The organism is Oceanobacillus polygoni (genome assembly GCF_008304605.1).
GTDB lineage: Bacteria > Bacillota > Bacilli > Bacillales > Amphibacillaceae > Oceanobacillus > Oceanobacillus polygoni.
In genome coordinates this window covers 174,511-232,181 of sequence record NZ_PIJY01000045.1, presented here as the reverse complement: position 1 = coordinate 232,181, position 57,671 = coordinate 174,511, and the positions used below count along the sequence as shown (strand labels likewise).

Here is a 57,671-nt window from a genome sequence, read left to right as displayed (position 1 = left end):
TCAAAGTTACGGTTACCAGATAAAACAGATGAAGCAATGAGATCACTATCTACAATCGCTTTTTCAATTTCTTCACGTAATGGACCTGAGTTACCGATACATGTCGTACAACCATAACCAACAAGGTTAAAGCCTAGTTGATCAAGATATGTTTGTAAGCCGGCATCTTCCAAGTAGCGTGTAACAACTTTAGATCCTGGAGCCAATGATGTTTTCACATATTCTGGCACCTTTAGCCCTTTTTCTACAGCTTTTTTCGCTACAAGTCCAGCACCAAGCATTACATATGGGTTAGATGTATTCGTACAAGATGTAATCGCTGCGATAGCAAGCGCACCAGTTTTCATGGTAGAAGTAGCTCCATTTGAATGCTGTACAATCACTTCTTTATCAAACTCGGATTTGTCTAGGCCAAACCCTTGGTTTCCTTCAGGAGCAGTGATTGCTTTATTAAATTCCTTTTTCATATTGGATAAAGAAATTAAATCCTGTGGACGTTTTGGTCCAGATAGATTCGGCTCTAAGTCAGAAAGATTAATCTCAATCACCTTCGTATATTCTGGATCTGCTTGATCTGGAGTATACCAAAGATTATTTTCTTTACAATATGTTTCTACTAAGCTAATTTGCTCTTCACTACGTCCTGTTAAACGAAGATAGTTTAAAGCTTCTTCATCAACTGGGAAGAATCCACAAGTAGCACCATACTCCGGTGCCATATTAGAGATTGTAGCACGGTCAGCAAGTGGCATATCTTGTAGCCCAGGACCGAAATATTCAACAAATTTACCTACTACACTTTGTTCACGAAGAACCTGTGTTACTTTTAATGCTAAATCAGTTGCAGTAGTTCCATTTGGAAAGCTTCCCGTAAATTTAACACCAATTACTTCAGGTGCTGGGAAATAAGATGGCTGCCCAAGCATTCCAGCCTCAGCTTCAATACCACCAACACCCCATCCAAGAACACCTAAACCGTTAATCATCGTGGTGTGAGAGTCTGTTCCAACAAGTGTGTCCGGATAAGCATCGTATTCACCAGCATCATTTTCTATACCATGAACCACATTCGCAATATACTCTAAGTTAACTTGGTGAACGATACCAGTTGCTGGAGGAACAGCACGATAGTTATCAAATGCTTTCTGTGCCCAGTTCAAAAACTCATAACGTTCTGCATTTCGTTCAAATTCCAAGTCCATATTTGCTTGAAGCGCATTAGCTGTACCATACTGATCGACCTGTACAGAGTGGTCAATAACTAAATCAACTGGAACTTCTGGATTGATTTTATCCGGTTCCCCACCAAGGTCGACCATTGCTTTTCGAAGTGAAGCAAGGTCAACAACTGCGGGTACCCCAGTAAAATCCTGTAAAATAACTCGAGATGGCTTAAAAGGAACATCGACTCCTTCTCCATCTTTTGTACCCCACTTTGCAAGTGCTTCAACATGTTCATTTTTGATTTGATGTCCGTCATGCTGACGTAATAGGGATTCTAATAGTACACGGATTGAAAAAGGTAAACGCCCCACTTTACCGATTCCAGCTTCTTCCAAGCTTTTTAGACGATAATAATTATACGTCTTGCCTTTCGATTCAAATTGCTTTTTAGCGTTAAATACATTTTGATTCGTCATTTTGTTACCCCTTTCATTCACTACTTTTGTCCCCCACCTTGAATTTATTCCAAGGTGTGACAAAATTCTTTCGTTTCAAAAAACGCATAAATTCAATATTAAAATAGGTCTTACATACTTATAATATAGGAATCTACCAGATAAAACAAATAATTGTTCTAATTAAGGCTATACCAATAAATTATGTAAATTGATAACTTTTACTTATACAAACAGAAGTGAACTTCTCGTTGTAAGTTATCAATTAATATTCATTCCTCTTTTGAATCCGTGAAAACAAGCTGGAATGTACTTCCTTTTGTCGGTTTTTGTTTTATTTGCAAACTGGCATGATGCGCTTTAAGGATTTGCTTTGTTATTAATAACCCTAATCCGGTCCCACTTTGCTTCGTTGTAAAAAACGGCTCCCCAAGCTTATGAAGAATATCCGTTTCGATACCACGACCTTCGTCTGATACTGAAATAATAATGTTATCATCCACTTGCTCCGTTGAAAGTACAATCTTTCCCGGGGTATCCATTGCCTCAATCGCATTCTTCACTAAGTTAATTAAAACCTGTTTAATTTGCGAACGATCACAGAAAATCTTTTCATGTACTGGACGTTCAATTAAAATCTCGATATTATTTAACGTCGCTTGCGGCAGTAATAATGTCACTATGTCTTCAATCATGTTAATAACAGGTTCGATTTTCTTATTATCTGTTAAAGGCTTAGATATGTATAAAAGTTCTGAAGTAATAGATTCAATTTTTTCAATTTTTTCAATTTCATCAATCATAATTGTAAAGTATTCCTCTTTTCGATTAACCCCTGCCTGCAGCAGCTGTAGGAACCCTTTTAAAGATGTTAATGGATTTCGGATTTCATGAGCTATTCCTGCAGCCAATTGACCCGCAACTGACATTTTTTCAGAACGAACCATCATTTCCTCTGTTTCCTTTTTATGCGTAATATCTTTTAAATAAACGAGATAATGCATTGGCCTTGTACCGCCATCCGTCCACTCTTCAACAATACAATCTAATAGCACATGATTTCTATCGTTATTAAGAACGTTCAGAACGAAATTCTTCCTACTACTTTTCTGACCTTTCACTTGTTTTCGAATATAAAATACATCTTTTTCAGGAAGTTTTTCATGCCAGTAGATTCCAAGGAGATCTTGCACTTTATAGCTTAAAGTGGACTCGACTGCTTTTGTTGCGTATACAATTTTCCCATTTTCATCAATTAATAAAAAGACATCACTACTATTTTCTTCAATCCAACTTAGTACGGATAGGGGTAATGCAGCAACTCTATTGGTCGTATTTGTTTTACTAAAAAACGCTGATATATCCTCGCCATTATTATTATTAATTTCCATAACTGCTCCCCTTTCTATTAAAACACATCTTTATAATATAGATATGATTATAACTTATAGAGTATGATACTTGTTTATCTTTTTTACTCCCATTATAATAGATAGAAATAGATACCATTTGAATGATTAATCAATGTCATTTTACTACAATTATAACAAAAAATAAATTAATTATTACAATTGTAGCTAATATTCGTAACTATTGCGTTTCATACATTAAAAAGAGCTAGGTGAATAACATGTCTGTAATTATTGTTTTGTGGGGGTTCTTCTTAATTAGTTTGATGGCAATTGGTGGATTTTTCATGTTCCGGAAGTTCTTGAAACGTTTGCCAAAAGATGATGGGAAATCAGTCATGGATTGGGAAGAGTACTATATGGAAAAAACTCGTCATATGTGGAAGGACGAAGAAAAGCAATTACTAGAAGAATTAGTATCACCTGTACCTGAGCTTTTCAGGGATGTGGCAAGGCATAAAATTGCTAGTAAAATTGGAGAAATCTCCTTAAAAAAAGAACAACATTCGATTACACAATCTACATTAATCGAAGGCTACATTATTGCGACACCCAAAAGAGATCACAAATTTTTAATAAAAAAATTAAATCAAAAAGAAATCGATATTACTCCATATGAACACCTTTTTGAAGTCTCTAAAGATAATTATGCTAGCGACTGGAAAGAAAAATATAAGTAAGTTACATTCCCTACAAAAATAAATGCGCTTACCCATTGGGTAGCGCATTTTTCTTTAATTGCATGAATTGATAGAGCATCGATGCTCTCCACGTCACAATCATACCGAACGCGAGAATAAAGAACATCCCACTTGTTTCTCCATAAGAAATCGTACTTCCTATAATTATTTTAATAACGATTCTTACAATTAAAAGACCAAATAAGATAAATGGAAATGCCTTAGAAGGCACAAGAAAAATTTCTTGATCTCGAATTTCAAATTTTGAAGACTTAATAAGCAATATTGAAAAAATCATTCCAACGAAGAAAGCTTCCATTACTTGAATCCATGGAATATGGAAAACCGGGAAAATAAACATTAGTGCCCCGGTACTCATAAATAACGGTGGCAAGATAATTTTCTTTATGGAAGCAGGCTTCTTTGCTGCATTTAATCGTACAAATATCATTCCAATAGCCATACCTGCTGCTACAATCGTACTTGCAACCGCCCAAAACATGTCAATCACTCTCTCATAAGAATGAATCCATTCCAGATTCATTGATTCACTTTAATTCGTAGTTTAATAACCACCTGCAAAAGCAACACACCTTAGCAAATGGTTATTAAAGAGCTACCGTTTTTTTCTCATTCAATACAATAGTAATATAACCGGTCGTAAAAATCCATTAAAATCCGGAAAAACCAAACCACCCTGCTAAAAAGCCCGTAAGTTTAGTCATCCAATCAAAGAACAGTGCGATTCCCATTAATATCATTACCCACCCACCGATAGTAACTAAACGGCTGCTGTGCTTTTTAATCCATTTTATTTTGCCAATAAACAGGGATAGCAATATAAATGGAATCGAAAATCCGAGAATGTAACTGATCATCATAACCATTCCTATTTCCGGATTCGTTGCCGCTAACGACAAAACAATGAGCAAAATAGGTCCAACACAAGGTGTCCATCCAAGTGAAAAAGCCATTCCAATTATAATAGACCCGAAAAATCCTGCTGGACGATTTTTAAAATGGATTTTCCTATCCTTCATAAGAAATTCAAAGTTAAGAACACCTACGAGTACAAGACCAAAGAATATAATGACAATTGCTCCAATTTGTCTGATCAAATCTTGGTACGTCATCAGAAACTCTGAAATAAATGTAGTTGAAAACCCAATCATAACAAATATACTGGAAAATCCAATCAAAAAACAAATCGTATGTATCAATGCTTTCTTATTCAGTTTTTTATTTTCATCATTTATTTCACTTACACTCATACCAGTAATATAAGATAAAAAAACTGGATAAAGCGGTAACACACATGGTGAAATAAAAGATAGAAAGCCCGCCCCAAATGCGAGGAAAATATTTATTTCTGACATCATAATCCCCCTATCATTTCCAGTTTCTATTCTAACAGAAAACGTTACAAAGAAAAGCAAATGATTTTGACAAATAGCGTACATCTCATTTATCACTTTTATTTATAGCTTTTTATAGCTGTGGATGGCGTTTATCTTGTACTCTTTGTCTATAGAAATAGTATATTGTATTTTTCTTCTTTCTAGAATCTCAGCTTAGATAAGAAGTATGATCAAAACTAAAAAACCACTTCGCTGTTTACCGTTGTAACAGAAAAGTGGTTTTGCAAAAAACGAATCAAAAATTTATAAGATCAGCGAGGGAAATTAATCAACATCAATTATTAAAAAGATCCCTTCTACCTTATAGCCCCATATGTATCAAAGTGTTACTTTTCACCTTGATTATTCATTGCACGCATCATTTGATTAATTTTCTTCTGCGACGGTTTTTGACCCATTTGCATCATTAATGTCCGAAGCATCTGCTCATTAATAGGTGGATTCTTTTTTAAATAGCTCATCATATATTTTCTCGCAATAAAAAATCCAAGAGCAACACCAGCAATTAACGCTGCTATAGCAATTAGTACGACCCAAATTGTGCTCATTTCTAGTTTTTCCTCCTTCGTGTTGTCTCTAGTACAGTATATTAAATTAACGGTGAGAATACAATACTTGTCTCATCCTAACACTGTTTTTTAGTGTGATTGGAGAAATCCAGCCATAATTGGGTACATTTTTCCCTTGGACAAATACAAAGGGATAACAATTACGTAACATAGGAAATAATACCATAGCTGCTTCCTGTAAATCTTTACACTGGAAATGCAAACGCCCATTTTCAGCGTGGAGACGAATCGTAAGATCATTTTTATTTAAGTATAACATTTGTCCATCCGTTTGAATGGATATTTGCTCAAGTGCTTGATTATTTAACTGTGCTGCAATTGCCTGAAAAGGAATATGATGAGTAATATATATGTATTGGGCCTTCAAATCTTCTCTAGTAGGATTGGCCTCATATTCTTTAAGAAATCGGTAAAGTATATCACCTTTGTGAAAATAAGATCTTGCGATATCCTCTTTGATCCAATAAATAGCATACTCCATCATCTCTAGTCTCCTCCCTTTTAACTCTATTATAGAGAAGACATGCAGAGAAGAATGTCATATTAACATGCAAATACCAACTATTTTTGTCGAATTAACAAAACAAAGAGTAAATGATACATTTTTTGTGATACGACTCCTTTTAATCAAACTACCATACAGACTCTGGCGAAACTATTTTCTATACTAAAACGTCCTTATTGCATAAAAACAAGATGGTCCCAAAGGAACCATCTTGTTTAGGCTTTATTTCAATACTTTTTCAACATGCTCGATAACATTTTCAACCGTAAAGCCATATTCTGCGATTACTTTTTCACCTTTTGCAGAAGCTCCGAATCGGTCAATTCCAATAATTGCACCTTGGTCGCCAACGTAACGATCCCAACCGAATGATGAAGCCATTTCAATTCCAACACGAGCTTTTACATGTGGCGGAATTACTTCATTACGGTATGCTTCATCTTGCTCCTGGAAACGATCCCAAGAAGGCATACTTACTACACTTACATCGATATCTTTTTCTAGTAATTCTTTCTGTGCTGCTACCGCTAATTGAACTTCAGATCCTGTTGCAAGTAATAGCGCATCTGGAGTTTCTTTCTTGGACTTACTAATGACATAAGCACCTTTTTTAACACCTTCATAGGCATTTTCTTTCGTGCCTTCTAGCGTTGGCAAGTCTTGTCTCGTTAAGACAAGTGCAGTTGGTTGATCTTTTGATTCTACTGCTAGTCTCCATGCCGCTTGTGTTTCATTTGCATCAGCAGGGCGAATCAAAGATAATCCAGGAATTGCACGTAAAGCTGCTAGATGCTCTACTGGCTCATGGGTTGGACCATCTTCACCAACAGCAATTGAATCATGTGTAAATACATACGTAACCGGAGTATTCATAATAGAAGATAAACGAACCGCCGGACGTAGATAATCACTGAATACGAAGAATGTACCTGCATACACATTCAAACCACCATGTAATGCCATACCATTCAACGCAGCACCCATTGCATGCTCGCGAACACCAAACCAGATATTTCTACCTGCATAGTTTTCACGAGTGAAATCATCATCGTCATTCATTGTTGTTTTGTTAGATCCTGCTAAGTCAGCACTTCCACCGAAGAAATTAGGCACTGCTTTTGCAATTGCATTCAGAACCTTTCCGGAAGAAGCTCTTGTTGCCAACGTATCTTCCCCAGGCTGGAATACTGGAAGTTCTTTTTCCCAACCAGCAGGAAGTTCACCTTTAATTGCAAGCTCAAGCTCCCCAGCTGCTTCTGGATACTTCTCTTTATACGCAGCAAACAGTTCATTCCATTGTGATTCCTTCTCTGCACCATCTTGAACGATTTTTTCATTGAAGTCTGCATATACTTCATCTGGTACGTGGAAATCATCATGTGTCCATTTGTAATATTCTTTTGTTAATACTACTTCATCCGATCCTAAAGGCGCACCGTGTGAAGATGCAGACGCTGATTTATTCGGTGATCCGTAACCGATAATTGTTTTAATCTCGATTAATGTTGGCTGTGTTGTATTGCTTTGTGCTTCTTTAATTGCATTACGAATTGCATTTAAATCGTTTCCATCTTCTACACGAATTACCTGCCATCCATAAGCTTTAAAGCGTTGCTCTGTATTGTCAGAGAACGAACGGTTTAGGTCGCCATCAAGAGAAATATCGTTTGAATCATATAACGCGATCAACTTCCCTAAACCTAAATGTCCAGCAAGTGATGCTGCTTCATGTGAAATACCTTCCATTAAATCGCCATCACTAACAAGTGCGTACGTATAATGGTCAACAACAGATAAATCTTCTTTGTTAAACTTAGCTGCTAAATGCGCTTCAGCCATTGCCATACCAACGGACATTGCAATCCCTTGTCCAAGTGGACCAGTTGTTGCTTCTACACCATCTGTATGATTTACTTCTGGATGACCTGGTGTTTTAGAATCCCATTGGCGGAAATTTTTCAAATCATCAATGGTAACATCATAGCCAGATAAATGAAGTAAGCTGTATAAAAGCATGGATCCATGTCCAGCAGAAAGTACGAACCTATCTCGGTTAAACCATTTCGAATTCTTTGGGTTATGATTCATAAAGTCCGTCCATAGCGTATACGCCATTGGCGCAGCTCCCATCGGTAAACCTGGGTGACCGGAATTTGCATGTTCGATTGCATCAATCGACAATGTACGAATCGAATTTACTGATAACTTTTCAATCTCATGTGACATAGTTTACTTGCACCTCTCGTTTCTAAAGTTAATGGAGTATTCTACTTCATTCTATAATGAAACCGGTTTTGTAACAAGTAATTCCACCTATTTTGTTTGTTCTCCAAACAAAATAGGAGTCAAATAACTTAATCTTTCATAATAGAAGCTATTAAAAAAACTAGTAACTATCCAATGATGAAGTATATTTTGAAATTTAATGGACCTACAAAGCTTTAAAATATTTCATTTAATATAAATAAAGAACAGCTGATCACTTATTCAGTAGATCTAGCTGTTCTTTTAAAAGTGAACATTAATGCATTTTATTTCTTTTTTGTAAATCTCGAACCTTTTGTGGTGTAACATCGTTTCCGGCAGGGTCAATTACTGTCATTGTTTTAAATTGGTTTTTAAAAGAACTTCGTACATTATTCAAATATTCTTCTCTTAATTGCTTCTGTTCCTTTTTTTCCTTATCGGATAACCCTTCTTCTTTCGCTTTTTTCGCCAATATATTAATACGTTCTAGTTTTTCTTTCGTTAGCATAGAACGGACCTCCTACTATAATAAAATAACATTAGAAAACTTGGCATTCGTCAAGATTTCAGGCGAATGTCTTAGTTGCACTTATGCAAATAGCAAAGTATTATGCTTTTCTTTCCTATTTGCAAAATAAAAGACAAGAATAAAATTTCAATTCCTGTCTTTACATCGTACTCTACACGTTAGCGATATTCAAGTATTTTGAAATTCCTTATATCTCCGATGAACCGTTGCTTTAGAAACATTATATCCTAGTCCATTTAATGTTCTCGTAATTTCATCAAAGGTGAGGTTGTTTTGACGTAGGCGAACAACCTCTTCAATGGGAAAGGTAATACGATCTCTTCCTGGAGCGTGATTTGTATTTGATAGGTTTTCACTTGGATTATATCCTTCACGAATAGCCTTTTTCATCCCACGTTTTATTTTCATGTTGTGAATTTTCCGCTGATATTCCTCTACAATCCCTACAATTTGCAAAACCATCGAATCTGATTCAGTTAACTCTAATTCCCCATCGTTCATCACTGTATAGATAGGGATGTTCAGTTTATTTAGTTGGTGAAATAGGGCAATTTTCGTGTTGCCTCTACCAAGTCTTGTCTCATCTTGAATCAATAAACAATCGGCTTTGTTTGCAGAAAAATAATCAAGCATTTTAAATATACCTTCTCGCTCAATTTCATAACCACTTTCTTGTTCCTCAATACAATCAATAACTGTAAAATTATGTTTAGCTGCAAGCTTAAAAAGTTCTTGCTTTTGCCGAGCCAATGAAGTCTCTTGTGTCTTTTTATCTGTGCTAACACGGCAGTAAATTAGTGCATTCAAAACATCGTGCTCCTTCATCCCTATAGTTTACCCACTAATAATGATAGAAAAGTATAAGAATCCTAATGTTAACGCAAAAGCTACTAAATAAAAAGCATCCGTTTTTGAAATTTTTTCAAACATGGTATAGCCCCCTCTTTTTAAGAACTACTGTTCGGTTAATGGAAGTATACTACCGAACATATGGTCCTGTCAACTGTTTTTCAGAACGAACGTTTGCTTAAGTATACGTAAAATGGTAAACTATCATTAATAAATCCTATGTAAGAGGTGAAAAAGAGATGACAAAACTTTCAAAAAGACAACAAATGATTCTTGAGTTCATTAAAGATGAAGTAAGTAAAAAAGGATATCCACCGTCTGTACGTGAAATAGCTGCTGCTGTTGGTCTTGCTTCTAGTTCTACCGTTCATGGACATCTTGAGAGAATTGAATCGAAAGGTTATATTCGTCGGGATGCTACGAAACCAAGGGCGATTGAAATTATTGATCTATCTGAAGATAGTCATATTCCTAAAGAAGAAGTTCGCTATGCTCCTGTGATTGGTAAGGTTACTGCCGGCATTCCAATTACTGCCGTTGAAAACATCGAAGAATTTATTCCGCTTCCTAGCACAACCGCAAGTCCGGATGATAATTTATTTATTCTTGAAATTGATGGAGAAAGTATGATAGAGGCCGGGATTCTTGATGGTGATATGGTTATTGTGAAACAACAGAACACTGCAGAGAATAGCGATATTGTTGTAGCAATGACCGAGGATGATGAAGCAACAGTAAAACGATTTTTCAAGGAAAAGGGTCATATTCGTCTACAACCGGAAAACGCCACTATGGAGCCATTAATTTACCAAAATGTATCCATTTTAGGAAAAGTAATCGGCTTATACCGAAATATTCATTAATATATTGGCCATGTAGCTACGAGCAAACAGCTAAAATAGATTTTCCGTTAGGATTCACGAGAAATAGCCCTTTCACAATACGTGTTGGGCTATTTCTCGTGAATGGACATCACAACAACTCACATATACTCGCGTAGTCACCTTTAGAAGACAATAAAAAATACCGCTCACACCTACATGTATGAACGGTATTTAGAAATCGTAATATGAAAATTAATAGCGATAAATCTGTGATTATTTCGTGGGTACATGCCAAATATTAAGCATTGAGCTCCACTAAATATTTAACCGCACTCACCAAATAAACACACCTAATAGTTCGATAAATACTGCTCTCTCTCCCATGGGTGAACAGTTGTTCTGAACATATCCCATTCAATTTCCTTCGCTTCAATAAAGTGTTCAAATAAATGCTCCCCTAAAGCTTCCACAAGCACTTCATCTTTCTTAAATTCAACTAGTGCATCCATTAACGTAGCAGGCAAATCTTTAATACCATTTGCTTCACGTTCTGCTTTATCCATTACATAAATATTACGGTCAATTGAAACAGGTGGCTCCATTTTACTTTTCACACCATCAAGACCGGCAGCTAACAATACAGCAAGAGCCATATATGGATTTGCAGCTGGATCAACACTACGAACTTCAATACGAGTACTTAAACCTCTTGATGTTGGAATACGAATTAACGGACTTCGATTTGAGCCAGACCATGCAACATAACAAGGTGCTTCGTAGCCAGGTACTAATCGTTTGTATGAATTTACAGTTGGATTTGTTACAGCTGTAAAATTCGTCGCATGTTCTAATATACCAGCAAGGAAATGAAATGCTGTTTTACTTAATTCCATATTACCTTTTTTATCATAGAAGGAATTCTCATTACCAGAAAACAACGACATATTAACATGCATTCCAGAACCATTCACCCCGAATAGTGGTTTTGGCATAAATGTGGCATGCAGGTTATGCTTTCTTGCAATTGTTTTAACAACTAATTTAAACGTTTGGATATCATCCGCATGTTTTACTGCATCTGAATATTTAAAGTCAATTTCATGTTGACCAGGTGCTACTTCATGGTGAGAAGCTTCAATTTCAAAGCCCATTTCTTCAAGCTCTAAAACGATATCTCTCCGGCAGTTTTCTCCCAAATCTGTTGGCGCTAAGTCAAAATATCCACCATGATCGTTTAATTCAAGTGTTGGCTCACCATTTTCATCAAGTTTGAATAAAAAGAATTCGGGTTCAGTCCCAATGTTAAACGCGGTGAATCCTAACTCTTCCATTTTCTTTAGGTTACGTTTCAAGTTGTATCTTGGGCATCCAGAAAACGGTGTACCATCCGGATTATAAATATCACAAATAAAACGTGCTACCTTTCCTTTTTCTGAAGTCCATGGGAACACTACAAACGTATCCAAATCTGGATGTAACTGCATATCCGATTCTTCAATACGGACAAAACCTTCAATCGAAGAACCGTCAAACATCATCTTATTATCCAAAGCTTTATCTAGTTGACTTAGCGGGATTTCGACGTTTTTAATTGTTCCAAGCATATCCGTAAATTGTAAACGAATAAACCTTACGTTTTCTTCTTTAATTCGCTTCTTGATTGCATCTCTCGTAAACCTGTCACCCATTATTGTATCTCCTCCTAAAATATATTGTAAGTATGCATGTCGGGAAGCTCTTGATGAAATATATCGTTAAATTGACATTGCTTCCCTCGCATACCTAACACCTTTTTCGTAAGAAGCTGGTTATTCATTCCACGGAATCTTATGAAAGACTTTATTGCTTTCATAGAAATCCTTTTACTTTGTAGTGCAAGCTTCTGAATGAATAGCTTACTTGCACCAATTCAGTTAGGATCATTTTATACCCCTAGCTGCGAAAAAATCTTGATAGCTCACCTTGTCGTAAACTTGTTCTTCCTAGTCTACCAGCTTCACTTAACTCATGTTTTAAGATTTTTCTAAGTTCTTTATCAGATATATCCGATTTCTGCTCAACCTTTTCTTCAACAATTACTTCACCCTTAAGCACAAGCTTTATCCCAGCTAAGTTCAAGCCTTTATCTAGAAGGTCTTTAATTTCCAGAAGTTTGTCAACATCATTGAAGGAAAACAAACGTTGATTACCAGAGGTTCGTTCTGGAGCGATTAATTCATTCTCTTCATAATATCTGATTTGTCTCGCTGTTAGTTCAGTTAGTTTCATAACTATACCAATTGAGAACAAGGGCATCGAACGACGATCTTGATCATTCAAAAGATAACCCCCTAAGCTTTTATAAGAATAGTATAAATTATGTAAGGTATCATGTCAATTAAATGTTAGGTATTCTAACATCTTCTTTTTGTAACACCTCTCATAGTCATTTTCTTCCCTTTTCATCCGATAAAAAACCTTTTTCCAGTAATGTTTTTACAGATTCTTTTAAAGCAATCTTCACATGAGAATAGGTGAGCCCGCCTTGAACAAATGCTGTAAACGGCTCTCTAATTGGACCATCTGCTGATAGTTCAATGCTCGCACCTTGAATAAATGTACCAGCGGCCATAATGACCTCATCCTCGTATCCCGGCATTTCACTAGGGTACGGCGTAACAAAGGAATTTACAGGAGAATGTTGCTGAATTGCCTGACAAAAAGCTATCATTTGATCTGCTTCATTAAAGGTTACCGATTGAATTAAGTCGGTTCGTTTCTCCTTATAGCCTGGGGATGTTTGGAATCCAACCAACTCTAGAAAACGTGCGGTTAGCACTGCTCCCTTTAACGCTTCCCCAACAATATGCGGAGCAAGGAAGAAGCCTTGATACATTTCTTGAAGCATGTTCATTGTCGCGCCGGTCTCTTTACCAAGTCCAGGAGCTGTTAAGCGATTCGCGCATTGATGAATTAAGTCTGCTCTACCAACAATATATCCACCGGCTCGTACAATTCCACCGCCCGGATTTTTAATTAAAGAACCAGCCATAATGTCCGCTCCAACCTGAAGTGGTTCCTTATCTTCCACAAATTCACCATAGCAATTATCAACAAAAATAATAAGGTCTTGATTAATTTCCTTTATAAAACGTACCATTTCACCAATTTGGTCCACTGTAAAAGATGGCCTTTCGTCATATCCTTTTGACCGTTGAATCCCAATAACCCTTGTATTTTCACTGATTGCTTGCTTTACATTCATATAGTCGATTGACCCGTCTGTAGTTAGTGAAACTTCATTATATTGTATTTGAAAATCCATTAAGGAGCCGGAATTATTCCCCCGTTTACCGATTACTTCTTCTAACGTATCATACGGTTTTCCAGTTATATAGACTAATTCATCATTCGGTCGTAACAATCCAAATAGAGCTGTTGAAATCGCATGTGTCCCCGAAACAATTTGCGGGCGAACGAGTGCATCTTCTCCGCCAAAAACATCCGCATAAACTGCTTCTAGCCCTTCTCGACCTAAATCATCATATCCATAACCACTTGTCGAATTAAAGTGACTATCGCTAATTCGATTTTTAATAAATGCATCAAGTACCTTCTTTTGGTTGATTTCTACAACTTTATTAATTTCTTTAAATTGTTCTTCACAATTTTCTTCTGCTTGTGTTATCCATTTTTCTATCATCTGTTTTGTTTCTCCTCTTCTAGCTGTTCATGCTTTCAAAAAACATTGTAAATACAAGTGATTATATATACCATTATCTATTATCAATGGAATAAGTAATGATTCAACGCATGATCTTTTCTTATATACCCTCGAATTAAATAGTTGTTTTTGTTCTCATCATACTGTTTGTGGGCTATGATTGTTTCTAACGTAAGTTTATTGATTAAGCTTCCTTGATCGGGATTTAACTCAATCGAATAACTTTGCCACGTCTCTTTGAGCGTTTCTTCTACTTTTTGTAACACGAGGTCATTATCCTGCTTATCATAAGCACTTATAAATAGATACGGATGATTTTCTGGTATAAAATCCTCGGTCACAATATCTTTCTTATTGTACAGTGTAAGCACTGGTAAATGGTCTGCCCCAAGTTCCTCCAGTAAACGATTGACAGTATCCTGTTGTTGCACTTGATCCGGATGGGATGCATCTACAACATGTAATAGAAAATCAGATTCAACAACCTCTTCTAACGTTGACCTGAAGGATGCAATTAATGCTGTTGGAAGCTCCTGAAGGAAACCAACCGTATCTGTCATCAGTAGTTCAAATCCAGAAGGTAAACGCACTTTCCTCGTTAATGGATCTAGTGTTGCGAATAGAAGGTCTTCCTCAATGGAATTACTCATCGTTAATCGGTTAAATAATGTTGATTTCCCTGCATTCGTATAGCCTACAATTGCTATTTGGAAGATAGCATTATTTTTTCTTCTTTTTCTGTATTGCGTTCGTTGATTAACAACTAGCTTCAACCTTCGTTTAATATCATCGATTCGCCTATTGATATGCCTTCGGTCTGTTTCCAGTTTCGTTTCCCCTGGACCTCTTGTCCCAATTCCACCACCAAGTCTTGACATAGCGACACCTTGACCATGCAGTCTTGGCAGCATATATTCCAACTGAGCAAGCTCAACTTGTAGTTTTCCTTCCTTCGTCCTTGCTCGCATTGCGAAAATATCGAGAATTAACTGACTGCGATCAATTATTCGTACACCGAGAAGGTCTGTCAAGTTTCTCAATTGTCCTGCCGAAAGCTCATCATTCGACAGGACGAGATCAATTTCCATTTCATCCATTAATGCAATCATTTCATGGATTTTACCCTCACCAATATATGTAGCAGGGTGAATACGGTTTCTATTTTGAGTCATTACCTTTTCTACCGTTCCACCTGCAGTTTTACTTAGTGAAATCAATTCTTCCAACGAGGAAGAAAAAAGTTGGTCGCTTTGCATCTTTTGTTTTACTGCAATAATTAGTATTTTTTCTTTAGACATTAGTAACCTCTTTCTTTGATGTCTATATCAATATGACATATCTAGCTTCATACTTCCATCATAACAAAGAACATGCTGGATACAAAATCGCTATTTATCTGGCTCTAATTGCAAATCATTTCCAGTAAGTTGAATTAAATCTTTAGTCGTGTAAGTACTCTGTTGCAAAACACGAACTGCATGTAATCGAATCGCCTGCTCAATCACATTCCGGACATACCTTGCGTTAGAAAAGTTTCTATTCTTCTCATATAGCTTTTTATAAAGATGATTTCGCAGTTCTCTCTCCGCTTCCTTTGTTAGGTTATATTCCCTAATCGATGCCATCTGCTTCGCAATCTCCATCAATTGATTAACCTCATAATTAGCAAATTCGAGGATGAAGGGAAACCTGGACTCCAAACCAGGGTTAAATGTTAAAAAACGATCCATTTCATACGGATATCCAGCTAAAATAAGCACAAAGTCATCATGACTGTCCTCCATATGTTTTACCAATGTATCAATCGCTTCCTTGCCAAAATCCTTCTCTCCACCCCGTGCTAGGGAGTAAGCTTCATCAATAAATAGTATGCCGCCCATCGCTTTTTGAATGATAGCTCGCGTTTTTTGTGCCGTTTGCCCAATATACTCCCCTACAAGATCAGCTCTTTCAGCCTCTATAAAATGCCCTTTGGAAAGTATGTTCATATCATAATACATTTTAGCCAGTTTCCTAGCTACTGTTGTTTTTCCTGTGCCAGGGTTGCCTTTGAAAAGCATATGCAAAACTTGTTTCGAACTTTTTAAGCCCATTTCTTTTCGCTTTTCATTCATTAAGATTGTTGCATAAATTTCTTTAATCGTCTGCTTTAAGTTATTCATTCCAACAAAGGAAGAGAAAGCAGCATCAACCTTGTTGAACGGACTGTTTTCAATGGATAATGGTTTTGAGTTAAGTTCAGTATCTTTTCGTTCCTGCAAAATTATATTAATTTTTCCATTTTTATACCCTTGCATCTGTGTCACTGTGAAATCACCCCTTATTCAATCTCAGTATACGCAAACAGGGAGATTTGCGTGACAATAGCCCAACATAATGAGTACCAAATGAAAAATTATCCACTGGCAGATGACGTGAAATAGCTACAGAAATCATTCTATCAGCCGCGAATAAATAGTCTAACTTGATCCTAGAGGTAACAATAAGACAATTACTTCCCCTAGTTATGTCGCCATTTAAATCTTTTATGTACCACTTACCCTTTTAAAATAAATATGATCTTGAATCAATTGGTTCATCTTTCTAACCAGGAAAAACGGACGCTAAAGTTAGCGTCCGTTCGAATAACTATTCTTTATCCAGAGTTACATTTTTAACTGGAGCAAAGGTTGAGATAGCATGTTTAAAAATAAGCTGCTGTTTCCCATCCGTTTCTAATAAAACTGTAAAATTGTCAAACGCTTTAACAATACCCCTCAATTGAAAGCCATTTGTTAAAAATACAGTAACCGAGATATGGTTTTTTCTCAATTGGTTTAAGTACTGATCCTGAATATTGACTGATTGCGCCATCGAACTTCCTCCTCTTTTCTATCTGTATGTAATTAATTCTATCATTTTTTCAAAATTCCTGCTAATCCCTTGAAAATTAATGTAAAATCTTCATTAATTGTAGCAGGAGTAACAGAATACCAGGATACATCCATTTTGTTTTTAAACCATGTATATTGCCTTTTCGCATATCTTCTAGAATTTCGTTTCAATAATTCAATGGATTGTTCCAAACTTTGCTCACCTTTAAAATAGCTAGTCCATTCTTTATAGCCAATCGCTTTCATCGATTGACAGCAAGCGTAGCCTTTATCATATAAAGTTTTCACTTCTGTAATCAAACCTTCTGTAATCATTTGATCTACTCGAGCGTTGATGCGTTCATACAATAACTCTCTCGGCATTTCTAGGCCAATTAATATCGGATTATAAGGAGATTCCATAACTTGATTGTTCTCATATTCGCTCATCGTCATTCCAGTTGTTTCATAGATTTCTAACGCCCGAATGACTCGGCGATGGTTATTTGGGTGAATTTTCTTAGCTTGCTCCGGATCGATTTGCTCCAGGCGATGATATAGTGGCATAATCCCTTGTGATTCCACCATTTCCTCCATCTTCTTCGAGAGTAAAGGATCCCTCTTACGTTCTGAAAAATTATAATCATAAAGTGCGGCCTGAATGTACAGCCCACTTCCACCGACAATAATTGGCAACTTTCCACGCGCTGTAATTTCAGCTATGTATTGCTGTACATGCTCTTTGAAGTCAGCAGCAGAGAATTCCTCATTTGGGTCTTTTATATCAAGCATATGATGCGGAATGCCTTGCATTTCCTCTTGTTTAATTTTTGCTGTCCCGATGTCTAGCCCCTTATACACTTGCATGGAATCTCCGCTGATAATCTCACCATTGAATCGCTTAGCAAGCTCAATGCTTAATTTCGTTTTACCAACAGCGGTCGGTCCCATAATTGCAACTACATTTTTTTTCATAGTATTCCCCTAGATTACATTTTTATTCATAAGCTGTATATGCTTTAAACATCCAGATATCTTTCTCCAGCTGTCCTTGAAGCGTGATTAACAAGTCAGATGTTGGTTCATCATTTGATTCTTCAGCAAGCGGGATGCCTGCTTGTTTAATTTCTGAAATAATTTGAGTGAAATCCTGGATTAATTGCTGGATGATCTCCGCCTCTTTATCATCTGCATTCGCTTCATTTAATGTCGTTTCTTTTAAATATTTACTCATTGTAGCAAGTGGCTTTCCCTCAATTGTTAAAATCCGTTCTGCGATGTCATCACTATCTGCCGCAAATCGAGTATATAATTCCTCCATCTTTTCATGCAGCTGAAAGAAATGTCTCCCCTGTACAAACCAATGGTAACGATGCAATTTAACGTACATAACAAAGTAGTTTGACAGTAATTGATTTAAAAAATTGACTAGTTTTTGATTATCCAATATACCCACACCTAAACCGTATTTGCATGTATGCATAGGATTAGCTTTGTCATGGTGTAGGCAATTTATACATTTTGGATTCATAAAAAGAGTCGAGCGTTTAATCCGAATGTTACTGGTCAGCTAGTAATATAGAATGCGAACTAACTTCTCTGCATTTTCTTCAAGTGTGTGCAATAATCGCCGTCCGGGATCGCTTCGGGCGGATGCTTTCCGTGGGCACGGCTTCAGCCTCTCCGGAAGAAGCCCCCTTCCTGCGAGTCTTCAGACACGTGCTGTTCCCACAGGACAAGGAATGCTTCGTCAGCTTTTACATCGCACGAAGAAAATTGGTTTTTATTTTCGAGGAGTCACCGCCCTACGCTCACACGGACTGGTTAGAGCAACGTTTCTGTTTTGCTAAACAATGTTAGTAATACGCAGTGAGCCAATACTAGCGATGGAAATACACGGAGACTCCTGCGGGATACATGACTAGAGTGAGACTCTTAAGAACGTCGGGTCACCCGCGAAAAGCGTACTGTGTTTCCATAGCGGGTATAAGCACAATCCGAAATTGCATATTAGTCCGCAGTTTCTTTCAATTACGGCCTAAGCAGGTTATCAAAAAGCCTAAATTTAGCGTTACTTCTGGACTATTCCGTACACCAATTATTCTTACACCACGAGAATTGCGATGGTTACATAACCCGCTTGAACATTTTTTCCAATTCATACGTTGAAAAGTGAACTATAATTGGTCTTCCGTGCGGACATGTGAATGGGTCGGTCGTTGTTCGTAAATCTTCCAAAAGTCGAAACATTTCTTCCTGTTTTAAATAATGATTTGCTTTGATTGACCGTTTACAGGACATTAAAATCGCTGCTTCCTCACGTATCGATTCTACATTTACCTTCTCTTCATTCATAATCTGTTCGACCATCTCTCGAATAACCTCTTCCTCGAACCCTTTTGGAAACCAATTCGGATGTGAGCGAATCACATAGGTTTGATTCCCGAAGGCTTCAAAAAACAATCCTACTTTCTCAAAGCTCTCTTTGTATTGCTCAATAAATATTGCTTCTCGTTTTGAGAACTCAAAGGTCATCGGTAAAAGTAATTCTTGAGATTCATTGAAAGGCTTGCCTAACTTCTCCCTGAAGAATTCATATTTGATTCTTTCCTGAGCCGCATGCTGATCAATCATATAAAGCCCGTTTTCATTTTGAGCTAGGATGTAAGTACCTTGGAGCTGACCAATTGGATACATGGTTGGTACACGTTGCCGATCAACTACTGTAGCTCGCTCTTCCACTGGTGTCTCTACTACATCAGGTATAGAAGAACCGTTCTGTTCGGCTTCTGCTTCGTCTTCATGCGTTGGTGTTGCAAACTTTTCATTGTATTCAACTGACGGAGCAGCGGATTCTCTAATTTCCTGAACTGGCGGATTATAATTTACTTTCTGTTTTTCTGACTGCCACCCTGTGCTTTCAGGCTTTTTCTCGACGATAGGATTATCAAAATTCATCGCATGCTGAATCGATTTCTCTTTCGGTTTTGCTTTTCTTTCCATTTCTGGTATCAACGTTATTTCACGAAACTTTTGTTTAATCGTTTCTTCAATCGCTGCATACAATTCCCGGTCTTTACTAAAGCGAACTTCAAGCTTTGTTGGATGGACGTTCACATCAACAAGAATGGGATCCATTTTTATCGATAAAACAACAATGGGGGAGCGCCCGATTGGCAAAAGCGTATGGTATGCACGAATAATCGCCTGTGTTAAAGCTATACTTCGTATATAGCGCCCATTAATAATGGTTGAAACATAGGCTCTTGAAGCTCTCGTTACCTCTGGCTTCGCGATATAACCTTCAATCGAAAAATCAAGTGTCTCATGCTTAAGGGGAAGCATTTTTTTAGCAATATTCATTCCATAAATTTGTGAAATAACTTGAAGGACATCACCAGTCCCTGCTGTTTTGAATAAACCTTTCCCATTATGGGTTGCCTCGAAGCGTATTTCCGGATGAGAAAGCGCCAATCGATTTAATAAATCTGTAATATGACCTAATTCAGTGTGTATACTTTTCATATACTTTAATCGAGCTGGCGTATTGAAGAAAAGATCCTCCACGGTAATTTCCGTTCCCTTACGTGCATCAGATTTCTTTTTTTCTAATACCTTTCCACCTTCTATTGATAGAAAGGTACTTGCCGCATCCCCTTGAGATGTTTTAACGGTTAGTCTACTAACAGAAGCAATACTAGCTAAAGCTTCCCCACGAAAACCGAGTGTTTTCACATGGAATAAATCTGTTTCGTTTTTTATTTTACTGGTAGCATGGCGGAGGAATGCTTTCGTTGCATCTTGTTCAGAAATCCCATCGCCATTATCCGTAATTTTAATTTGCTGCAACCCAGCTTCAACGATATCAACCTTAATCCATGTACTGTTTGCATCGATGCTATTTTCCACAAGCTCTTTTACTACAGACGCCGGGCGCTCAACAACCTCACCGGCAGCTATTTTATTCGCTAGGGCTTCTGACATTTGTATAATAGACATGCAAACAATCCTTTCTTTTCCTTTATTGCTTCACCATTTTTTGCAGTCTGTACAATTCGTTCATTGCTTCCAATGGTGTCAGTTCAAATAGATTCAAATCCTTTAATTCTGTCACAACTGTATGCTGTTTAGCCAACTTCGGTTGTTTGTCATTTTTCACCGGTACTTTGTCCTCTACAAAGAAACTTAATTGACCAGCTTCTATTTTTTCTGTGTTCGGTGTCGGTTTATCGTCACTTTCTAATTGTTGTAAAATTACCGATGCTCGTTCAATTAAAGCATCTGGCAGCTCTGCAAGCTTCGCAACATGAATACCGTAACTTTGATCTGCTGCACCTTCTTTAATCTGGTGAAGAAACACAACCGTTCCTTCATTTTCTTCTGCACGAACATGGATATTTTTAAGGTTAGACAATGAATCCTCCAACGCCGTCAGTTCATGGTAATGGGTTGAAAATAATGTTTTAGCATGGATATTATTATGAATATATTCGACGATTGCTTGTGCTAAAGCCATGCCATCATATGTGCTCGTCCCACGTCCAATTTCATCCAAAAGAATCAGGCTTCGATCAGTCGCATTTGCAATCGCATGTTTCGCTTCAAGCATTTCGACCATGAATGTACTTTGTCCCGAAACCAAATCATCTGCTGCTCCTATACGAGTAAAAATTTGATCAAATATAATTAAGTCGGCTTCCTCACAAGGTACAAAACAGCCAATTTGGCCCATAATAGCAGTCAATGCCAATTGACGCATATAGGTACTTTTTCCAGACATATTTGGACCAGTAATTAACAATATATGCTTATCCTCATCCAGTGAAATATCATTCGGTACAAATGAACCATCCTTCATGACTCGCTCCACAACCGGATGGCGGCCATTTTTTATCATTAAGCTGCTATTTCCAAATCTTGGACGCTTGTAATTATTTTCCTCACTAACTGTCGCAAACCCTTGTAGAACATCGATATTACTTACAACATCGGCAAGCTGCTGAAGTTCTGGAATATGCTTTTTTATTTTCTCTCTTATTTCGATAAACAACGTGTATTCTAAATCAACACTTTTTTCTTCCGCTTCTAAGATGAGAACTTCTTTCTCTTTCAACTCTGGTGTAATGTACCGTTCTGCATTTGTTAATGTTTGTTTTCGTTCGTATCTTCCTTCTGGCAATAGATGAATATTGGCTTTTGTTACTTCAATATAATAGCCAAAAACACGATTATAACCTATTTTCAAGGATTTTATGTTGGTTTCTTCTCTTTCCTTTTGTTCAAGTTCTGCAATCCATGTTTTCCCATTTTTAGATGCATCGCGGTAAGAATCCAATGTTTCATTATAGCCTGTCTTAATAATCGATCCTTCTTTAATCGACATTGGTGGATTTTCTACGAGACTAGCATCCAATAATCCCACAAGATACTCTGGGTATACAAGTTGTTCCGCGAGATTACTAAGTTCCTTCACTTGAAATTGCTCTAAAGTATTCTTCAACTCTGGGATCTTTTCTAACGATACTTTTAACTGGATTAAATCTCTAGCATTTACATTGCCGAATGCGATTCTTCCAGCTAATCGTTCGAGGTCATAGACGGATCTTAAAACCTCCCGCAGTGTGTCACGCTCCATAAACCCACGATAAAAACCTTCTACAGCTTCCAGACGTGCTTCAATTTGATTTCGATCAAGTAATGGTCGCTCTAGCCATTTTTTGAGCATCCGTGAGCCCATTGCGGTAGCAGTTTTATCTAATACCCAAAGCAGACTTCCGTGTTTTCCTTTTTTAATAATCGTTTCCGTCAATTCTAGATTTCGTTTGGAATACATATCAAGCGATAGATGGTCCTTTAACCTGATAACCTCTGCTGGTTGAAGATGGTCGAGAGATCGCTTTTGCGTATCTTGAATGTAATTCAATAGACGACTAAATGCTTTCATCAGACGTTCATCATTTAAGTTTTCGCTTAAGCTTCGATATTCCGCACTGAATGTTACTTCATCTTGGAAGGATAGTGTGATATTCAACCTTTCCTTAAGCTGATGCTGCATTTCTTCAGGTAAATTAGAAGAAATCACAATTTCCCTGATCGGCTGATTAAATAGTTCATGGATAACCGAATCCCATCCACCGGAAATTAATGCTAGGTAGTTTTCACCTGTAGACAAATCATTATAGGCGATGACATAGGAGCCATCCTTAAAGTGAGATAAACTTGCAATATAGTTGTTTTCGCCCTCTTTTAACATATTGCTTTCCATTACTGTTCCCGGAGTAATCAGCTGAACAACTTCCCTTTTCACTACGCCTTTTGCCGTTTTCGGGTCTTCTACTTGCTCGCAAATCGCTACTTTATAACCTTTTTCAATCAATGTTTTTATATAATTTTCAGCGGAATGATGAGGTACTCCACACATCGGAATTTCCGACTCGCCTTTTCCGCCGCCTCGTTTCGTTAATGTTATTTCTAACTCTCTTGCAGCATCGATTGCATCCTCATAAAACAGTTCATAAAAATCACCCAACCGATAAAATAGAAATGCATCTTTATATTCTGCTTTTATTTTCATGTATTGTTCCATCATTGGTGTAAGCTTCGCCATCATAAATCCTCCAACTGCCCAAAAATATTCTTCTGCAATTATAGCATAAATCAGACCCGATAGTAGAAACGAAAAATTGCATCAATCATTTTTAAAATTGTAGTGCCGTTCTCAAAAATAAATAAAAAAGCGAGAGTATTATCCCTCGCATTTTTTTAATCCTTCTTATGGAAAAAATCTGGCTTAACGTCCTTCGCTTCATCTTCAGTCATTTCGAAATCCCAGGCCTCATCATCGTCTTCATCCGCTTTCTCCCAATTTGGATTGACTCTGACATACACTTTCGTATCACCAATAATTTGGACAATAAATTCACGTTCAATTTCGATTGTGACTTTATTTCCTTTACTAGCGATCTTACATTCCAAACAATTTGGCTGTTGAATGACTTTAGCTATCACATCGTATTCGTTATTGATGGATTTTTCATCTTTAATGGATAACGGGATGATATCACTGTAAGTCACTCTTTCGGTAACCACTTCCGTTTTCGTGTTGTCATTGTAGGAATACCAAACATTTATATCGTAGCTACCGTTAATTTCAACCGTATCCTCTGATTTTTTCTTGGCATTATATAAATGATTGATAACCCAGCAACCTAGAATGCTTGAAGGTCTATGCGACGGCGAAATGGAATGGGAGTCCTGCGTGAACTTACGCCCTTTTCCACAGACTGCTTTTGTTATGATTTCTCTATATTCTTTATCAAGAAAAGTCATGATTACTTTTACCTCCTCTTTTTTCATAGTCATTTTATGCAAGACAAATACCTAAAGTGCATAGCATTTCATGAAAAGCAGGATTCGTAAGGGTTTTAAGTGCTTTATTTATTATTTTTTAGCGTTCTGTATCGTCTCAGTAGGTTATTCCGTTCATGAATGGTTTGTGATTTTACAATCCATATCAATTTAAAAAACCAGACAAACTTAGTTGCCTGGTTTTTATTAATGGCTGCAGCCAGATTTATCTTTTGTTTTGGATCCAGTTTCACCTGCTAGCACATCACCGCCGGTGGATTCAATGACGTTATTTGTTACCTCACGTGCGATTGTTTTTGAGACTAGCTGCAAAACGTCGTTTACAACAATTTGTGTCTCTTTAAATTCCTGCACAACTGGGATACTGTCAATCTCTTCTTGCAGTCGATCAATTTCAGCTTCGATTCTCTTTAGTGCTTCCCTTTTCTCATATGCTTGAAAATTAACAGCCTGCTTCTGCAACGTTTTAATTTTTTGAATCAGTTTTTGAACTTTTTGGTTTCCATTAAGTTTTGCTTCTACTTGTTTGAAACGATCAATTTCTTCGGTATTCGCAAGCATGGATGCTAGCTTTTTTGCTTCCTCTAATACTTCCTTACGATTATATTCAGCCATCTTAATTCACCTCAACTGTGTTTTCAACCATTACACCATCTAATGACCATGTTTTTGCTTCCGTTATTTCAACTTCTACAATTTTACCAATGGATGATCTTGGTCCTTTAAAGTTAACAAGCTTATTTTTTTCTGTGTAACCTGCGAGTATATCTGGGTCTTTCTTACTCTCGCCTTCTACAAGAACTTTAACCGTTTTCCCTTTGTACGTTTTCATAGACGCAGCGGATTGTTTATTAACAAGCTCATTTAACCGATAAAGACGTTGCTTTTTCACCGATTCTGGCACGTCATCTTTCTTCCTTGCTGCTGGCGTACCTTCACGTGGAGAGTAAATATAGGTGTAAGCAGCTTCAAAGCCAACCTCCTCCATCAACGTCATTGTTTCTTCAAATTGTTCTTCCGTTTCATTTGGGAATCCAACAATAATATCAGTTGTTAATGTTGCGTTAGGAATAGCTTTACGAATTTTACGAACTAATTCCAAATAATCTTCTCTCGTATATTTACGATTCATTTTCTTAAGGATTTCACTGCTTCCAGATTGTACAGGAAGATGGATATGATCCAGTAAATTTCCACCTTTTGCTAATACTTCAATTAAGCGATCATCAAAGTCTCTCGGATGAGAAGTTGTAAAACGCACACGTGGAATATCAATCTTATGAATATCATTCATTAAATCCCCAAGACCGTATTCAATGTCCTCAAAATCTTTTCCATAAGCATTTACGTTTTGACCTAGTAACGTTACTTCTTGATAGCCTTGTGCGACTAAATGACGTACCTCTTGGATAATATCTTGTGGGAGACGGCTTCTTTCCTTACCACGTGTCATTGGGACAATGCAATAGGTACAGAACTTATCACAGCCATACATAATGTTTACCCACGCTTTGATCTTACCTTTACGAACCTTTGGAAGGTTTTCAATGACATCTCCCTCTTTGGACCACACTTCAACAATCATTTCTTTTCCAAAGAGCGCTTCTTTCACTAGCTGTGGTAAACGGTGGATATTATGAGTTCCGAAAATAAGGTCAATATGTTGATGTTTCTTTAAGATTCGATCTACTACAGATTCTTCCTGAGACATACAACCACAGACCCCTATGATGAGATCAGGTTTTTCTATTTTAAGCGGTTTTAAATGTCCGATTTCACCAAATACTTTATTCTCTGCATTTTCACGAATTGCACATGTGTTTAACAAAATAATATCAGCATCGTTTGTATCGGATGTAGCCTCATAACCCATTTCAGTTAAAATACCAGCCATTACTTCAGTATCATGTTCATTCATTTGACAACCATAGGTACGAATTAAAAACTTTTTTCCTTTTCCAATCGTAGCCATATCTTCTGGAATAGCGAAATCATAATGAATTTGAACGTCTTCATTCAGACGCTTTCTTGCCTTTTTAATATCAGGAGATTGGGCTTCATAACTTGTTTGGAAATATTTCGCAATCATGTCGTCACTTTTCGTATTTTTAATACGTTCTATGTTATTATCTACTTGATTAATCCCGGCTTGTTGTATTCGTTGTTCTTCGTTCATCAAGAAACTCCTTTCAGGTCGTAATTCACATTATGTATAGGTATACAATAGTAAAGTATAAAGCTTCTAACTAAATTTAACAATACTTCTAACTAGAGAGCAAATAAAAACCTTCCTACATAATAGGAAGGTTGCCAAATTCGTCACACTATCTTGGTTCAACAATTAACTTAATGGCCGTACGTTCTTCATTGTCAATTAAAATATCCGTAAATGCAGGGATACAAATTAAATCCACTCCGCTTGGTGCGACAAACCCTCTTGCAATGGCTACTGCTTTCACAGATTGATTAAGTGCTCCTGCACCTATCGCCTGAATTTCCGCTGTGCCACGCTCCCTTAAGACATTCGCAAGTGCGCCTGCTACTGAATTTGGATTTGATTTAGCTGAAACTTTTAATACTTCCATTACTAGTACCTCCTTCATGCGCTATTGTAGTTATATTGCTACTATATTCGTGGAGATGTTAGCTTATTCCCTATAATGCATCTAAGTTAGAAGAATTCTATGAATCAACCGAAGAATGGGTGATCGTCATTGATGATAATTCGTTCTATCTTAGTTGCTTTACCCGAATTATTATCAATTGTAACCACAATTCCATTTAATTGTGTTCTACCCGTTTTGGTAATTTCAAAACGTACTGGAAGAGATGTTAAAAAACGTTTCAAGACTGCTTCACGATCCACCCCTAAAATTCCATCATAAGGTCCCGTCATCCCGACATCTGATATATATGCAGTTCCACTTGGTAAAATACGTTCGTCCGCAGTTTGCGTATGGGTATGTGTACCAACAACAGCACTTACTCTTCCGTCTAAATACCAGCCCATTGCTTGTTTTTCACTTGTTGCTTCTCCATGAAAATCAACAAAAATAAGATTCGTTCTTTTCTTAGCTTCTTCAATTAATAGATCCGCTTTTTGAAATGGATCATCAATTGCCGATAGAAATGTTCTTCCTTGAAGATTGATAACAGCTACTTCTGTTCCATTTATATTAATATAAACAATTCCTTTTCCTGGATTATTTTCTGGAAAGTTAGCTGGACGAATCATGTATTTCGCTTCATCAATAAATTCAAAGATTTCCTTTTTATCCCAAGTATGGTTGCCCATCGTAATTACTTGAGCTCCCAATTCTAAAAATTGTTTATAAATCTTTTCCGTTATCCCTTTACCAGAAGCAGCATTTTCACCGTTAATAATTGTCATGTTCGGGCGATATTTTTCCTTCAATCGAGGTAAATATTCTCGCACCATATCACGCCCAGGTGAACCTACAACGTCACCTATAAATAGTATTTTCATCGTTCTATCATCCTATCGTTTATAATAGTATAAGTTTTTCACATTGCAAGCTGATTGTCAAAAGATAGCAATAGCTTACAACGAAATGCGACTTTATTTTTGGAGAAGTTCTAACTAAATAGCTCTATTAGAAATTTCGTATTTAGTAAGCAGAAGGAATAAATCTTTCCCAAGAAATAGTAAAGCACAGACACTATTTAATAGATGTCTGTGCTTTTCTTACTTCGCATATTCAACTGCTCTAGTTTCCCGAATAACTGTCACTTTAATGTGACCAGGAAAATCGAGCTCTGATTCTATCCGTTTTCGTATATCACGTGCTACTCGAACAGATTCAATATCATCAATTTCATCAGGTCTTACCATAATTCGAATTTCTCTACCAGCCTGAATAGCGAATGATTTCTCTACTCCTTCAAAGGACTCCGAAATCTCTTCAAGCTTCTCTAAACGCTTGATATAATTTTCGAGCGTCTCACTTCTTGCTCCCGGTCTTGCAGCGGACAATGCATCAGCTGCAGCTACCAGTACCGCAATTACAGAAGTAGCTTCTTCATCGCCATGGTGGGAAGCAATCGAATTAATGACAACCTCATGCTCTTTGTACTTGATTGCTAGCTCTTTACCAATCTCAACGTGACTGCCTTCCACTTCATGATCAATTGCTTTTCCGATATCATGAAGTAATCCGGCTCTTTTCGCTAATGTCACGTCCTCACCAAGTTCTGCAGCAAGCAATCCAGACAAGTAAGCAACCTCAGTTGAGTGTTTCAGTACATTCTGTCCATAGCTTGTACGATATTTTAGACGACCGAGTATTTTTACTAGATCTGGATGTAACCCGTGTATTCCAACTTCAAACGTTGTTTCTTCTCCAACTTCGCGTATATATTCATCAACTTCTCGTCTGGCTTTGTCCACCATCTCTTCGATTCTTGCAGGATGAATTCGTCCATCCTGTACCAGTTTCTCTAATGCCATTCGAGCTGTCTCTCGCCTAATTGGATCGAAACCAGATAATATAACTGCTTCTGGTGTGTCATCAATAATCAAATCAATACCAGTTAACGTTTCTAAAGTTCGTATGTTACGACCTTCCCGACCAATAATTCGACCCTTCATTTCATCATTAGGAAGGTTAACGACAGAAACGGTTGTCTCTGCAACATGATCAGCAGCGCAACGCTGTAAAGCTAAAGATAATAGACTTTTCGCCTTCTTATCCGACTCTTCTTTCGCTCGATTTTCAGCTTCTTTAATCATTACTGCAGCTTCGTGTTTCGTTTCTTTTTCGATTCGCTCTAAAATAATCTGCTTAGCCTGGTCCGTTGTATATCCTGAAATGCGCTCAAGCTCAGTTTGCTGCTCTTGTTTCATAGCTTCCACTTTGCTTTCCATTTCTTCAATTTGTTGTTGTCTGTCTGTTAGAGATTGTTCTTTCTTCTCTAACATTAATTCACGCTTGTCTAATGTTTCACTTTTTCTGTCCAGGTTTTCTTCTTTTTGCATCAGACGGTTTTCCTGTTTTTGAGCTTCCATACGTCGCTCACGTAACTCTTCTTCTGTCTGCTGACGAAGCTTGTGATTTTCATCCTTTGCTTCAAGAAGCGCTTCTTTTTTAATCGCATCTGCATTTCTACGAGCTTCTTCCATCTTTTGTTTCGCGAAGGTTTCCGCACTGGAAATTTTAGCTTCTGCAATAGATTTACGTATCAGATAACCAACAACAATACCGACGATCAGAGCAAGCAAAATGGAGATGATTAAAAGAATAATGTCCATGATTTCACCTCCTATTGCTATAAAATTGTACAATTCATATTGTCGGCATGTAACATTCTGAATGCATTAAACATTAAAGTAACTTTATAATAGAATTATAAAATTATACACCCTTAATTTTAATTGTGAAAACTGCTAATGTCAAGAAAACCCACAACTATATGTATAAAAACTTTCCAGATTGTGGTTCTGACTTTGAAATAATGAATAAAATAGTATAATTTAGCTGGTTTTGCTTTTCTAAACAAGTAATTTTATAAACTTACTTACAAAATTAAAAGACCTTGATCACACGATAATCGTACGATCAAGATCCTTTAATTTTTACATATCGAGCGTTTCCTGCTTAACTGCTTCTTCACTATCATTTGTTTTTGCTTTCTCTCCTGCTGCAACATCATTATCCAGGTCATAATGCTTACGAATTTCACTATGAATTTCATCCATAATCGCTTCGTTTTCTAATAAAAATTGCTTGGAGTTTTCACGGCCCTGACCAAGTCTTTCTCCTTGATAAGAATACCAAGCTCCACTCTTTAGAACAATATCCAATTCGGAACCAATATCAAGAATTTCTCCTGGCTTTGAAATACCTTTTCCATACATAATATCAACTTCAGCTTGTTTAAATGGTGGTGCTACTTTATTTTTAACCACTTTAATTCTTGCTCTATTTCCGACAGCATCATTTCCTGTCTTCAACGTTTCTGCACGACGTACTTCTAAACGTACAGAAGAGTAGAATTTAAGTGCACGTCCACCTGGTGTTGTTTCTGGGTTCCCAAACATAACACCAACTTTTTCACGAATTTGGTTGATGAAAATTGCTGTTGTTTTTGATTTATTAATTGCACCAGAAAGCTTTCTCAATGCTTGTGACATTAACCGTGCTTGTAACCCAACATGCGCATCACCCATGTCGCCTTCAATCTCTGCTTTTGGTACGAGTGCTGCTACTGAGTCAACAACGATAATATCTACAGCACCACTTCGTACAAGTGCCTCGGCAATTTCCAGTGCTTGCTCACCAGTGTCAGGCTGTGATAAAAGCAACTCATCAATATTCACACCTAAGGCTCTTGCGTAAATTGGATCCAACGCATGCTCGGCATCAATAAAAGCAGCTTGTCCACCCTTCTTTTGCGCCTCAGCGATTGCATGGAGCGCCACAGTTGTTTTACCTGATGACTCCGGTCCATATATTTCAATAACTCTTCCACGCGGATACCCACCAATACCTAGTGCAACATCCAATGCCAATGACCCACTAGGAATAGTTTCTATTTTCTGGACTTCATTTTCACCGAGTTTCATAATGGAGCCTTTACCAAATTGTTTTTCTATTTGTCTTAAAGCCATATCTAAAGCTTGTTTTCTATCACTCAACGAAACTACCTCCTTGATTTATCTATATTCATCATACATGTTTTTACGCCGTTTGCCAAGCAAAAAACGAATAGATGTTCTTATAATTTTGTAGTGAAAATTATCCAAAATTAGTACTTCTAACCATGCAGAATAGCTTAAAACATTATTTCATCATCCGAAAACTATTAAAATTAAGATTTCAAATAATTAAATAAAATTTCTAATCCTTTTATACTTGCTCTTTTTCGAATAGAAAAACGCGCACCAGTAAATAAAAACGAGTCTACTTTTTTGTATCCATTCGCATCAGAAATAGCAATATACACTTTCCCTACTGGCTGCCCTTCTATTTCATTAGGGCCAGCTACTCCTGTAAAACTTATACCAATCTGTGAATCAAACTTTTTTCGAATCTGATCTGCCATTTCTGCTGCACACGCTTCACTTACAGTTCCTTCTTCTTGAATCGTTTGTTCAGCCACACCAAGAATGTTTTGTTTGACTTTTGTATCATAGCAAACAAGTCCACCAGGGCACACACTTGATGCTCCGCTTACCGATATGATTTTTTCTGTAAACATTCCACCAGTTAAGCTTTCAGCAGCTGCAAGTTTTTTATTTTTACTCTGGAGCAGCTCAACAATGACTTGCTCGATTGTTTGATCATTTTCACCAAAAAAGTGATCTCCAACCCTCGCTAAAATTTGCTCTTTTGTTTTTCCGAGGAGTTCATCAAGTTGCTTCTCCGATGACCCTTTTGCTGTTAAACGGATGACTACCCCGTCATCCTGAGCAAGGGGGGCAATTGTTGGATTACTTTGTGCTATGATTAAGTCTTTTAACTCATGTTCCAATGTTGATTCACCAATGCCGATAAATTTCAATACGAGTGACTTGATCATCTGCGCGTCACCCGTTAGGTTACGCAAAAACGGTATAATTTCATCTGTTGTAATCCGTTTCATTTCTCGCGGAACCCCTGGAAGGAAAAACCATGATTTCCCTTCCAGTTCAACCTTCATTCCTGGTGCCATCCCTGCGTTATTTTTCAATACCGTACAGCCTTTAAAAATGCGTGCTTGCTTTCGATTATTTGGGGTCATGTTTGACGTGTGATTCTTGAAATACATTTCAATTTTATCAATCGTCGCTTGATGCTCCACCATCTCTAGTTTGCTTATCCGTTGGAAGGCCTCTCTTGTTAAATCATCATCTGTTGGACCAAGTCCTCCAGTAACGATAATAATATCCGATCTTCCTTGTGCTTGTAGAAATGCTTCTTCTACGCGATCTAAGTTATCTCCCACCACTGCATGGTTGTATACGTTAATACCATACTGTGCTAGTTGCTGTGATAACCATTGTGCATTTGTATTTGCGATTTGTCCAAGCAACAACTCAGTACCAACTGCTACAATCTCCGCTTTTACTTGTTTCATTCGTTCGACTCCTTCATCACATGCCAGTTTTTGACGAAATAATCAACACCCGATACTACTGTAAAGAATAATGCGATATATAACATAATTGTACCAAATGGAAAGTCAATATAAGCAAACGGGAAGTTATGCAGTAGCAAAACGGCAATTGCAATCATTTGTGTTGCAGTTTTCAATTTACCCATTTTCCCTGCAGCAAGTACAATTCCTGCACCGGCAGCTACAAGGCGTAACCCCGTTACTGCAAATTCTCTACTAATAATAATGATGACAACCCAAGCTGGAGCTAACCCCATTTCAATTAGCAAAATAAGCGCAGCAGAGACAAGTAATTTGTCTGCTAAGGGATCCATAAACTTACCTAAATTAGTAACTAAATTATATTTCCTTGCATAGTAACCATCAATCCAATCCGTACCTGCTGCGATAATAAAAATCAAAGCAGCTACAAAATGTGCTACAGGTAAATCTGCTGCCCCGATATCCCATGTACCCCAATCCAGTGGTAAACTAAGTAAAAGGATAAAAATTGGGATCATCATAATACGTGATAATGTAAGTCGATTTGGTAAATTCATTCGTTTGTTTCCTCCTAGAGTTTTTTAATTGATTTACGATAATGATATAAAAACCCTTCCACATAGGTAAAGGGAAGGGTTTTATCACGCATTAACGGGCTGTATTATCCTTGTGGTATAAACAGCCCATAAATTTCTGATTCTGTTCAACTAACATTTAGTGGGCAAATGGTTGCCTTCACTAAACAAAGTTTCACTTTATCTATGGTATTCAGTTTCTACAACAATCTACTGTATAAACTTAACTGCTATCGTTAACGCGTAATAGTTAGATTCAATCGTTGGTGTACATACTGGTTTGCATCAACTGGATATTCTAGCTCAACATCATTGATGGATATTTTCAAAGCAGGAGCATATCCCACATTAAATGAAATTGCTTCAGCGTCACTGATATCAATTTCAACCGGTGATTCGTCAGCAGAAAAGCTGCTATTATAGAAAGATTCTCCACCTTCTTCTCTGATTTCTAACCATGTATGCTGATTATCATCAACAGATTCCAATGTAAGAATTACTTCATCGCCAGCATTTGTCATTTCAATTGTAGAAACCGGTTGGGAACCAGTGCCTTCCTCTGTTACCGTAAACTCAGGCTCTGATTGGTCATTCGATTCGTCTTGAGATTCGTCTTGAGATTCATCTTCATTTTCCTCTTCATCTGCATTTCCATCAGAATCATCTGCTTCATTGTCAGCATCCTCATTGCCTGTACCTGTATCGTTCGGATTCGTAATAATGACATTATCATCAGGTTCTTCTACAGGATTTGTTGCATCCCCAGCCATGTTTTCTCGAATAAACCACCAAGCAACAAAAACAATACCAACAATCAGCAGAACCACTATAATAGTCGGAATCAATGAAGCTATACGACCAGATGACTTCTCCGTATGATTTTCTTTCCTTGTCCGCTGCATTCTTGTATATTGGACATTTTCTTCTTCAGTACTAGGAATTTCTTCTTTATGTTCTTCTAATAATTCATTCGGATCTAATCCAACTGCATTTGCATATTCTTTAATAAAAGCTCTTGCATAAAATTTCCCAGGTAAAATATGCAAATTACCTTCCTCGATTGCCACTAAATATCTTTTTTGAATTTTTGTCGTTTCCTGTAGACTATCTAGAGACAATCCACTAGCAAGACGTGCCTCTTTCAGCTTCGCCCCTACATCCATATATAACACCTTCCATTTTATAGGTAGTTCAAAAAGTCCGGTAAAAATGACACATCGAGAACAGTAGACCTTCGACTAACTACCGACACGTCCTGTGTCGAACGTCGAAGTCACCACATCCTGCGGAAGCTCGTTGGCTTGTTTTTCTGTTCCTCACGTATTAGTTGCATACGTTCCGATACTCAAAACTACGCCGCCTCGAACTTCTCGGTCCTTTTTATACTCCTTTTCAAACATAAAATCTTAAAAATCAAACATCGAAAAGCCATTATTACTAAACTGATCTCGTTCTACCGGTTCATATGTAATCTCTTCGTCTACATCTGTACGTAATTCAATAATATAATCAAAATCATCCATACTATACTCGGTAGACTGCACAAAAACATCTGGATGCTCCACTACTTTAACTGAGGGTAACTGCATGATTTCGCGAATTAATTGCCAATGCTTCTCATTTGCCATTCTCTTGGAGAGAACCCCGTCAATAATATAAATATTATCTTGATTATACTCTCCTTCAATTAATTGATTACGAACCGTTTGTTTAATCATTGTACTTGATACAAACAACCAGCGTTTACTTGCGCAAACACTAGCAGCAACAATAGATTCTGTCTTGCCCACACGAGGCATTCCGCGAATTCCGATTAATTTATGGCCATCCTGCTTATAAAGTTCTGCCATAAAGTCAACAAGGAGTCCAAGTTCGTCTCGAACAAAACGAATCGTTTTTCTGTCATCGTTATCTGTGTGTATATATTTTCCATGACGAACTGCCATTTTATCTTTAAGCTTAGGTTTCCGTAATTTAAATAATTTAATCGTATCCATCGTTTGCAGAATGGACTTTAACCGCATTATATTTTCATCATGCTTCGATAAGAGCAGCATTCCTCTGCGAGCGTTCTCCACACCATTTATGGTAATAATATTAATCGAAAGCATTCCTAATAAAGAAGAAATATCTCCCAGTAATCCAGGACGGTTCATTTGAATCTCATATTCAAGATACCATTCTGTCCTATCCATAATAAGCCCCTTTATTTTACATACTTTATTTATATTAAGCAATTGTTAGCTCGTTTTAATAATTTATTACGTAATTTCACCAATAATGACATCATTAAAACTTTTTAGCATGATGATACCATAATGTTTAAACTTTCAACCTCTATAAGTAATATAACATTATTTTCATTTTTTCTAAATAGCAATTACCATAGTTTTCATATAATTTTTAGCTTCTACGCAAAAAAGCCATATAGTACGACTATATAGCTTTTTATAATATAAAGGTTTATAAAATATTTACAACCGCTTGCTGTTTGTTACTGTTGTTGGACAAGCTTAATCATTATATTTGCAATAGCTTGCTGTTCTTGTTCAGATGCAGCATTCCATAGCTCTTTTAAAACTGCTTCTTCGCTATTTTTAGCTTCTACGCTTTGAGCTAGATAATCCCCAACTTCAGCAGCAACCGCTGACATCGTTTGCTGATCCATTCCTTGCTGCTGTGCTTGCTGGATTCGATTCGCTAAAAAGCCTTTCCACGTATCAAAATTATCTAATACTGACATTGGTGAGCCTCCTCCATTCATAATATCCTGCATAGTATATGAAGGTTGGCAAAATTTATACAGTCAAAATCACAAACGTTCTTACAGCCTAGATATGCGGTCAGTATCAGGTATGGCAGAAAACAAACACTACCAACCACCATTCACATTAATAATTTCTCCCTGAATATAGGTTGACCGTTTATCAAGTAAAAAACTAACCGTATGCGCTATCTCACTGGGTATGCCAGCTCGATTCATCGGAATTTCATCGATAATTGCCAGTTTTTCTTCTTCCGATAAATGACTGTTCATCTTCGTTTCAATATAACCTGGACTAATCCCATTAACAGAAATTCCTGCAGGAGCCACTTCCTTCGCCAAGGCTTTAATAAAGCTATTCTGCGCACCCTTAACAGAGGAATAGATGACTTCATAACTAGCACCAACATTGCCCCATATCGATGTAATCATAATGATATTCCCTTTGTGATTCGTTATCATAGGAGGCAAGAGATGTTTGGTAAGCATCCATGGTGCTTTCACATGTAAAGATAACATTGCATCCATAGCCTCTTCAGACGTATGTTGCAATAATCCATAATAAGCAGTTCCACCGGCAAAGATGATTCCATCAACTGGAAGCACCAGTTTCGTCAGGAAATGTTTAATTTCATCTTGATTACTTAAATCAGCTTGGATCACAGCAAGCACTGACTCATTAGCTAATCGTTCCCGTAGCAAATCAATACCAGACCTATTTTTATGATAATGTAGTAATAATTGATAACCGTCTTGAGCAAGGCGTTCAGCTATTGCATAGCCAATATCACCGCTTGCTCCGATAATTAATATATTTTTCCCCATCGTCTCTCCCTATCCTTTTGCTGCACTTATCGTACATACAGCTAAACGTTCCTCAGCAATCCATTCTTTCAAGAACGCCTGTGCATCGTCCAATGACAATCCTTGAATTGCAGGAATGATTTCAAACAGATTAATTCCCATTGTATGGTAATGAATATATTTATTTGCAATAAACTCGAGAGAATTCATCGCACGTAGCAATTGGCCGATTTTTTTCTTCTTCATTCGTTCAAACACTTCATCCGTTAGCGCATATTTTTTTGTTGATAATAATTGTTCTTTTATTTTCGCTGCAAATTCCTCTGGTTTAGCTGTATTACTACCAATCATCGAATACCCAAAATTCCTCTCAAGATTCGTTTCAAAATAAAAGCTATCATCGATTAGGTCTGCTTTATATAATTCCTGATAAAATTCTCCACCAGTAGAAAAGAAATGACTTAGTATCATACTGCCTAGTAGATCTCTTCTTAAAAATTCCTCTTTTTCTAGTTCGGTATCAGAATCTTTTATCCCTATTGTACATTTCGGAATGGATACAGGCATATGAATCGTATTTTCTTTCATTGCAACCTCTCGTGGCTCCTCAGGAAAATCGCGCTTCAACTCAGCCATCTTATCAAAAGATTTTTCCTTTTGATTTAACGTTATCATTTCCATCATCTGCTCTACTTCAAAATTACCTACAACGAATAGTGTCATATTTTCAGGATGATAAAACGTATGGTAGCACGTATATAGATCATCTTTTGTAATAGATGTAATGGACTCCACTGTACCTGCAATATCGATTTTTACGGGGTGATTTTGAAACATGCTTTTAATCGTTCCCATAAATGCCTGCCAATCTGGTTGATCATCATACATTTTAATTTCCTGTGCGATAATCCCCTTTTCCTTTTCCACAGATTGCTCCGAAAAGTATGGATCCTGTACAAAGTCGATTAGTGTTTCGACATTCTTCTCAATTTGGCTCGTAGCTGAAAATAAATAAGCTGTCTTTGTAAATGATGTATAGGCATTTGGTGATGCCCCTTGCTTTCCGAAATCCGCAAAAACATCACGGTCTTCTTTTTCAAAAAGCTTATGCTCTAAAAAATGTGCTACACCTTCTGGTACGGTTATTTCAGCGGATTCACCTAAAGGAACAAAGGTTTGGTCAATTGATCCATAATTCGTGGAAAAAATGCCAAATGATTTTGTCATTTCTGGTTTAGGTAATAAGAACACGGTCAATCCATTATCCAGTTTTTCTGAATAAAGTGTCTCTCCAATACTTTCATAGGTTTGTTTATTCACCTTGTTCTCCTCCTTCACTCGTTAATAAGTACACAGTATCCTCTTCGACTTTGCCCGCAACTTGAACGACTTCTTCTTTCGTGACATTTTGAATACCATCAAGCAATTCGGTTGGTGTCATGAGACGTTTTCCAATAACTTGCTGATACAGTATTTCAATTAAACCTTGTGGATGATCCATTGTTTCCTTTAACTGATTAATAATTAAATCTTTTGTCTCATTTAGTTCTTGCTCTGTAAAATCGCCGTCCTTCATTGCTTGCACTTGCAAGCGAATAATATCCCTTGCTTTTTCAAAATCGTCCGGTGCGATTCCGCTAAAAACAAATAACAATCCTTTATGACTTTCTAGTCGCGATGAAGCATAGTAGGCGAGGCTATTTTTTTCCCTAACATTAATAAATAATTTCGAGCTTGGAAAGCCCCCGAACAATCCATTAAATACTTGCAAGGCAAAATAAGCATCGTCTTGATATGTCGTATTCGTACGATAACCAATGTGCAATTTCGCTTGTTGAACTTGCTGTTTTTCGATTATCTCCTGTTGCTCGGACACCGGCTTTTTAGTCACCGCATTAACTGTTGAGGTACCTTGCTGCACAGTTCGTTGCATCGTATCCTTGATTATATGTTTTACTTTTTCCTCAACAAAATCTCCAAGAACATAGATATCCATCTCATCTTGTTTAAGCATTTGTTGATAATAGTTATACAGGTCTTCATTCATCAAGGAATTTAAGTCTTCCTCATATCCATGTACATGTAACTGATACGCTTCTTCTTTACACATTTCATCAATGAGTCGCATATTGGCATAACTCATTTTGTCATCTTGAATAGCGTTTATCTTTTGCTTTAATGTACCGACTTCCCGTTTAAAAACAGCATCGTCAAATCCGTTTTTTCCTGCATTCGGATGAAATAACACTTCACTAAATAATCGAATCGCCTCATCCATAACGTTTGATGCATCAGGGATGAATTTTTCATTCGCGAACTCCAGACGAATCGTAATAATGTGATTCTCTCCCTTTTTACCTCCATCAGCAGTTAAAACTGCACCATATAAATCATCTAGCTTTAACTGTAAAGCACTTCTGTCTGGATAAGTTTTCGTTCCTTGCTTCAAAATATAAGGAAGTAATGCTCGCTTTGTGATCGTCTCCTTATCCAATTTAGCTTTTATTTTCGCTACAAAAGTAATTGTTTTAAACTTTTTCGATTGAATAAAATGAAGCTTAAGACCTTGTTCGTCAAGGCGCTTTTCTTGAATTGTATCCATAGGCATCCTCCGATAGTACATATTCTTATATCTCCACAAATATCTTGCACAAATTTACCATTTGTCATCCATTATACGGTAAAAAAAACTGACTTGCTATTATTAGCAAGTCAGTTCATGTTAAAAAGCTTCTATAATTATCTGCTACCTTTAATGTATGGTTCACCATTTGCTCGAGGTGCATCAGCACGTCCAATGAATCCTGCCAAAGCAAGAATCGTTAGCACATATGGTGCGATTAACAGGAATACTTGTGGTACGTCCTGTAAAAGCGGGATACTTGACCCAATGACACTTAAACTTTGAGCAAAACCAAAGAATAATGCTGCTCCCATTGCTCCGAGCGGATGCCATTTACCAAATATAACTGCTGCAAGCGCCATAAAACCCTGTCCTACAATCGTTGAATGTGAGAAATTGGATGCAATTGTTAGTGCGAATACAGATCCGCCTAAGCCTCCAAGTGCTCCAGAAAGAATGACAGCGATATAACGCATTCTACTTACATTAATTCCATTTGTGTCAGCTGCCATTGGATGTTCACCAACTGCACGCAACCTTAAACCAAATGGCGTTTTGTACAGTACAAACCAAGCAACGAAAGCTAAAATAATAGCCAAATACGATGTAATATAGATTCCTTGGAAAAATATTGATCCAAGGACTGGAATGTCTGATAATAACGGGATATTCGTTGTATAGAATGGTTGATCAACCATATCTGTTTGCCCTTTACCATACCATTGTTTTGTTAAATAAACCCCGATACCTAGTGCAAGCATATTAATCGCTACACCACTAACAACTTGGCTAGCATGGAAAGAAACCGATGCTACAGCATGAATAATGGAGAAAATTGCTGAAACAACCATGGCAACTAGGATTGAAATCCAAGGTGTCCATGCTCCGAGTACATCCGAGAAAGTCAAGTTAAAGACAATCCCTAAAAATGCACCCATGACCATTAAACCTTCAAGACCAATGTTTACAACTCCAGAACGTTCACTAAAAACGCCACCTAATGCAGTTAAGATTAAAGGAGCTGAATAAAATAAAGCTGTAGGGATAACAGATTGCAATATTTCAATCATTTATTTCCCCTCCTTTTTGAAGCGAACGATTACCCATCTAATGATGTAGCTAGATGCTACAAAGAAGATGATTAGCGCAATAATAATGTCTACAAGTTCTGTCGGGATACCTGCCCCAGTTGGCATTTCACCAGCGCCCTCTTTAAGTGCACCAAACAAGAATGCTGCAAAAACAACCCCAATTGCTGTGTTTGCACCAAGAAGCGCAACAGCGATTCCGTCAAAGCCTAAATTAGAAAATCCTGCTGTTACGGACATATTTCCGTAGGTACCTAGCCCTTCCATTGCACCTGCAAGTCCAGCAAACATACCTGCAATAACCATCGATAATATAATATTTTTACTTACATTCATACCAGCATAGCGTGATGCGTGCTGATTAAAACCAACTGATTTCAATTCATAACCAATCGTAGTTCGTTGAATAATAAACCACATAATTGCAGCGGCAAATAAGGCAATTAAAATTCCATAGTGAACACGGGAATAAAACGTAATGCTCTGCATCCATTCGGAAGCCAAGGAAGCAGAACCAGCTATCGTATCTGTTGTTGTTTGTCCACTTGTTAATACTTTTCTTATAATTTCATTCGTCGTAAATAAAGCAATATAATTCATCATGATTGTTACGATTACTTCATGAACTCCAAGCTTTGCCTTTAAAATACCTGGGACAAATGCCCATAATCCACCAGCAACAGCTGCTGCAAGAATAGCAAGCGGCAAATGAATATACATTGGTGCATCAATTGTCAGTCCTACCCATACTGCTGCAAGCCAGCCTACAAGCACCTGCCCCTCAGCACCTATATTAAACAACCCAGTGCGAAATGCGAATGCTATCGATAACCCTGTAAGGATATATGGAGCTGACCTTCTAATTGTTTCTCCGATTGTATAGGCATCTCCAAATGCACCAGTCCATAATGCTGAGTACCCATCAATCGGGTTAAACCCAGAAATATGCATGATAATCGCACCTGCAATCAATCCCATAACAACAGATACAACTGGGACAAGCAGCGTAAATAATCTATTGGATGGCATTTGGATCACCTTCCTTAACCTGACTTCCAGCCATCAACAATCCCAGTTCCTGTTCACTGGTTTCTTCCGGCTTTACGTCAGCAACTATTTTCCCATCAAACATAACGGCAATTCGATCACTAACATTCATAATTTCATCGAGTTCAAACGAAATTAATAAAATTGCCTTTCCTTTGTCACGTTCTTCAATCAATTTTTTATGAATAAACTCAATAGCGCCTACATCTAAACCTCGAGTTGGCTGAGCAGCAATTAGTAAGTCAGGTGAACGATCCACTTCTCGACCAATGATTGCTTTTTGTTGATTTCCACCAGAAAGTGCCCGCGCCTTCGTATAGACACTCGGCGTACGAACATCGTATTCTTTAATAATCTTTTGTGCTTGGTCATAAATCGCCTTATAATTTAATACTTTAGCTTTGGAATAAGGCTTTTTATAATAGGTTTGCAAAACAATATTTTCGCCTATGGAATAATCCAACACGAGTCCAAATCGATGTCTGTCCTGCGGAATATGACCAACTCCACTTTCTGTTACCTTTCTCGGACTCTTGTTCGTAATGTTTTTATTATTTAGTTTAATTTTTCCGGAAACTGCAGAACGAAGGCCAGTGATTGCCTCGATCAATTCCGATTGTCCATTACCATCAACACCAGCAATTCCGACAATCTCTCCAGCACGCAACTCAAGATTTAACCCTTTTACTAAATCTACTTTTCTAGCGTCTTTTACAACTAAATTTTCAATTGTTAAAACGGTTTCTTTAGGTTCTGCTTGCTTCTTCTCTGTTTTAAAATGGACTTCTCTACCAACCATGAGTGATGCCAGTTCGTTCGTATTTGTTTCAGCAACATTTACAGTGCCAATTCCCTTCCCTTTACGAATAACCGTACACCTATCACAAACTTCCATTATTTCTTTGAGTTTATGTGTAATGAGAATAATAGATTTTCCTTCTTTAATTAATGAACGCATAATTTCCATTAATTCATTAATTTCTTGTGGTGTTAGCACTGCAGTTGGTTCATCAAATATAAGTACCTCTGCCCCGCGATATAATGTCTTCAAAATCTCCACACGCTGTTGCATACCAACTGAAATATCACTTATTTTTGCATCTGGATCGACCTTCAGACCATACCTATCGGAAATTTCCTGAATGTCCTTTCTTGCTTTCTCGACATTAATAACACCAGTTTTTTTAGTCGGTTCACTTCCAAGAACAATATTTTGGGTTACTGTAAATGGCTCAACAAGCATAAAGTGCTGATGTACCATCCCAATACCTAAATCATTTGCAATATTCGGATTCGTAATATTTACTTTCTTCCCTTTTACCCGAATTTCTCCTTGCTCCGGTTGGTACAAACCAAATAAAACATTCATTAAAGTAGATTTCCCAGCACCATTTTCTCCTAATAGCGCATGAATCTCACCTTGTTTAAGCTGGATTGTAATATTATCGTTTGCTACGATTCCAGGAAATTCCTTCCGTATATTTAACATTTCAATTACATATTCCACCGGTCTTCACCCCTTTATAGCATTATTATCTTTACTGTTTTTTATAAAATCATCAAATAAAAAGGACTATTGTTTTCTAATCCTCTTTAGTTGAAAATCTTACTTAACATGAGTGAAGAAGGCTAAAGTGATTAGCCTTCTTCACTATTTATTAAAGTGCTTCAAGAAATGATTCTAATTCTTCACGTGTTTGAGGTGTTTCTACATCCCCGTTAAGAATTTTTTCTTGCCATTCGTTTACAGCATTTTTGATATCTTCTGTAAACGCATCTGTATTTGTATCAGCGATGGAAATTCCATCTTCTTCAATTCCAAATTCTAAGTGCTCGCCACCTGGAAATTCGCCTGCTTGTAGCATCTTAGCAACATCTTGTACAGCAACGTCAACACGTTTAACCATAGAAGTTAATGTTACGTTATGGTCGCCAATTTTACCTTCTTCATGCTGGTCAGCATCCACACCGATTACCCAGATTTCACGATCTGCATCATTTTGTTTAATATCTTTTGCTTGGTTAAATACACCATTTCCTGTTCCACCAGATGCATGATAAATTACGTCAACACCATTGCTATACATGTTGGATGCAATTAATTTCCCTTTTGCTGCATCATCAAAAGTTTCAGCATATTGAACATCTATTTCAATATCAGGGTTTACAGATTTTGCACCTGCAATGAAGCCGGCTTCAAACTTAGTAATTAACGGTGAATCGATACCACCAACAAAGCCCAATTTATTTGTTTTCGTTTTGTTTGCAGCTGCAACACCAGCTAAAAATGAACCTTCATGCTCTTTAAACGTAACACTTAGTGCATTTGGTGCTTCTACAATATCATCCACGATTGCAAAGTACGTGTCTGGAAATTGTTCTGCTGCTTTTTGAATATCCTCTTTTAAAAGAAATCCAGTACCAAAGATTAAGTTATATTCATCGCGCACAAGGCGGGTGATGTTCGGCATGAAGTCTGCTTGTGACGCTGATTGCGCATAATCAAACCCGTTACCTTTTGATAGGTCATTCTCTTCTCCCCACGCTTGGATACCTTCCCATGCAGACTGGTTAAATGATTTATCATCTACCCCACCTTGATCCGTTACCATTGCAATGCTGTAATCTTCATCAGATGCTGCATTATCTGCATTATCATTATTGTCGTCTGAACCAGCTGTATCGCCCTCGCTTGACCCGCCACCACATGCAGCTAAAACTAGCCCAAGACTCAATAATAAAGCAAACAATAGAATAAACTTACGATTCTTCAATTTAATGCCCCCTAAATAGTTGAGATAGTATAACTAAAAAACGAACAAAAAAAATCACTGCAAACCCTTTCCTATTTTCGCCCATCACCTCCTAAAAATTCAGTTTTTTAGGATTCATACCCTTTTTCTAAGAACATGAAAGCTGAAAACGTCTGAACGAAAATAATTGGCTGAATATAGGATAGCTTCATCTTTGCTTGTATAGTGAATCTGTTTCAGCAAAAGTAATGATTGATCTGGTACGCAGTCCAAAATACTGTATATTCGGTCATGATAGCTGATTGGTTCGATGTATGTAACAGCGTATGCAATTCGTTTGTTCGCATAATCTTCTAAAAGTTCAAAGATAGAATCGACCTCATGTACCCGATCAAGCGGTATTAAGTTTTCCGGCACCTTATCAATACAAAATACAACAGGTTTATTATCAGCTGTACGGACCCTTTCAATTTTAGCCAGAGTGTTCACACTTCTCGGGGAAAATTTTGCTTTATCCTCATCTGTTGCTTCGATTAACTCTGTAGATAAATATTGTGAACCAGCAATTTTACCAGATTGCTCAATCATTTGCGTAACACTACTTAGCTCTTCAATACCTGAAGAAAAAATCGGCTTCGAATTTACAAAGGTTCCAACCCCATGCCTTCGCGTTACAACATTGTCTTCTTCAAGAATGCGAAGAGCTTCTCTTAACGTAGCTCTAGAAACGCCTAATTGTTTTGACAATTGATATTCTGATGGTAGCTTCTCTTTTTCTCTATACTTGCCATTTTCAATATCTCTTGTAATTTCGTCGATGACTTGTAAATATAGGTGCCTTGAATCCGTTTTAATCGACACAAAATCCCCTCTTTCCTCTAACTGCACTTAAAGAGATCTGACCTCTGACGTATGACTATTTTGTCCGTCATTTATCTTACCACTATTAGTTGAATAAATAAATAGAAATAGGATAAATTCCTTAAAAAAGTCAACAAATTATGACAAGAGGACTTTCTGCTCGACAAGTGTTGATGCAGTTTAGTTTCTTAGTTACTCCTGTACAATTAGAAATTTACCTTTCTTTACCAAAAAAATAAGACAGGTGAGCTTATTTTCACCTGTCTCATTTATAAAATGCATGACTTTTTGATCGTTCAAATTCCGTTTTTAATTAGGCTGCAAGAATACTACATTGTTTTTTCTTCCGCTGCTTGCGAAACTAACACTGTTCTCGGCTTACTTCCTTCGTATGGTCCAACAATACCTCGTGCTTCCATTGCATCAATCAATCGCGCTGCTCGAGTATACCCAATCCGGAATCTCCGTTGCAGCATGGAGACACTGGCACTCTGCATTTCAATAATCATCTGTACCGCATCTTCATATAATTCGTCATCTACTTCTTCTACTACATCATTTGTATCTTCTGGAATCATCTCTTCTTGATAAGAAGCTTTTTGTTGTTCAATACAATGGTCAACAACGCGTTCCACCTCTTCATCAGATAAAAATGCTCCCTGTACGCGGGTTGGTTTAGATGAACCTACAGGCATGAATAGCATGTCCCCTCTGCCTAGCAGCTTCTCAGCTCCACCTGAGTCGAGAATCGTTCTTGAGTCTATTTGAGAAGAAACACTAAAAGCAATTCGGGACGGGATATTTGCTTTGATCACCCCTGTAATAACGTCAACTGATGGCCGCTGTGTAGCAATTATTAAATGAATACCTGCTGCACGAGCCATTTGAGCCAATCTGGTAATGGAATCTTCTACATCATTGGAAGCAACCATCATTAAATCAGCGAGCTCATCAACGAGAACGACGATGTACGGTAAATGTGGCTGTGTTTCATCGGAACTCAAATTATATTTGCGGATATATTCGTTATACCCTTCAATATTACGTGTTCCGGTGTCAGTAAATAAATCATATCTTCTTTCCATTTCAGAAACTACCTTTTTTAATGCTCTTGATGCCTTTTTAGGATCTGTTACCACTGGAGCCAATAGATGCGGGATTCCATTATAAACATTCAATTCCACTTTCTTTGGATCAATCATCATCATTTTAACTTCATGTGGTTTTGTACGCATTAAGATACTTGTAATAATTCCATTAACACATACACTCTTCCCACTACCAGTTGCACCAGCAATTAATAGATGGGGCATCTTATTTAACTCGCCTACGACAGCTTCACCAGAAATATCTCTTCCTAGTGCATATAGTAGTTTCGCTGACTTATTATTCCATGTTTTATCAAGCACTTCTCGTAACGATACCATAGCAACCTCTTGGTTTGGTACTTCGATTCCAACTGCAGATTTTCCCGGTATCGGAGCTTCTATCCGAATATCCTTGGCTGCTAGTGCAAGTGCTAAATCATCATGTAAACCAACAATCTTACTTACCTTAACACCAGCTTCTGGATACACTTCATACTTCGTTACAGCAGGACCTACATGTACTTTTGTAATTCTAGCTTTTACCCCAAAACTTTTAAACGTTTGTTCAAGCTTTCTAACAGTAGCTTGGATCTGTGACTTTTCCTTTTGTTGTGAATTATGTGCTGGATCAGCCAGTAAATTGGGAGATGGCAATATATATTCTGGATTTTCTGTTTCTGTCATTGCCATTTCTGGAACGTCGTCTACTTCTTCCGCTTCCTTCTGTTTAGCTTTTTCCTCTAGCGGTGCTGCAGCATGTACCGGCTCTTTTTCTGTTTCGTTTGTGGCATAGGCAATATCCGTAAAATCATTAATCACCGGTTCATCATGCTGTAGTTCATCAATAACCACATCATCCTGTAACTTCCGTTCTTCCTTCTGTTGCTTTTTCGCTGCTTTTACATCCTTCCATTTGACAAACTGGTTTTCGGTAATTTTTTTTATTCTCGCAAATAGTTTAGCAAATAAGTCGCCAATCGATATATCGGTAATAAATATAAGACCAATTAATATAGAGAACACGGCAACGATTTTCGAACCAGCTAAAGAAAATAGAAAATTACAGAAAGTAAAAATGACTGCTCCGATCATGCCTCCACCCATCTGCATAACGGTACCAGTTCCGCTAACATAGTCTAAAAAATTATTCCAAGTTGTACCGATAATCGATACATTTCCAGCCGTTACTAGCAAACTCTCAATCGTTTGTATATGTGATAATAGTAGAATGCCAGCAAATAGAATATAGAACCCTACCATTTTTCTACTCCAAAAATTCGGGTACTTTCGCTTAACTAGTAGCAGAACACCAGTAATAAACAAGAACACAGATGCAACAAAATACCAAATCCCAAGAAAGAATTGGAAGAAATGTTCCATCCATCCAGGTATTGCACCATCGCTTATTGCACTTGCTCCACTCCCGAAGATGGATAAAAAGATAAACAGTAGCCCTAAAAGTTCCAACCTTAATGATCTCGTTTTTTTAGTACTTTTTCGCTTTCTTTTTCTCGCCATTTTTTCACCTCTATCTTTACAAACATATATGAATAGTAAACCCTCGCCCACAAAATGGCAAGGGTTTACTTACTATCCCAATTATACCATAAACCGTTTAATAATTTGGTTTAAGATAGAATACTACCCGGGGAAAATTCAGCCCGTAAATAATCCTGTGGATCTGTTGAAACGAGCTGCTGAACTTGATAAGTTCCATCCTTCATTCGTGCAGCATAAATCATTCTCCCACCGTAAGCAATATGCTCAACATTTGAAAATCCTTCCTGATCGTCAGGGAAGATTTCATGCTGGGCTAGTGGTGTATACAATATCATTGTATAACACCACCCTCTGCACTGTCATTACTTCCAATAAACTCCGTTAATTTGCTCATCGCATCTTTCACGCCGCCTACTTGATCAATTAGCCCATACGCTACTGCATCTTTCCCAACAACATTTGTGCCAATATCTCTAGTCAAATTGCCTTTTGCAAACATAAGATCTTTAAATTTTTCTTCCTTAATATTCGAATGCTCAACGACAAATTGGATAACTCTATCTTGCATCTTATCCAAATATTCAAAGGTTTGTGGTACTCCTATAACTAAGCCGGTTAATCGAACTGGATGAATCGTCATCGTTGCCGTTGGAACAATGAAAGAATAATCTGTGGCTACCGCTATCGGTACTCCAATTGAATGACCACCACCAAGTACAATTGATACCGTTGGTTTAGAGATCGAAGCAATCATTTCAGCAAGAGCAAGACCCGCTTCAACATCTCCACCTACTGTATTCAATAAAATAATTAACCCTTCAATTTTTGGATTTTGTTCAATGGCAATAAGCTGTGGTAATAAATGTTCATATTTAGTTGTTTTATTTTGCGGAGGCAGCTGGATATGTCCTTCCACTTGGCCAATAATTGATAAGACGTGAATATTGGAATCAGGTGCCTGTGGTATATTAGACTGCCCCAACTGTTGGATTTTCTCGACAATTGATGATGCATTTGGCTTGTCTTCTTGATTTTCATTTTCTTCTGGATTGTTATTCATTTACGAACACTCCCTTTATCCTTTATCACTATAAAGGTAGTATGAACGTAAACATACAAAAAATACCGGCTAATGTAATAGCCGGTATTGTTAATTATCTAAAAGAAGCTTCAATTTACTTGTTTCAGCATCTGTTAAAGGAACTAATGGCAGTCGTACACCACCTGTTTCGATTCCTTTCAATTGTAATGCCGCTTTAACAGGAGAAGGGCTTGGTGCTGTGAAAAGCCCGTTCATAATTGGTAGCAATTTACGATGTAATGCTGCTGCTTCCTGAATCTGACCATTTTTAAATTGTCGAACCATCGTACGCATTTCATTGCCAATAACATGGGAAGCAACAGATACGATGCCATCGGCCCCAATAGCTAACATTGGTATCGTTAATCCGTCATCTCCACTATACACACTAAAATCATCGGCTGTGTTTTCAATAATTTCTGCGACTTGGTCAAGGTCACCACTTGCTTCTTTCATGGAAACGATATTATCAATTTGACTTAAATTAATCACTGTTTCTGCAGTTAAATTGACTACTGAACGTCCAGGTATATTATAAAGCATGATAGGTAAACTCGTTTCCTTAGCAATCGCAGCGAAATGTGCGTACATGCCACGTTGGTCAGGCTTATTATAATAAGGGGTAACAAGCATGATCCCGTCTACACCACATGCTTCCGCTTCTTTCGTCAAATGGATTGATTCTGCTGTGTTATTACTTCCGGTTCCTGCTAAAACAGGTACGCGGTTATTAACTTTTTTCACGACATGCTTAAACAGGTCTATTTTCTCTTCCGTACGTAATGTTGGTGATTCTCCTGTTGTTCCAACTACTACGAGCGCGTCTGTCCCATTATCGATTAAATAATCGATTAAGACGCTCGTCTGTGCAAAATCAATTTGCCCATTATTATCAAATGGAGTAACCATCGCCGTCAGTACATCGCCAAAATTCATGAATGATCACCTTTCTTATCTAAATTTTGGTATCCTATCTACGCTGCATTTCATTTATATGACTTAGCTCAAACACTTCATGTAACGCATTTACAGCTGTAATTAGATCATTTTTATGCACAAGGACCCAAATGGTTGTATGGCTATCGGCGGACTGTAAAATTTGTACACCTGAATTTGTCAAAGCTTGAACGATTTTAGAAGCTACTCCTGGCACACCAGTCATTCCTGCTCCAACAGCCGAAACCTTCGCACAACCCTCTGTTATTTCTGGGTAGAACCCTAATACTTCTAGGATATGAACAGCTTTTTCAGTTAGTGCCTCAGGAACCGTATAAATAACACCTGTTGGAGAAATATTGATAAAATCAACAGAAATACCTGATTCAGCCATGGCCTTAAATACTTCAGACTGTAATCGGTAGGCGGATTCCTTTGTTTTCACTTTGATTTGTGTAATGGAAGACATGTGAGCTATTCCAGTAATCATTCGGTCTGGAATATCGACTCCCATTTCAAGGACACGTGATGAAGTAACTAACGTACCAAGTTCTTCAGAGTACGTAGACCTTATTCGCATTGGAACCTTTCCCTGCATGGCAATCTCTACCGCTCGAGGATGAATGACCTTTGCACCTTGATATGCTAGATTACATATCTCTGTATATGTCACGATGTCTAATGGGCGGGCACTCTTAACTACACGTGGATCTGCAGTCATAATACCATTAACATCTGTAAAAATATCAATACGCTCTGCGTTAAGCGCAACTCCTAATGCAGCCGCAGTAGTATCGCTGCCTCCACGGCCAATTGTCGTTATCTCACCAGAATAACTTTGACCTTGAAAACCAGCAACAACGACAACATCATGTTTTTCGAATTCTTTTAAAATACGGGTAGGGTTTACTTCTTTAATTCGAGCTTTATTAAAGTCCTCTGACGTTAAAAAGCCTGCTTGTGATCCAGTTAATGCAATTGCCGATATGTGAGACTTTTGAAGCTCATTTGAAAGTACGACAGAAGAGATAATTTCTCCACATGACATGAGAAGATCCAATTCTCGGGCTGAGTTTTGATTATTCGGATAATCAACAAGACCCAATAATGTGTCTGTAGCATATGGATCTGGTTTTCTTCCTAATGCAGAAACAACAACAACTAATTTATAACCTTTTACTAAAGCATCTTTAATATGTTTGATTACATGTTCTCTATTTTCTTCTGATTGAACAGAAGTTCCGCCAAATTTTTGAACCAATATTTCCATCATTACACCTCTATTATTACCAAATACCGGACGCTTAAAAGGTCACCAAACAGAAGGAACTGCATTTATATGCAGATTCCCTCATTTGGTTTCGGATTAAACATTCCTCTTAAAATGCAGCCTCTTAAAGCCAATTATTTTTTATTAATGATTGCGCGATTTGCACCGTGTTTAGAGCAGCACCTTTAAGAAGATTGTCGGATACAACCCAAAGGTGAAATCCTTTTGCGTTATCAATGTCACGACGAACGCGTCCAACAAAGACCTCTTCTTTATCTGCAGCACTTAACGGTGTTGGGTATGTCTGTGTTTTTGGATCATCTTCAAGAACTACTCCATTAGCATTTTCAAGTTGCTTCCAAATATCCTCGACACGGACATTCTCTTGCTCGACTTCTATATAAACACTTTCTGCATGTGAGGTAAAGAATGGTAGCCTTACACATGTAGCAGCTACAGAAAGTTCAGCATCATGCAGGATTTTCTTCGTTTCATTAATCATTTTCATTTCTTCAAACGTATAGCCATTATCCCCGAAAACATCGATTTGAGGTAACGCATTAAATGCAATTGGATAATGTTTCTCATCACCTGAAACTGGGAGTAAGTTTGCTTCCATTTCCTCGCCGTTTAAGTGTTGGTTTGATTGTGTCTTTAGCTCTTCAACTGCTTGTGCTCCAGCACCAGAAACTGCTTGATACGTAGATACAATAATCCGATTTATCCCAAAAGCATCCTTGATCGGCTTTAACGCCGCGACCATTTGTATTGTTGAACAATTTGGATTTGCGATAATGCCATTGTGCTCCGCTATATCTTCATTGTTTACTTCCGGCACAACAAGTGGTACATTTTCTTCCATTCGATAAGCACTTGTATTGTCAATAACAACTGCACCGCGCTTTACCGCCTCTGGAGCTAGTGCCTTCGATATGGAACCTCCAGCAGAGAACAAAGCAATATCCACATCTTCAAAACTTTCGGGTTTAGCTTCTTCAATCGTAACTTCATTATTGTTGAATACTACCTTTTTTCCTGCAGACCTTTTTGACGAGAGCAATTTTATTTTATTTATTGGAAAATTCTTTTCCTCTAATAATTGCATGATTTTTTGTCCGACTGCTCCTGTTGCTCCTACTACTGCGACATTATATGCTGTCTTCTGTGCCATTTACAATAACTCCCTCCAAAATCGAAAATATCTTATTTCTCTCCTAGCTATTTATTTTAACATATTTTCATCCATATAAGGAATAATAATTGGTTGAACTTGTTTTCCATTTAATGCAGACTTCACACTATCTACAAGAAAATCTAAATTAGCAGTCAATGAATTTGGTTTTTTATATGGATCATCTTGACCAAATGGAATAAAGTAAATATTTTTACTGTTCATAAGACGCATTAAGTTCATCCCATTTAACCCAAGTGCATCGTTTGTCGTCACACCAAGTAAAACCGGATTTTGATTTCTCATTGTTGATTTAGCTGCCATCAGTACTGGATTATCTGTTAAAGCGTTTGATAGCTTGCTTAACGAATTCCCTGTGAGCGGGGCAATTACCATGCAATCAAGCGGGTATTTCGGTCCAAACGGTTCAGCTTCCGGAATTGTTTTGACTACTTTTTTTCCTGTAATAGATTCCAATTTTTGGATATGTTCTGTTGCTTTACCAAACTTCGTATCGATGGTTTGAACCGTATAAGATACAATCGGAATGACTTCCGCCTGTTCCTTGATGAGCTTCTCAATCTGCGGGAAAACCTGACTATGTGTATGATGAGATCCAGTTAAGCCGAATCCAATACGTTTTCCTGCCAAACTCATTGGGACTCCCTCGTTTCATCTAAAATTTGTGTGATTACATCCGCAAGTATCTTTCCAGCAGTTCTAGGTGCAACAATTCCAGGTAAGCTTCTTGCTAGAATTGCTTTAATCCCTCGTTTTTCTGCAAAGTCAAAATCTGTCCCACCAGGTTTAGATGCTAAATCAATGATGATACCATTCGGTGGTAAATTTTGAATTGCATCCTTCGTTACAACCGGAGCTGGAATTGTATTAATGAGTAAATCGCATTCATGGGTGTGATCAGAAAGCTTTTCCAATGGAATCGCATGTAATCCCATTTCGGTAATTCTTGCTAGATCTCTAATGCTTCTTGCACACACCGAAACCTTCGCTCCCAATGCCGAAAACTTATTTGCCACTGTATTACCAACTCTACCGAAACCAACTACAACGACTCGTGACGAGTGGATTGTATAATCCGTCTCTTCAAATGCCATCATAATTGCACCTTCTGCTGTAGGTATCGAATTATAAATTGCTACATCGTCCCTGTCCAATAGTGGTACCAATGCGATATTCGCAGCTGTTGTAGCTGACGTTAAATAATCATTTGTTATTCCAGTAAAAACGGACGTGTTGTTTTTTAATTTCTTAAACCATGATTTCTCTATCTGGATCTGTTTATCTGAAAATACGGTTTCGATATTTCCAGACATATCTGTACCCGTTATTGGTAATATAACGGCATCTAACTTAGATGGTTCAAGCTCTTCAAAATCCATCTGATTCAATCCAGTAAATCCTTGCTCCAATTTATCAAAGCCAACTAACATCATTGTTGTATCAGGTAATGTCTTTAGTTGCCTGATTAATTCTAAATAGCGTGCATCTCCGCCAATCACAGCTATAAATTGACTCATTATTGTTTAGACCCTCCAGACATACTTCCTGTTTTTCATTTTCTTTATAGCTTATGTGAACGCACAGTGAGAGTGATTGTCTGTTTCAAAAAAAAGAAAGCAAAAAGGCAGATATCCTAAATATGATATCTGCCTACACCTATAAATTAAGCCTAACCCAACCGTTTAATTTCCTACTATGTTATTGAAAACGTACATTTATGGAAAGCTTAACTATTTATTCCATTTAATCCACAATCGTTACTTCCACTACTCTTCTTCCCCAATCATACGCTTGATCCTTTGTAGGAACATGAATATCTATTTTATTACCTTTAATTGCCCCTCCAGTATCAGCAGCTACTGCATAGCCATAACCTTCAACGAAGACCCTGGTACCAAGCGGAATAACATTTGGATCAACCGCAATCACCTTTTCATGAGGATTTGCTTTTAAATTAACGCCTGTAGCTGTAATTCCGGAGCATCCAGAGCAATATGCCGTGTAAGCAGTTGCTTCTACTGAAATTGTTCTGCCATTTGGCTGTGCTGATTCGTCTTCAGAGGAAGTAGTGGCCTCTTCTTCCACTTCGAGCGTTACAACTTCGTCTTCCGTTGCCTCTTCTGGTTCATTCTCTGGTTCCTGCTTTGGTTCATTCTCTGGTTCTGGTTCTTTAATTTCAATAGTTGAATCCGCTTCTACTTGTTCGGTTGCCACTTGTTCCGTGTTCAGCTCGCTTGCACCATTAACAACTAACTGCTGTCCAACTATGATTAAATCGGAATTGAGATTATTCCAAGCCTTCAAATCTCCAACCGTAACATCATCTCCGTACGATCTACTAATCTCACCTAAACTATCTCCTTTTTCTACGGTGTAATACTCTGGTTTTTCCTCATTAAGTTTTAACGTTTGCTTCGGATGAATCATCGAAGAATCCAAATCGTTTATATCCTTCAACTTTTCTACGGTAGTATTATTATTATTTGCTATTGTCCAAAGGTTATCTCCTTTTTTCACTTCGTAATCAGCTGCTGCGGACACTGTCGTCGCAGAAACACCTATTATAATTAAACCAATAATTAGAGCTACTAACTTTTTCATTATGTAGTCCCCCTCGTTTTAATTACTGTCAACGTAATCGTACCACGGGGACGGGTTAAGTGCGGTTACGGCTTGTTTAAGAGTATATGTCTTAGATTACAAATGAAAGTTTTTTCGATTAATCGGTTCTATTTGCTCTATCACGTGCATACAATAGAGTAGGGACTGTTATGGATACAGCAAAAAAGTCAGGTATCATGGCTCGATACCTGCTTTTAACAACTTAGCTAACTATTCTAGTTTATCAGTCTCAATCATAATCATATCTTCTCCAATTTTCTTAATCGAGTCCCAGCGGATTTTCGTTTCTTCCCCTTCTTTCACTAGTCCAAACCACTTATAATTTGGAATAATAAATGACTCTATCTGTCCAGTTGTTTCATCAATTTCCAAATCCGTCTGTCCGAGCATGCCTAATCTTGTACCTTCATTAACATTAATAATTTCTTTGTCACTCATATCACGAAACCGCATATACTCACCCTCTCCTATGCTTTTATACTTCATATATATGTTGTAAAAAATAACCTATGAATGAATACTCCCACCACTTAATTTCCTCAAAAACAGCCAATTCAGCTCCCCTCTAAAATTCTATCTACTTTTTAAGGAAGAAGTTCACTTGGCTTTAAAGATAGTACAAAAAACGAGCATTCTTCCTGTCTTCAGGTGAATACTCGTTTTTTAAATACCTCACGCTACTTAATGAACACGTGCAGGTGCGATTAATGCAGTTGAAGCTGGTTTATTAAATATTTTTTTGATAACTTGCCCGATGGAAGCATAATCTACTGCATCAATTTCGCGAATAATTTCATCTAATGTGCGATGACGCTGTAACAACAACTCATTTCTGCCATTTCTTGACATTCTGCTATTGGTACTTTCTAAACCAAGCATCAAACTACCTTTTAATTGTTCTTTGCTATTACGCAACTCTTTATCTGTTAATCCTTTATTAATCAATGTCTCTACAGTTTGATTGATTGTATCCCTTAATAATGAAAGCTGCTCTTTGCCTGTACCCGCATAGATTGTCAGTAAGCCATTATCAAGGAAAGTGGAATGATAAGAGAAAACAGAATACGCTAAACCTTGCTTTTCACGGACATCTTGAAATAACCTCGAACTCATACTTCCACCCAGTACATTATTCATAATGATAAGACTATAGATATTCTCATTACCTTGTGGAAGTCCTTCAAAGCCGAAACATAGATGCGCCTGTTCCGTATCCTTATTACGTTCAATGGAATTAGCATAGAATGATGGTTTTATAATGGTTGACTTCTCTGTTGGCGATTCGTATGCACCAAAATAATGTTCAACCGTTTGAATAAATGAATCTTCAACATTTCCCGCTACCGAAACAACCACGTTTTCAGGTGTATAGCGTTGTTTCACATATTCTCTCAGTGTTTCTGGCTGAAAAGATTTTAAATGTGTTTCCGTTCCAAGAATGGAATATCCTAATGGATGATCCCCATAAGAAGCTTTTGCCAATAGATCATGAACAATATCATCTGGCGTATCCTCGTACATTTTTATTTCCTCAAATACAACTTTTTTCTCGCGTTCCATTTCTGCCTCATCAAATGTCGAGTTAAAGAACATATCCGCAAGAATTTCTAATGCATAATCCTTATGTGTATCCAATACTTTTGCATAAAAACACGTATATTCCTTGGATGTGAATGCATTAATTTGCCCACCAATGGAATCAAACGCTTCTGCGATGTCCTGAGCAGTTCTCGTTTTCGTACCTTTAAAAAACATATGCTCTAAAAAGTGGGATATCCCATTATTTTCAACGGATTCATTTCTTGAACCGGTTAATACCCAAATACCGATCGTAACCGAACGAACCGCGGGTATTTTCTCTAACACAATTCGTACACCATTTTTACTAATGTGTTTATCTATCAATATTCTTCCTCCTAAAGTAACTAGATCTATCAAAGGGGCAAGCCACTCATAATTACCTTTCTTCACTAAGTAGCATATCAATTGTTCCTAATCTGTAACCACTTTCTCTTACTAATTGAATTAGCTGTTCTAATCCATTCGCAGTGGCTGGTGTCGGATGCATCAAAATTGTAGCACCAGGGTGAATTTTTTCCTTCACCCGGTTAATCATAACAGAAACTGACGGATTCTTCCAATCAATCGTATCCACTGTCCAAAGAATCGTTTCCATATTCAAATTCGTTGCTGAATAAACAACTTGATCATTATAACTTCCACTTGGCGGGGCAAACCATTCTGCCTTCTTACCAGTAATTGCAGTTAGTATTTGGTTTGTCTGACTGATTTGTTCAACCATCGCTTGATTGGAAAGTCTAGCCATGTCTGGATGGTTATAAGCATGGTTACCAATCACATGTCCTTGTTCATCAATCATCTTTACAATTTCCGAATTTTGTTGTGCCCATTTACCTTCAATGAAAAAAGTAGCTTTTACCTTGTTTTCCTTTAATATGCGGAGCATTTCCGGTATATGCTCTTCCCCCCAAGAAACATTTATTAAAAGTGCCACCATATCCTTCTCTGGATGTCCACGATAAATTGGAGAGCCAGTTAGATCCATTAGACCAATTTCTGGAGATATTTGATCAAATACAAGCTTAGACTCATCGAATGTTCCAGCCTCTTTCATTTTTTCATAGGATTTTTCTACGTTTACTTCCAAGCCATTCCGACCAGCAGTTTTTTTCCAGACCCTGTCAATATAAGCATCTTGCGGCTTCTCTGAAAATAATTCCTTTTTTTCTTCTATTTCCTGATATAGAGCGTCTTTCTGGTTAATTACTTGAGATCCC

General features: G+C 37.4%; 53 protein-coding genes (1 of these 53 running past the window's edge). 2 read left to right on the top strand and 51 right to left on the bottom strand.

The window, feature by feature from the left end:
• Together acnA and F1560_RS20035 are read right to left on the bottom strand one after the other, a co-directional pair.
• Positions 1 to 1,640 carry the 5' portion of an aconitate hydratase AcnA gene (gene acnA / locus F1560_RS20040; protein WP_149476395.1) on the bottom strand. The gene continues 1,072 nt to the left of window position 1, outside the view, so the window shows 1,640 of its 2,712 coding nt (coding positions 1-1,640); it begins with the start codon at positions 1,638 to 1,640; its stop codon lies off the left edge, out of view.
• Between the two features lie 251 nt (positions 1,641 to 1,891).
• Positions 1,892 to 3,010 carry an ATP-binding protein gene (locus tag F1560_RS20035; protein ID WP_149476394.1) on the bottom strand — a complete coding sequence of 373 codons (1,119 nt, stop codon included), beginning with the start codon at positions 3,008 to 3,010 and terminating at the stop codon, positions 1,892 to 1,894.
• 239 nt (positions 3,011 to 3,249) lie between these two features.
• On the opposite strand from F1560_RS20035, the gene F1560_RS20030 reads away from it, so the two are divergent.
• Positions 3,250 to 3,708 carry a DUF2621 family protein gene (locus F1560_RS20030; RefSeq protein ID WP_149476393.1) on the top strand — a complete coding sequence of 153 codons (459 nt, stop codon included), beginning with the start codon at positions 3,250 to 3,252 and terminating at the stop codon, positions 3,706 to 3,708.
• A gap of 28 nt (positions 3,709 to 3,736) precedes the next feature.
• Here the strand turns inward: F1560_RS20030 and F1560_RS20025 are convergent, their stop codons facing one another.
• The 7 genes from F1560_RS20025 to F1560_RS19995 form a co-directional block, all read right to left on the bottom strand.
• Entirely contained in the window at positions 3,737 to 4,210 is a 474-nt protein-coding gene (locus F1560_RS20025; RefSeq protein ID WP_149476509.1) for a CcdC family protein, read from the bottom strand.
• A 169-nt stretch (positions 4,211 to 4,379) separates the two neighbouring features.
• Complete coding sequence (locus F1560_RS20020) at positions 4,380 to 5,084, bottom strand: cytochrome c biogenesis CcdA family protein (RefSeq protein ID WP_149476392.1); 705 nt, start codon at positions 5,082 to 5,084, stop codon at positions 4,380 to 4,382.
• Positions 5,085 to 5,452: 368 nt separating this feature from the next.
• Positions 5,453 to 5,674, bottom strand: a complete 222-nt coding sequence (locus tag F1560_RS20015) for a YneF family protein (protein ID WP_095308808.1) — start codon at positions 5,672 to 5,674, stop codon at positions 5,453 to 5,455.
• Between the two features lie 46 nt (positions 5,675 to 5,720).
• Positions 5,721 to 6,179 (bottom strand): sporulation inhibitor of replication protein SirA, encoded by a 459-nt coding sequence (gene sirA / locus F1560_RS20010; RefSeq protein ID WP_149476391.1) that lies wholly within the window; start codon positions 6,177 to 6,179, stop codon positions 5,721 to 5,723.
• Positions 6,180 to 6,422: 243 nt separating this feature from the next.
• The gene (gene tkt / locus F1560_RS20005) at positions 6,423 to 8,426 is read right to left on the bottom strand and encodes a transketolase (protein WP_149476390.1); all 2,004 of its coding nucleotides are present in this window, start codon (positions 8,424 to 8,426) and stop codon (positions 6,423 to 6,425) included.
• A gap of 295 nt (positions 8,427 to 8,721) precedes the next feature.
• Positions 8,722 to 8,955: a DUF896 domain-containing protein gene (locus F1560_RS20000; RefSeq protein WP_149476389.1), complete on the bottom strand. Its 234-nt coding sequence runs from the start codon at positions 8,953 to 8,955 to the stop codon at positions 8,722 to 8,724.
• A gap of 189 nt (positions 8,956 to 9,144) precedes the next feature.
• Positions 9,145 to 9,783, bottom strand: a complete 639-nt coding sequence (locus F1560_RS19995) for a YneB family resolvase-like protein (RefSeq protein ID WP_149476388.1) — start codon at positions 9,781 to 9,783, stop codon at positions 9,145 to 9,147.
• Between the two features lie 281 nt (positions 9,784 to 10,064).
• Here F1560_RS19995 and lexA point away from each other — a divergent pair, with 281 nt between their 5' ends.
• Positions 10,065 to 10,688 (top strand): transcriptional repressor LexA, encoded by a 624-nt coding sequence (lexA, locus tag F1560_RS19990; protein ID WP_149476387.1) that lies wholly within the window; start codon positions 10,065 to 10,067, stop codon positions 10,686 to 10,688.
• A gap of 311 nt (positions 10,689 to 10,999) precedes the next feature.
• Here the strand turns inward: lexA and glnA are convergent, their stop codons facing one another.
• The 42 genes from glnA to F1560_RS19780 all read right to left on the bottom strand — a co-directional run.
• Positions 11,000 to 12,337, bottom strand: a complete 1,338-nt coding sequence (gene glnA / locus F1560_RS19985; protein ID WP_149476386.1) for a type I glutamate--ammonia ligase — start codon at positions 12,335 to 12,337, stop codon at positions 11,000 to 11,002.
• Positions 12,338 to 12,581: 244 nt separating this feature from the next.
• The gene (locus tag F1560_RS19980; protein ID WP_149476508.1) at positions 12,582 to 12,944 is read right to left on the bottom strand and encodes a MerR family transcriptional regulator; all 363 of its coding nucleotides are present in this window, start codon (positions 12,942 to 12,944) and stop codon (positions 12,582 to 12,584) included.
• Positions 12,945 to 13,074: 130 nt separating this feature from the next.
• Positions 13,075 to 14,331 carry a methionine gamma-lyase family protein gene (locus F1560_RS19975; RefSeq protein WP_149476385.1) on the bottom strand — a complete coding sequence of 419 codons (1,257 nt, stop codon included), beginning with the start codon at positions 14,329 to 14,331 and terminating at the stop codon, positions 13,075 to 13,077.
• Positions 14,332 to 14,414: 83 nt separating this feature from the next.
• On the bottom strand, positions 14,415 to 15,650 hold the full coding sequence (hflX, locus tag F1560_RS19970; RefSeq protein ID WP_149476384.1) for a GTPase HflX: 1,236 nt from the start codon (positions 15,648 to 15,650) through the stop codon (positions 14,415 to 14,417).
• 90 nt (positions 15,651 to 15,740) lie between these two features.
• Positions 15,741 to 16,649 (bottom strand): stage V sporulation protein K, encoded by a 909-nt coding sequence (gene spoVK / locus F1560_RS19965; RefSeq protein WP_149476507.1) that lies wholly within the window; start codon positions 16,647 to 16,649, stop codon positions 15,741 to 15,743.
• A 331-nt stretch (positions 16,650 to 16,980) separates the two neighbouring features.
• Positions 16,981 to 17,205, bottom strand: a complete 225-nt coding sequence (gene hfq, locus F1560_RS19960) for an RNA chaperone Hfq (protein WP_149476383.1) — start codon at positions 17,203 to 17,205, stop codon at positions 16,981 to 16,983.
• Positions 17,206 to 17,246: 41 nt separating this feature from the next.
• Positions 17,247 to 18,179 carry a tRNA (adenosine(37)-N6)-dimethylallyltransferase MiaA gene (miaA, locus tag F1560_RS19955; protein ID WP_149476382.1) on the bottom strand — a complete coding sequence of 311 codons (933 nt, stop codon included), beginning with the start codon at positions 18,177 to 18,179 and terminating at the stop codon, positions 17,247 to 17,249.
• Between the two features lie 22 nt (positions 18,180 to 18,201).
• Positions 18,202 to 18,651 (bottom strand): Dps family protein, encoded by a 450-nt coding sequence (locus F1560_RS19950; RefSeq protein WP_149476381.1) that lies wholly within the window; start codon positions 18,649 to 18,651, stop codon positions 18,202 to 18,204.
• 680 nt (positions 18,652 to 19,331) lie between these two features.
• The gene (gene mutL, locus F1560_RS19945; RefSeq protein WP_149476380.1) at positions 19,332 to 21,203 is read right to left on the bottom strand and encodes a DNA mismatch repair endonuclease MutL; all 1,872 of its coding nucleotides are present in this window, start codon (positions 21,201 to 21,203) and stop codon (positions 19,332 to 19,334) included.
• Positions 21,204 to 21,225: 22 nt separating this feature from the next.
• Positions 21,226 to 23,811, bottom strand: a complete 2,586-nt coding sequence (gene mutS, locus F1560_RS19940) for a DNA mismatch repair protein MutS (RefSeq protein WP_149476379.1) — start codon at positions 23,809 to 23,811, stop codon at positions 21,226 to 21,228.
• Between the two features lie 155 nt (positions 23,812 to 23,966).
• A complete protein-coding gene (locus F1560_RS19935) occupies positions 23,967 to 24,533 on the bottom strand; it encodes an outer spore coat protein CotE (RefSeq protein ID WP_149476378.1) in 567 nt (188 codons plus the stop codon).
• Positions 24,534 to 24,758: 225 nt separating this feature from the next.
• Positions 24,759 to 25,187, bottom strand: coding sequence for a YlbF/YmcA family competence regulator (locus tag F1560_RS19930; protein ID WP_149476377.1), 429 nt, complete (start codon positions 25,185 to 25,187; stop codon positions 24,759 to 24,761).
• 1 nt (position 25,188) lies between these two features.
• Entirely contained in the window at positions 25,189 to 26,748 is a 1,560-nt protein-coding gene (miaB, locus tag F1560_RS19925) for a tRNA (N6-isopentenyl adenosine(37)-C2)-methylthiotransferase MiaB (protein WP_149476376.1), read from the bottom strand.
• Positions 26,749 to 26,896: 148 nt separating this feature from the next.
• Positions 26,897 to 27,157, bottom strand: coding sequence for a stage V sporulation protein S (locus tag F1560_RS19920; protein WP_011066027.1), 261 nt, complete (start codon positions 27,155 to 27,157; stop codon positions 26,897 to 26,899).
• A gap of 104 nt (positions 27,158 to 27,261) precedes the next feature.
• On the bottom strand, positions 27,262 to 28,059 hold the full coding sequence (locus tag F1560_RS19915) for a TIGR00282 family metallophosphoesterase (RefSeq protein WP_149476375.1): 798 nt from the start codon (positions 28,057 to 28,059) through the stop codon (positions 27,262 to 27,264).
• A 219-nt stretch (positions 28,060 to 28,278) separates the two neighbouring features.
• Complete coding sequence (gene rny, locus F1560_RS19910; RefSeq protein WP_149476374.1) at positions 28,279 to 29,841, bottom strand: ribonuclease Y; 1,563 nt, start codon at positions 29,839 to 29,841, stop codon at positions 28,279 to 28,281.
• Between the two features lie 324 nt (positions 29,842 to 30,165).
• Positions 30,166 to 31,227, bottom strand: a complete 1,062-nt coding sequence (recA, locus tag F1560_RS19905; RefSeq protein WP_149476373.1) for a recombinase RecA — start codon at positions 31,225 to 31,227, stop codon at positions 30,166 to 30,168.
• Positions 31,228 to 31,400: 173 nt separating this feature from the next.
• Complete coding sequence (locus F1560_RS19900; protein ID WP_149476372.1) at positions 31,401 to 32,648, bottom strand: competence/damage-inducible protein A; 1,248 nt, start codon at positions 32,646 to 32,648, stop codon at positions 31,401 to 31,403.
• Positions 32,645 to 33,226: a CDP-diacylglycerol--glycerol-3-phosphate 3-phosphatidyltransferase gene (pgsA, locus tag F1560_RS19895; RefSeq protein WP_149476371.1), complete on the bottom strand. Its 582-nt coding sequence runs from the start codon at positions 33,224 to 33,226 to the stop codon at positions 32,645 to 32,647. The genes F1560_RS19900 and pgsA overlap by 4 nt, the downstream gene beginning before the upstream one ends.
• A gap of 254 nt (positions 33,227 to 33,480) precedes the next feature.
• Positions 33,481 to 34,407 (bottom strand): helix-turn-helix domain-containing protein, encoded by a 927-nt coding sequence (locus tag F1560_RS19890; RefSeq protein ID WP_149476370.1) that lies wholly within the window; start codon positions 34,405 to 34,407, stop codon positions 33,481 to 33,483.
• Between the two features lie 243 nt (positions 34,408 to 34,650).
• Positions 34,651 to 35,439: a DUF3388 domain-containing protein gene (locus tag F1560_RS19885; protein WP_149476369.1), complete on the bottom strand. Its 789-nt coding sequence runs from the start codon at positions 35,437 to 35,439 to the stop codon at positions 34,651 to 34,653.
• Positions 35,440 to 35,738: 299 nt separating this feature from the next.
• Positions 35,739 to 35,987 carry a DUF3243 domain-containing protein gene (locus F1560_RS19880; protein ID WP_149476368.1) on the bottom strand — a complete coding sequence of 83 codons (249 nt, stop codon included), beginning with the start codon at positions 35,985 to 35,987 and terminating at the stop codon, positions 35,739 to 35,741.
• Between the two features lie 129 nt (positions 35,988 to 36,116).
• A complete protein-coding gene (ymfI, locus tag F1560_RS19875) occupies positions 36,117 to 36,833 on the bottom strand; it encodes an elongation factor P 5-aminopentanone reductase (RefSeq protein WP_149476367.1) in 717 nt (238 codons plus the stop codon).
• A gap of 9 nt (positions 36,834 to 36,842) precedes the next feature.
• The gene (gene yfmH / locus F1560_RS19870) at positions 36,843 to 38,132 is read right to left on the bottom strand and encodes an EF-P 5-aminopentanol modification-associated protein YfmH (RefSeq protein WP_149476366.1); all 1,290 of its coding nucleotides are present in this window, start codon (positions 38,130 to 38,132) and stop codon (positions 36,843 to 36,845) included.
• Positions 38,125 to 39,414, bottom strand: a complete 1,290-nt coding sequence (gene yfmF / locus F1560_RS19865; protein ID WP_149476365.1) for an EF-P 5-aminopentanol modification-associated protein YfmF — start codon at positions 39,412 to 39,414, stop codon at positions 38,125 to 38,127. Before yfmF ends, yfmH begins: the two co-directional genes overlap by 8 nt.
• 137 nt (positions 39,415 to 39,551) lie before the next feature.
• Positions 39,552 to 40,505 carry an ABC transporter permease gene (locus F1560_RS19860; protein WP_149476364.1) on the bottom strand — a complete coding sequence of 318 codons (954 nt, stop codon included), beginning with the start codon at positions 40,503 to 40,505 and terminating at the stop codon, positions 39,552 to 39,554.
• Complete coding sequence (locus F1560_RS19855) at positions 40,506 to 41,552, bottom strand: ABC transporter permease (RefSeq protein ID WP_149476363.1); 1,047 nt, start codon at positions 41,550 to 41,552, stop codon at positions 40,506 to 40,508. It lies immediately after the preceding gene.
• Positions 41,539 to 43,077 (bottom strand): ABC transporter ATP-binding protein, encoded by a 1,539-nt coding sequence (locus F1560_RS19850; protein ID WP_149476362.1) that lies wholly within the window; start codon positions 43,075 to 43,077, stop codon positions 41,539 to 41,541. The genes F1560_RS19855 and F1560_RS19850 overlap by 14 nt, the downstream gene beginning before the upstream one ends.
• Positions 43,078 to 43,228: 151 nt before the next feature.
• Complete coding sequence (locus F1560_RS19845; protein WP_149476361.1) at positions 43,229 to 44,344, bottom strand: BMP family lipoprotein; 1,116 nt, start codon at positions 44,342 to 44,344, stop codon at positions 43,229 to 43,231.
• A gap of 114 nt (positions 44,345 to 44,458) precedes the next feature.
• Positions 44,459 to 45,184 (bottom strand): GntR family transcriptional regulator, encoded by a 726-nt coding sequence (locus F1560_RS19840; protein WP_149476360.1) that lies wholly within the window; start codon positions 45,182 to 45,184, stop codon positions 44,459 to 44,461.
• A 329-nt stretch (positions 45,185 to 45,513) separates the two neighbouring features.
• Positions 45,514 to 47,790, bottom strand: a complete 2,277-nt coding sequence (locus F1560_RS19835) for an FtsK/SpoIIIE family DNA translocase (protein ID WP_149476359.1) — start codon at positions 47,788 to 47,790, stop codon at positions 45,514 to 45,516.
• Positions 47,791 to 47,900: 110 nt separating this feature from the next.
• Positions 47,901 to 48,107: a YlzJ-like family protein gene (locus tag F1560_RS19830; protein ID WP_149476358.1), complete on the bottom strand. Its 207-nt coding sequence runs from the start codon at positions 48,105 to 48,107 to the stop codon at positions 47,901 to 47,903.
• Positions 48,104 to 48,832, bottom strand: a complete 729-nt coding sequence (locus F1560_RS19825; RefSeq protein ID WP_149476357.1) for a ClpP family protease — start codon at positions 48,830 to 48,832, stop codon at positions 48,104 to 48,106. Before F1560_RS19825 ends, F1560_RS19830 begins: the two co-directional genes overlap by 4 nt.
• Before the next feature lie 90 nt (positions 48,833 to 48,922).
• Complete coding sequence (gene dapA, locus F1560_RS19820; RefSeq protein WP_149476356.1) at positions 48,923 to 49,789, bottom strand: 4-hydroxy-tetrahydrodipicolinate synthase; 867 nt, start codon at positions 49,787 to 49,789, stop codon at positions 48,923 to 48,925.
• 34 nt (positions 49,790 to 49,823) lie between these two features.
• Positions 49,824 to 51,059 carry an aspartate kinase gene (gene dapG, locus F1560_RS19815; protein WP_149476355.1) on the bottom strand — a complete coding sequence of 412 codons (1,236 nt, stop codon included), beginning with the start codon at positions 51,057 to 51,059 and terminating at the stop codon, positions 49,824 to 49,826.
• 124 nt (positions 51,060 to 51,183) lie between these two features.
• The gene (gene asd, locus F1560_RS19810) at positions 51,184 to 52,230 is read right to left on the bottom strand and encodes an aspartate-semialdehyde dehydrogenase (RefSeq protein WP_149476354.1); all 1,047 of its coding nucleotides are present in this window, start codon (positions 52,228 to 52,230) and stop codon (positions 51,184 to 51,186) included.
• A 51-nt stretch (positions 52,231 to 52,281) separates the two neighbouring features.
• Positions 52,282 to 52,887, bottom strand: a complete 606-nt coding sequence (gene dpaB, locus F1560_RS19805) for a dipicolinate synthase subunit B (protein WP_149476353.1) — start codon at positions 52,885 to 52,887, stop codon at positions 52,282 to 52,284.
• Positions 52,884 to 53,768, bottom strand: coding sequence for a dipicolinic acid synthetase subunit A (dpaA, locus tag F1560_RS19800; protein ID WP_149476352.1), 885 nt, complete (start codon positions 53,766 to 53,768; stop codon positions 52,884 to 52,886). The genes dpaB and dpaA overlap by 4 nt, the downstream gene beginning before the upstream one ends.
• A 226-nt stretch (positions 53,769 to 53,994) precedes the next feature.
• Positions 53,995 to 54,852: a LysM peptidoglycan-binding and 3D domain-containing protein gene (locus F1560_RS19795; protein WP_149476351.1), complete on the bottom strand. Its 858-nt coding sequence runs from the start codon at positions 54,850 to 54,852 to the stop codon at positions 53,995 to 53,997.
• Between the two features lie 231 nt (positions 54,853 to 55,083).
• Complete coding sequence (locus F1560_RS19790; protein WP_149476350.1) at positions 55,084 to 55,326, bottom strand: YlmC/YmxH family sporulation protein; 243 nt, start codon at positions 55,324 to 55,326, stop codon at positions 55,084 to 55,086.
• A 228-nt stretch (positions 55,327 to 55,554) separates the two neighbouring features.
• Positions 55,555 to 56,778 carry a M16 family metallopeptidase gene (locus tag F1560_RS19785; RefSeq protein ID WP_149476349.1) on the bottom strand — a complete coding sequence of 408 codons (1,224 nt, stop codon included), beginning with the start codon at positions 56,776 to 56,778 and terminating at the stop codon, positions 55,555 to 55,557.
• 52 nt (positions 56,779 to 56,830) lie between these two features.
• Positions 56,831 to 57,671 (bottom strand): polysaccharide deacetylase family protein (locus F1560_RS19780; protein ID WP_149476506.1); only part of this gene is annotated, 841 nt, incomplete at its 5' end.

What these genes read in the sequence shown, in the direction of transcription:
- F1560_RS20035 (WP_149476394.1), bottom strand. Translation starts at nt 3,010, where the DNA reads ATGGAAATTAATAATAATAATGGCGAGGATATATCAGCGTTTTTTAGT.
- F1560_RS20030 (WP_149476393.1), top strand. Translation starts at nt 3,250, where the DNA reads ATGTCTGTAATTATTGTTTTGTGGGGGTTCTTCTTAATTAGTTTGATG.
- F1560_RS20025 (WP_149476509.1), bottom strand. Translation starts at nt 4,210, where the DNA reads ATGTTTTGGGCGGTTGCAAGTACGATTGTAGCAGCAGGTATGGCTATT.
- F1560_RS20020 (WP_149476392.1), bottom strand. Translation starts at nt 5,084, where the DNA reads ATGTCAGAAATAAATATTTTCCTCGCATTTGGGGCGGGCTTTCTATCT.
- F1560_RS20015 (WP_095308808.1), bottom strand. Translation starts at nt 5,674, where the DNA reads ATGAGCACAATTTGGGTCGTACTAATTGCTATAGCAGCGTTAATTGCT.
- sirA (WP_149476391.1), bottom strand. Translation starts at nt 6,179, where the DNA reads ATGATGGAGTATGCTATTTATTGGATCAAAGAGGATATCGCAAGATCT.
- tkt (WP_149476390.1), bottom strand. Translation starts at nt 8,426, where the DNA reads ATGTCACATGAGATTGAAAAGTTATCAGTAAATTCGATTCGTACATTG.
- F1560_RS20000 (WP_149476389.1), bottom strand. Translation starts at nt 8,955, where the DNA reads ATGCTAACGAAAGAAAAACTAGAACGTATTAATATATTGGCGAAAAAA.
- lexA (WP_149476387.1), top strand. Translation starts at nt 10,065, where the DNA reads ATGACAAAACTTTCAAAAAGACAACAAATGATTCTTGAGTTCATTAAA.
- glnA (WP_149476386.1), bottom strand. Translation starts at nt 12,337, where the DNA reads ATGGGTGACAGGTTTACGAGAGATGCAATCAAGAAGCGAATTAAAGAA.
- F1560_RS19980 (WP_149476508.1), bottom strand. Translation starts at nt 12,944, where the DNA reads ATGCCCTTGTTCTCAATTGGTATAGTTATGAAACTAACTGAACTAACA.
- F1560_RS19975 (WP_149476385.1), bottom strand. Translation starts at nt 14,331, where the DNA reads ATGATAGAAAAATGGATAACACAAGCAGAAGAAAATTGTGAAGAACAA.
- hflX (WP_149476384.1), bottom strand. Translation starts at nt 15,650, where the DNA reads ATGTCTAAAGAAAAAATACTAATTATTGCAGTAAAACAAAAGATGCAA.
- spoVK (WP_149476507.1), bottom strand. Translation starts at nt 16,649, where the DNA reads ATGCAAGGGTATAAAAATGGAAAAATTAATATAATTTTGCAGGAACGA.
- hfq (WP_149476383.1), bottom strand. Translation starts at nt 17,205, where the DNA reads ATGGCGCAATCAGTCAATATTCAGGATCAGTACTTAAACCAATTGAGA.
- miaA (WP_149476382.1), bottom strand. Translation starts at nt 18,179, where the DNA reads ATGAAAAAAAATGTAGTTGCAATTATGGGACCGACCGCTGTTGGTAAA.
- mutL (WP_149476380.1), bottom strand. Translation starts at nt 21,203, where the DNA reads ATGTCTATTATACAAATGTCAGAAGCCCTAGCGAATAAAATAGCTGCC.
- mutS (WP_149476379.1), bottom strand. Translation starts at nt 23,811, where the DNA reads ATGGCGAAGCTTACACCAATGATGGAACAATACATGAAAATAAAAGCA.
- F1560_RS19935 (WP_149476378.1), bottom strand. Translation starts at nt 24,533, where the DNA reads ATGACTTTTCTTGATAAAGAATATAGAGAAATCATAACAAAAGCAGTC.
- F1560_RS19930 (WP_149476377.1), bottom strand. Translation starts at nt 25,187, where the DNA reads ATGGCTGAATATAATCGTAAGGAAGTATTAGAGGAAGCAAAAAAGCTA.
- miaB (WP_149476376.1), bottom strand. Translation starts at nt 26,748, where the DNA reads ATGAACGAAGAACAACGAATACAACAAGCCGGGATTAATCAAGTAGAT.
- F1560_RS19920 (WP_011066027.1), bottom strand. Translation starts at nt 27,157, where the DNA reads ATGGAAGTATTAAAAGTTTCAGCTAAATCAAATCCAAATTCAGTAGCA.
- F1560_RS19915 (WP_149476375.1), bottom strand. Translation starts at nt 28,059, where the DNA reads ATGAAAATACTATTTATAGGTGACGTTGTAGGTTCACCTGGGCGTGAT.
- rny (WP_149476374.1), bottom strand. Translation starts at nt 29,841, where the DNA reads ATGGACATTATTCTTTTAATCATCTCCATTTTGCTTGCTCTGATCGTC.
- F1560_RS19900 (WP_149476372.1), bottom strand. Translation starts at nt 32,648, where the DNA reads ATGAAACAAGTAAAAGCGGAGATTGTAGCAGTTGGTACTGAGTTGTTG.
- pgsA (WP_149476371.1), bottom strand. Translation starts at nt 33,226, where the DNA reads ATGAATTTACCAAATCGACTTACATTATCACGTATTATGATGATCCCA.
- F1560_RS19890 (WP_149476370.1), bottom strand. Translation starts at nt 34,407, where the DNA reads ATGGATGTAGGGGCGAAGCTGAAAGAGGCACGTCTTGCTAGTGGATTG.
- F1560_RS19885 (WP_149476369.1), bottom strand. Translation starts at nt 35,439, where the DNA reads ATGGATAGGACAGAATGGTATCTTGAATATGAGATTCAAATGAACCGT.
- F1560_RS19880 (WP_149476368.1), bottom strand. Translation starts at nt 35,987, where the DNA reads ATGTCAGTATTAGATAATTTTGATACGTGGAAAGGCTTTTTAGCGAAT.
- ymfI (WP_149476367.1), bottom strand. Translation starts at nt 36,833, where the DNA reads ATGGGGAAAAATATATTAATTATCGGAGCAAGCGGTGATATTGGCTAT.
- yfmF (WP_149476365.1), bottom strand. Translation starts at nt 39,414, where the DNA reads ATGGATACAATTCAAGAAAAGCGCCTTGACGAACAAGGTCTTAAGCTT.
- F1560_RS19860 (WP_149476364.1), bottom strand. Translation starts at nt 40,505, where the DNA reads ATGATTGAAATATTGCAATCTGTTATCCCTACAGCTTTATTTTATTCA.
- F1560_RS19855 (WP_149476363.1), bottom strand. Translation starts at nt 41,552, where the DNA reads ATGCCATCCAATAGATTATTTACGCTGCTTGTCCCAGTTGTATCTGTT.
- F1560_RS19835 (WP_149476359.1), bottom strand. Translation starts at nt 47,790, where the DNA reads ATGGCGAGAAAAAGAAAGCGAAAAAGTACTAAAAAAACGAGATCATTA.
- F1560_RS19830 (WP_149476358.1), bottom strand. Translation starts at nt 48,107, where the DNA reads ATGATATTGTATACACCACTAGCCCAGCATGAAATCTTCCCTGACGAT.
- F1560_RS19825 (WP_149476357.1), bottom strand. Translation starts at nt 48,832, where the DNA reads ATGAATAACAATCCAGAAGAAAATGAAAATCAAGAAGACAAGCCAAAT.
- dapA (WP_149476356.1), bottom strand. Translation starts at nt 49,789, where the DNA reads ATGAATTTTGGCGATGTACTGACGGCGATGGTTACTCCATTTGATAAT.
- dapG (WP_149476355.1), bottom strand. Translation starts at nt 51,059, where the DNA reads ATGGAAATATTGGTTCAAAAATTTGGCGGAACTTCTGTTCAATCAGAA.
- asd (WP_149476354.1), bottom strand. Translation starts at nt 52,230, where the DNA reads ATGGCACAGAAGACAGCATATAATGTCGCAGTAGTAGGAGCAACAGGA.
- dpaB (WP_149476353.1), bottom strand. Translation starts at nt 52,887, where the DNA reads ATGAGTTTGGCAGGAAAACGTATTGGATTCGGCTTAACTGGATCTCAT.
- dpaA (WP_149476352.1), bottom strand. Translation starts at nt 53,768, where the DNA reads ATGAGTCAATTTATAGCTGTGATTGGCGGAGATGCACGCTATTTAGAA.
- F1560_RS19795 (WP_149476351.1), bottom strand. Translation starts at nt 54,852, where the DNA reads ATGAAAAAGTTAGTAGCTCTAATTATTGGTTTAATTATAATAGGTGTT.
- F1560_RS19790 (WP_149476350.1), bottom strand. Translation starts at nt 55,326, where the DNA reads ATGCGGTTTCGTGATATGAGTGACAAAGAAATTATTAATGTTAATGAA.